The organism is Dactylosporangium siamense (assembly GCF_016862795.1).
In the GTDB taxonomy this organism is placed as follows: Bacteria; Actinomycetota; Actinomycetes; order Mycobacteriales; family Micromonosporaceae; genus Dactylosporangium; species Dactylosporangium siamense.
This window is the reverse complement of the sequence record NZ_BONQ01000106.1, coordinates 1-56685: the sequence shown is the minus strand read 5'-3', so window position 1 is coordinate 56685 and position 56685 is coordinate 1. Positions and strand designations below refer to the sequence as shown.

Annotated in this window: 48 protein-coding genes, 3 tRNA genes and 1 pseudogene (1 of these 52 only partly in view); 23 read left to right on the top strand and 29 right to left on the bottom strand. The window is 70.7% G+C overall.

What is annotated here, in order from left to right; all coding sequences use genetic code 11:
• A protein-coding gene (locus Dsi01nite_RS33140) for a sialidase family protein (protein ID WP_203850262.1) crosses the window boundary here: on the bottom strand, positions 1-2040 show its 5' portion. Its footprint begins 228 nt before the window's first position; only the first 2040 of its 2268 coding nucleotides appear in the window; its start codon is at positions 2038-2040; its stop codon lies off the left edge, out of view.
• A 535-nt stretch (positions 2041-2575) separates the two neighbouring features.
• Between Dsi01nite_RS33140 and Dsi01nite_RS33135 the strand changes: the two genes are divergently transcribed.
• On the top strand, positions 2576-3541 hold the full coding sequence (locus tag Dsi01nite_RS33135; RefSeq protein ID WP_203850301.1) for an aldo/keto reductase: 966 nt from the start codon (positions 2576-2578) through the stop codon (positions 3539-3541).
• Positions 3542-3648: 107 nt separating this feature from the next.
• Here the strand turns inward: Dsi01nite_RS33135 and Dsi01nite_RS33130 are convergent, their stop codons facing one another.
• The 5 genes from Dsi01nite_RS33130 to Dsi01nite_RS33110 all read right to left on the bottom strand — a co-directional run bounded on the left by Dsi01nite_RS33130 (position 3649) and on the right by Dsi01nite_RS33110 (position 13148).
• A complete protein-coding gene (locus Dsi01nite_RS33130) occupies positions 3649-6930 on the bottom strand; it encodes a glycosyl hydrolase family 95 catalytic domain-containing protein (RefSeq protein ID WP_203850261.1) in 3282 nt (1093 codons plus the stop codon).
• A gap of 14 nt (positions 6931-6944) precedes the next feature.
• Complete coding sequence (locus Dsi01nite_RS33125) at positions 6945-9440, bottom strand: galactose-binding domain-containing protein (RefSeq protein ID WP_203850260.1); 2496 nt, start codon at positions 9438-9440, stop codon at positions 6945-6947.
• A gap of 289 nt (positions 9441-9729) precedes the next feature.
• The gene (locus Dsi01nite_RS33120; protein WP_203850259.1) at positions 9730-10983 is read right to left on the bottom strand and encodes an MFS transporter; all 1254 of its coding nucleotides are present in this window, start codon (positions 10981-10983) and stop codon (positions 9730-9732) included.
• Positions 10983-11882, bottom strand: coding sequence for a CE1 family esterase (locus Dsi01nite_RS33115; protein ID WP_203850258.1), 900 nt, complete (start codon positions 11880-11882; stop codon positions 10983-10985). The genes Dsi01nite_RS33120 and Dsi01nite_RS33115 overlap by 1 nt, the downstream gene beginning before the upstream one ends.
• 87 nt (positions 11883-11969) lie before the next feature.
• Positions 11970-13148 carry an ROK family transcriptional regulator gene (locus Dsi01nite_RS33110; RefSeq protein ID WP_239136345.1) on the bottom strand — a complete coding sequence of 393 codons (1179 nt, stop codon included), beginning with the start codon at positions 13146-13148 and terminating at the stop codon, positions 11970-11972.
• A gap of 131 nt (positions 13149-13279) precedes the next feature.
• On the opposite strand from Dsi01nite_RS33110, the gene Dsi01nite_RS33105 reads away from it, so the two are divergent.
• The 6 genes from Dsi01nite_RS33105 to Dsi01nite_RS33080 all read left to right on the top strand — a co-directional run bounded on the left by Dsi01nite_RS33105 (position 13280) and on the right by Dsi01nite_RS33080 (position 21739).
• Positions 13280-14134, top strand: coding sequence for a LacI family DNA-binding transcriptional regulator (locus Dsi01nite_RS33105; protein WP_203850257.1), 855 nt, complete (start codon positions 13280-13282; stop codon positions 14132-14134).
• Between the two features lie 171 nt (positions 14135-14305).
• Positions 14306-15613, top strand: a complete 1308-nt coding sequence (locus Dsi01nite_RS33100; RefSeq protein ID WP_203850256.1) for an ABC transporter substrate-binding protein — start codon at positions 14306-14308, stop codon at positions 15611-15613.
• A 63-nt stretch (positions 15614-15676) separates the two neighbouring features.
• On the top strand, positions 15677-16621 hold the full coding sequence (locus Dsi01nite_RS33095; protein WP_203850255.1) for a carbohydrate ABC transporter permease: 945 nt from the start codon (positions 15677-15679) through the stop codon (positions 16619-16621).
• On the top strand, positions 16618-17457 hold the full coding sequence (locus Dsi01nite_RS33090) for a carbohydrate ABC transporter permease (RefSeq protein ID WP_203850254.1): 840 nt from the start codon (positions 16618-16620) through the stop codon (positions 17455-17457). Before Dsi01nite_RS33095 ends, Dsi01nite_RS33090 begins: the two co-directional genes overlap by 4 nt.
• Positions 17454-20000, top strand: coding sequence for a glycoside hydrolase family 2 protein (locus Dsi01nite_RS33085; RefSeq protein ID WP_203850253.1), 2547 nt, complete (start codon positions 17454-17456; stop codon positions 19998-20000). The genes Dsi01nite_RS33090 and Dsi01nite_RS33085 overlap by 4 nt, the downstream gene beginning before the upstream one ends.
• A 233-nt stretch (positions 20001-20233) precedes the next feature.
• A complete protein-coding gene (locus Dsi01nite_RS33080) occupies positions 20234-21739 on the top strand; it encodes an alkaline phosphatase PhoX (RefSeq protein WP_203850252.1) in 1506 nt (501 codons plus the stop codon).
• A gap of 253 nt (positions 21740-21992) precedes the next feature.
• Here the strand turns inward: Dsi01nite_RS33080 and xylB are convergent.
• A pseudogene (gene xylB / locus Dsi01nite_RS33075) lies at positions 21993-23379 on the bottom strand (xylulokinase).
• 70 nt (positions 23380-23449) lie between these two features.
• Positions 23450-23803, bottom strand: a complete 354-nt coding sequence (locus tag Dsi01nite_RS33070; RefSeq protein ID WP_203850251.1) for a hypothetical protein — start codon at positions 23801-23803, stop codon at positions 23450-23452.
• 121 nt (positions 23804-23924) lie between these two features.
• Between Dsi01nite_RS33070 and Dsi01nite_RS33065 the strand changes: the two genes are divergently transcribed.
• Positions 23925-24317, top strand: coding sequence for a YciI family protein (locus Dsi01nite_RS33065; protein ID WP_203850250.1), 393 nt, complete (start codon positions 23925-23927; stop codon positions 24315-24317).
• Positions 24314-25522: an RNA polymerase sigma factor gene (locus Dsi01nite_RS33060; protein ID WP_239136344.1), complete on the top strand. Its 1209-nt coding sequence runs from the start codon at positions 24314-24316 to the stop codon at positions 25520-25522. Before Dsi01nite_RS33065 ends, Dsi01nite_RS33060 begins: the two co-directional genes overlap by 4 nt.
• A gap of 99 nt (positions 25523-25621) precedes the next feature.
• Here Dsi01nite_RS33060 and Dsi01nite_RS33055 read toward each other — a convergent pair whose 3' ends face one another.
• The 9 genes from Dsi01nite_RS33055 to Dsi01nite_RS33015 are packed head-to-tail and all read right to left on the bottom strand — an operon-like array spanning position 25622 to position 34215.
• Positions 25622-26932: a lipopolysaccharide biosynthesis protein gene (locus tag Dsi01nite_RS33055; RefSeq protein WP_203850249.1), complete on the bottom strand. Its 1311-nt coding sequence runs from the start codon at positions 26930-26932 to the stop codon at positions 25622-25624.
• Between the two features lie 8 nt (positions 26933-26940).
• A complete protein-coding gene (locus Dsi01nite_RS33050; protein ID WP_203850248.1) occupies positions 26941-27663 on the bottom strand; it encodes a sugar phosphate nucleotidyltransferase in 723 nt (240 codons plus the stop codon).
• A 13-nt stretch (positions 27664-27676) separates the two neighbouring features.
• Entirely contained in the window at positions 27677-28657 is a 981-nt protein-coding gene (locus Dsi01nite_RS33045; RefSeq protein WP_203850247.1) for a GHMP family kinase ATP-binding protein, read from the bottom strand.
• Positions 28654-29457: a class I SAM-dependent methyltransferase gene (locus Dsi01nite_RS33040; protein WP_203850246.1), complete on the bottom strand. Its 804-nt coding sequence runs from the start codon at positions 29455-29457 to the stop codon at positions 28654-28656. The genes Dsi01nite_RS33045 and Dsi01nite_RS33040 overlap by 4 nt, the downstream gene beginning before the upstream one ends.
• An 11-nt stretch (positions 29458-29468) precedes the next feature.
• Positions 29469-30758 carry a transaldolase gene (locus Dsi01nite_RS33035; protein ID WP_203850245.1) on the bottom strand — a complete coding sequence of 430 codons (1290 nt, stop codon included), beginning with the start codon at positions 30756-30758 and terminating at the stop codon, positions 29469-29471.
• On the bottom strand, positions 30755-31735 hold the full coding sequence (locus Dsi01nite_RS33030) for an NAD-dependent epimerase/dehydratase family protein (RefSeq protein ID WP_239136348.1): 981 nt from the start codon (positions 31733-31735) through the stop codon (positions 30755-30757). Before Dsi01nite_RS33030 ends, Dsi01nite_RS33035 begins: the two co-directional genes overlap by 4 nt.
• Positions 31736-31737: 2 nt before the next feature.
• A complete protein-coding gene (locus Dsi01nite_RS33025) occupies positions 31738-32334 on the bottom strand; it encodes an SIS domain-containing protein (RefSeq protein ID WP_203850243.1) in 597 nt (198 codons plus the stop codon).
• Positions 32331-32966 (bottom strand): class I SAM-dependent methyltransferase, encoded by a 636-nt coding sequence (locus tag Dsi01nite_RS33020; protein ID WP_203850242.1) that lies wholly within the window; start codon positions 32964-32966, stop codon positions 32331-32333. The genes Dsi01nite_RS33025 and Dsi01nite_RS33020 overlap by 4 nt, the downstream gene beginning before the upstream one ends.
• Complete coding sequence (locus tag Dsi01nite_RS33015) at positions 32953-34215, bottom strand: glycosyltransferase family 2 protein (protein ID WP_203850241.1); 1263 nt, start codon at positions 34213-34215, stop codon at positions 32953-32955. The genes Dsi01nite_RS33020 and Dsi01nite_RS33015 overlap by 14 nt, the downstream gene beginning before the upstream one ends.
• Positions 34216-34639: 424 nt before the next feature.
• On the opposite strand from Dsi01nite_RS33015, the gene Dsi01nite_RS33010 reads away from it, so the two are divergent.
• Positions 34640-37855: a hypothetical protein gene (locus Dsi01nite_RS33010; protein ID WP_203850240.1), complete on the top strand. Its 3216-nt coding sequence runs from the start codon at positions 34640-34642 to the stop codon at positions 37853-37855.
• Positions 37856-37861: 6 nt separating this feature from the next.
• On the opposite strand, the gene Dsi01nite_RS33005 is transcribed toward Dsi01nite_RS33010, so the two are convergent.
• The 3 genes from Dsi01nite_RS33005 to Dsi01nite_RS32995 form a co-directional block, all read right to left on the bottom strand.
• Positions 37862-37946 (bottom strand) — tRNA-OTHER (locus Dsi01nite_RS33005).
• 11 nt (positions 37947-37957) lie between these two features.
• Positions 37958-38031 (bottom strand) — tRNA-Ile (locus Dsi01nite_RS33000).
• A gap of 40 nt (positions 38032-38071) precedes the next feature.
• Positions 38072-38147, bottom strand: a tRNA-Asp gene (locus tag Dsi01nite_RS32995).
• A gap of 276 nt (positions 38148-38423) precedes the next feature.
• Here Dsi01nite_RS32995 and Dsi01nite_RS32990 point away from each other — a divergent pair.
• A complete protein-coding gene (locus tag Dsi01nite_RS32990) occupies positions 38424-38750 on the top strand; it encodes a YciI family protein (RefSeq protein WP_203850239.1) in 327 nt (108 codons plus the stop codon).
• Positions 38751-38876: 126 nt separating this feature from the next.
• Positions 38877-39635, top strand: coding sequence for a dienelactone hydrolase family protein (locus Dsi01nite_RS32985; RefSeq protein WP_203850238.1), 759 nt, complete (start codon positions 38877-38879; stop codon positions 39633-39635).
• Here Dsi01nite_RS32985 and Dsi01nite_RS32980 read toward each other — a convergent pair.
• The gene (locus Dsi01nite_RS32980; RefSeq protein WP_203850237.1) at positions 39622-40209 is read right to left on the bottom strand and encodes a TetR family transcriptional regulator; all 588 of its coding nucleotides are present in this window, start codon (positions 40207-40209) and stop codon (positions 39622-39624) included. The genes Dsi01nite_RS32985 and Dsi01nite_RS32980 overlap by 14 nt on opposite strands.
• A 39-nt stretch (positions 40210-40248) precedes the next feature.
• On the opposite strand from Dsi01nite_RS32980, the gene Dsi01nite_RS32975 reads away from it, so the two are divergent.
• Positions 40249-40938, top strand: a complete 690-nt coding sequence (locus Dsi01nite_RS32975; RefSeq protein ID WP_203850236.1) for an NAD(P)-dependent oxidoreductase — start codon at positions 40249-40251, stop codon at positions 40936-40938.
• On the opposite strand, the gene pip is transcribed toward Dsi01nite_RS32975, so the two are convergent.
• On the bottom strand, positions 40928-41872 hold the full coding sequence (gene pip, locus Dsi01nite_RS32970; RefSeq protein ID WP_203850235.1) for a prolyl aminopeptidase: 945 nt from the start codon (positions 41870-41872) through the stop codon (positions 40928-40930). The genes Dsi01nite_RS32975 and pip overlap by 11 nt on opposite strands.
• Positions 41873-41909: 37 nt before the next feature.
• Here pip and Dsi01nite_RS32965 point away from each other — a divergent pair, with 37 nt between their 5' ends.
• Positions 41910-42374, top strand: coding sequence for a MarR family winged helix-turn-helix transcriptional regulator (locus Dsi01nite_RS32965; protein WP_203850234.1), 465 nt, complete (start codon positions 41910-41912; stop codon positions 42372-42374).
• On the top strand, positions 42371-43129 hold the full coding sequence (locus Dsi01nite_RS32960) for a DUF427 domain-containing protein (RefSeq protein WP_239136343.1): 759 nt from the start codon (positions 42371-42373) through the stop codon (positions 43127-43129). Before Dsi01nite_RS32965 ends, Dsi01nite_RS32960 begins: the two co-directional genes overlap by 4 nt.
• On the opposite strand, the gene Dsi01nite_RS32955 is transcribed toward Dsi01nite_RS32960, so the two are convergent.
• Positions 43126-43593: a hypothetical protein gene (locus Dsi01nite_RS32955; RefSeq protein WP_203850233.1), complete on the bottom strand. Its 468-nt coding sequence runs from the start codon at positions 43591-43593 to the stop codon at positions 43126-43128. The genes Dsi01nite_RS32960 and Dsi01nite_RS32955 overlap by 4 nt on opposite strands.
• A 66-nt stretch (positions 43594-43659) precedes the next feature.
• Here Dsi01nite_RS32955 and Dsi01nite_RS32950 point away from each other — a divergent pair, with 66 nt between their 5' ends.
• Positions 43660-44352 carry a CPBP family intramembrane glutamic endopeptidase gene (locus tag Dsi01nite_RS32950; RefSeq protein ID WP_203850232.1) on the top strand — a complete coding sequence of 231 codons (693 nt, stop codon included), beginning with the start codon at positions 43660-43662 and terminating at the stop codon, positions 44350-44352.
• Between the two features lie 28 nt (positions 44353-44380).
• On the top strand, positions 44381-45022 hold the full coding sequence (locus Dsi01nite_RS32945) for an SMI1/KNR4 family protein (RefSeq protein WP_203850231.1): 642 nt from the start codon (positions 44381-44383) through the stop codon (positions 45020-45022).
• A gap of 7 nt (positions 45023-45029) precedes the next feature.
• Here Dsi01nite_RS32945 and Dsi01nite_RS32940 read toward each other — a convergent pair whose 3' ends face one another.
• Positions 45030-45767 (bottom strand): VOC family protein, encoded by a 738-nt coding sequence (locus Dsi01nite_RS32940; protein ID WP_203850230.1) that lies wholly within the window; start codon positions 45765-45767, stop codon positions 45030-45032.
• Positions 45768-45957: 190 nt separating this feature from the next.
• On the opposite strand from Dsi01nite_RS32940, the gene Dsi01nite_RS32935 reads away from it, so the two are divergent.
• Positions 45958-47046 carry a glycoside hydrolase family 11 protein gene (locus Dsi01nite_RS32935; RefSeq protein WP_203850229.1) on the top strand — a complete coding sequence of 363 codons (1089 nt, stop codon included), beginning with the start codon at positions 45958-45960 and terminating at the stop codon, positions 47044-47046.
• 43 nt (positions 47047-47089) lie between these two features.
• Here the strand turns inward: Dsi01nite_RS32935 and Dsi01nite_RS32930 are convergent, their stop codons facing one another.
• A complete protein-coding gene (locus Dsi01nite_RS32930) occupies positions 47090-48196 on the bottom strand; it encodes a hypothetical protein (RefSeq protein ID WP_203850228.1) in 1107 nt (368 codons plus the stop codon).
• A gap of 114 nt (positions 48197-48310) precedes the next feature.
• Here Dsi01nite_RS32930 and Dsi01nite_RS32925 point away from each other — a divergent pair, with 114 nt between their 5' ends.
• Positions 48311-48616, top strand: coding sequence for an FG-GAP repeat protein (locus tag Dsi01nite_RS32925; RefSeq protein WP_203850227.1), 306 nt, complete (start codon positions 48311-48313; stop codon positions 48614-48616).
• Here the strand turns inward: Dsi01nite_RS32925 and Dsi01nite_RS32920 are convergent.
• Together Dsi01nite_RS32920 and Dsi01nite_RS32915 are read right to left on the bottom strand one after the other, a co-directional pair.
• Positions 48538-48963: an AraC-like ligand-binding domain-containing protein gene (locus Dsi01nite_RS32920; RefSeq protein ID WP_203850226.1), complete on the bottom strand. Its 426-nt coding sequence runs from the start codon at positions 48961-48963 to the stop codon at positions 48538-48540. The genes Dsi01nite_RS32925 and Dsi01nite_RS32920 overlap by 79 nt on opposite strands.
• Positions 48964-49009: 46 nt before the next feature.
• On the bottom strand, positions 49010-49798 hold the full coding sequence (locus tag Dsi01nite_RS32915; protein WP_203850225.1) for an endonuclease/exonuclease/phosphatase family protein: 789 nt from the start codon (positions 49796-49798) through the stop codon (positions 49010-49012).
• A gap of 64 nt (positions 49799-49862) precedes the next feature.
• Here Dsi01nite_RS32915 and Dsi01nite_RS32910 point away from each other — a divergent pair, with 64 nt between their 5' ends.
• Together Dsi01nite_RS32910 and Dsi01nite_RS32905 are read left to right on the top strand one after the other, a co-directional pair.
• Entirely contained in the window at positions 49863-50327 is a 465-nt protein-coding gene (locus tag Dsi01nite_RS32910) for a hypothetical protein (RefSeq protein WP_203850224.1), read from the top strand.
• Complete coding sequence (locus tag Dsi01nite_RS32905; RefSeq protein ID WP_203850223.1) at positions 50324-50629, top strand: transcriptional regulator; 306 nt, start codon at positions 50324-50326, stop codon at positions 50627-50629. The genes Dsi01nite_RS32910 and Dsi01nite_RS32905 overlap by 4 nt, the downstream gene beginning before the upstream one ends.
• Before the next feature lie 120 nt (positions 50630-50749).
• On the opposite strand, the gene Dsi01nite_RS32900 is transcribed toward Dsi01nite_RS32905, so the two are convergent.
• Entirely contained in the window at positions 50750-53440 is a 2691-nt protein-coding gene (locus Dsi01nite_RS32900) for a glycoside hydrolase family 9 protein (RefSeq protein ID WP_203850222.1), read from the bottom strand.
• A gap of 139 nt (positions 53441-53579) precedes the next feature.
• Between Dsi01nite_RS32900 and Dsi01nite_RS32895 the strand changes: the two genes are divergently transcribed.
• A complete protein-coding gene (locus tag Dsi01nite_RS32895; RefSeq protein WP_203850221.1) occupies positions 53580-54677 on the top strand; it encodes an endonuclease/exonuclease/phosphatase family protein in 1098 nt (365 codons plus the stop codon).
• On the opposite strand, the gene Dsi01nite_RS32890 is transcribed toward Dsi01nite_RS32895, so the two are convergent.
• On the bottom strand, positions 54678-55319 hold the full coding sequence (locus Dsi01nite_RS32890) for a DUF4328 domain-containing protein (RefSeq protein ID WP_203850220.1): 642 nt from the start codon (positions 55317-55319) through the stop codon (positions 54678-54680).
• Between the two features lie 332 nt (positions 55320-55651).
• Between Dsi01nite_RS32890 and Dsi01nite_RS32885 the strand changes: the two genes are divergently transcribed.
• Positions 55652-56608 carry a hypothetical protein gene (locus tag Dsi01nite_RS32885; RefSeq protein WP_203850219.1) on the top strand — a complete coding sequence of 319 codons (957 nt, stop codon included), beginning with the start codon at positions 55652-55654 and terminating at the stop codon, positions 56606-56608.
• The last annotated feature ends 77 nt before the right edge of the window (positions 56609-56685 follow it).

Below are 56685 nucleotides of genomic sequence, written 5' to 3'. Positions count from 1 at the left end.
GCCGAAACCGAACGACGTCGCCTGCTGGACTCCCTGCGCCCGCACCCACGTGTCGCCGCCGTCGGCCGAGGACCAGAGGCCGCCCTGCGCGGTGCTGGCCCAGACGTGTCCCGCCTTACCGGGCACGGCGTGGACCTGACCGAAGACGTGCGCATCGTTGCCGTCGCTGCCCGGTGCGGTCCCGGCCGCCCGCGTCCAGGTGGCGCCACCGTCGGCGGACCGGAAGAACTCGCCGCCGTCGCGGGTGGTGTAGAGGTAGAACAGCCCGGGGGTGACCAGGTCGGCGGCGAGAGCCCGCTTGCTGCCCCACCAGATGAGGTTGTGGACGCCGAGACCCGGGGTGATACCGGTCGCGGCGGTCCAGCTCTGACCGTTGTCGCGGCTCACGTAGGGCACGTTCGCGGGGTTCTGCTGCGCGTTCGCGGGGATCGTCGGCATCCACACGATCGACGAGGCGTCGGCCGACACAGCGATGTTGCCGCCGTAGCGCTGCGTGATGTCGGCCTTGGTACCGCTGAACAGTTTCCAGGTACGGCCACCATCGATGGAGTACGCCGACTGCGGGTCACTGGTCCAGGTGGCGTCGAGCGGCGCGTACTGGGCCCGGGTGTCGCTGGACACGGCGACGACGTACGAGGGGACGCCGCCGGCGTACGCGAGGCTCGTTCCCGCAGAGAACGCGGTGCCGATGATGGGCTTGTCCGGGTACGCGTTCACGTTGTCGTGGCGGAAGCCGTTGCGGTCGGCGACCGCGCTGACCGGTTTGCCTCCGGGCGGCGCGATCAGGTCGTAGGTGACCATCTCCTCGATGCCCTTGCTGACGAAGTTCCACGTCATCGCGGTGGTCGAGCCGAACGCGTCGTCGCTGCGCCACACGCCGACGCCCTGCGGGAACCAGACCCGACCGCGGTGGGTAGGGTCGAACACCAGCGTCCCGGTGGAGAGCCAGCCGCGTTCGCTGGTGCCGGACGGCCAGGTGACGTCCGGGTAGGCGAGGTCGAAGGTCATCGACTGCCAGGTGGTGCCGCCGTCGATCGAGCGGTACAGGTGGCCGTCGCGGACCGCGTCGTCGGTGACGAGCAGCCGGTCGGAGTCGTGCGGGTCGACGCCGAACAGGTAGGCACCGCCCTGCGGCACCGGGCTCACGTCGATGCCCGCGGTGTCGGAGGCGGTGAAGCGGCGCAGGACCGACGGCAGGTTCCCGGCCGCCGAGTACCCGACGTAGAGGACGCCGTCGCCGGAGATCTTCGCGTCGCTCGGTGTGCGGCCGGTCTCGGCGTGCACACGGGTCCAGCTCTGGCCGGCGTTGTCCGATCGGTAGATCCCGGCGCCGGCGACGATGACCCAGATGCGTAGGGTCCGGTGCTGCCGGCAGCCTCCGCTCGGGTCGAACAGCACGGAAACGACGCCGATCTTTCCGTCGGTGTTGCCGCCCGGCAGCTGCGAGAGCGGAACCTGCGCCCAGGTGGTGCCCCCGTCGAGGGTGCGCCACAGACCCTGGGTGCGGGTGCCGAAGTAGACCACCTTCGCGTTGCCGGGGTCGACGGCGAGCCGTTCCGGTCCGGTGCGGTAGTCATTGTTGCCCTCGATGAACCAGCGCTGCCCGTTGTCGGTCCAGGTCTTGCCGCGGTCTGCGCTGCGCAGGACGCGTCCCTCGGGGGTGCCCGCGCCGACGGCGGCGAAGACGAGGTGGTCGTTGGTGGCGGCGACGGCGACGCTCTCGACCTGATAGTCGCCGGGCACCGGGGCCGGGACGCCGTCGCTGCGCAGCAGTTGGGTCCAGGTCTGGGTGATCTCGTCCCAGCGGACCAGGCCGCCGACGTCCTCGCGTCCGTAGACGAGGTCGGGGGTGGTCGGGTGGGCCACCAGGCCGGTGACGAAGCCGCCGCCACCGATCTTGAGGGGCTTCCAGGTGTAGGCGGATCCGTTCGCGGCCAGTGCCGGCGTCGCTTCGAGTGCGCCCGGCAGCAGCGCGGCTGCGGCGACCGCGGCGCCGTTGCGAATCAGAAACGCCCGCCGCGTCAGAGAGGTACGAATCATGGGATCTCCCGTGGTGGGATGAGGGGCCGGTCAGGCGCCGAGTCTCATCGCGGTGCCGACCGTCCACAAGAGATCTCCGGCAGCTCGCTGCGTTCTTCACTGAACTTCAGTACGATCATCGACGGCGCCCGGTGGCGTGCCAGCCTGGACGCATGCGGATCAGGGTGCGAACGCAGAAGCCGCGCGCGGTCAGCCCTGTCGCAATAGCGGCGCGCATGCCGTCGGCGTAGGCATCCGGACCGCCTTCCGTTCACATCGTCACCACTCGTCGCCTGAACTTTCAGGACCGTCGGACGGCCAAAGGCCGGCCGGGCACCCGCGAGGAAATCTTCAGTTTCTTCAGATTGATTTCGCCACGCCGATTGCCGGGGAATCGTTCTCAAATCCGCAGGCGGGAGGCGGGATTGAGCAAGCCGCGCGAGCCGCTGCAGCAATTGCCCCAGAATTCCGCGGCACTGTGAAGATTGCTACGCTCCGGACCGGACGGTTAGATCAGGGCGTGACGCACACCCCAGCAGCCGACCGCTACGACACCATGGCCTACCGCCGGGCCGGCCGATCCGGCTTGAAGTTTCCGGCCATTTCCCTTGGGCTCTGGCACAACTTCGGCGACGGTCGGCCGATCGAACGGCAGCGCGATCTGGTCCGGCGCGCCTTCGACCTGGGCATCACCCATTTCGACCTGGCAAATAACTACGGGCCCCCGGGCGGCAGCGCCGAGGCGAATTTCGGCCGCATCGTCACGAACGATCTCCGCTCGCACCGTGACGAATTGCTGATATCCACGAAGGCCGGCTTCGACATGTGGCCCGGACCGTACGGTGATTTCGGCTCGCGCAAGTCACTGGTGGCGTCTCTTGACCAATCCCTGACGCGCCTGGGCCTCGACTATGTCGACGTCTTCTACCACCATCGCCCGGATCCGCGGACGCCCCTGGAAGAAACGATGAGCGCGCTCGACAGCGTGGTCCGCGCGGGCAAAGCGCTGTACGTCGGCATCAGCAATTACAACGCGGCACAGACCACTGCGGCCGCCGCCATGCTGCGCGATCTCGGCACGCCCTTGCTCATCAACCAGGTGGCATACTCGATCTTCAATCCCTGGATCGAACCCGACGGGCTGCTGGAGGCGCTCGACGCGTGCGGGGCCGGCTGCATCGCCTACAGCCCACTGGCACAAGGTCTGCTGTCTGACCGCTACCTGCACGGGATCCCCGACGATTCGCGCGCACGGCACAGTCGCTTTCTCTCCCGCAGCGACGTGGACGACGCGACGCTCGCCCGCGTCGGCGCCCTCGACGAAATCGCCAAGCGGCGGGGCCAGTCATTGGCCCAGATGTCATTGGCCTGGGCGCTTCGCGATCCCCGCATGACCGGCCTCATCGTCGGCGCCAGCAGCGCCGAGCAGCTCGAGAGCAACATTGCCGCGCTGCAGAACCTGGAGCTGTCGGCGTCGGACCTGGATGCGATCAAGCAAGCCACTGCTGCGCCTTCAGCCTGACCGTCGCCGTCACAGGTAGGACCACACGTTTCGATCGGATCGAGTCCGGGGCGTTGGTGGGCAAGCAGACGCGGGAGGGGCGCCGACACCCCTCCCGCGCGCTTGGCTCAGCCGTACACCTCCATTTCGTACAGCGAATAGCCCCATTGCCCGGACAGTTGAGTGCCTTGCATGCGGACGTATCTGGCCTGGCCGCTGACGGGGATCCGTTCGGTGCCGCCGGACGAGTTCGTCTGGGTGTACATGTCCCGCCAGGTCGAGCCGTCCGTCGATGCCTGCAGCTTGTACGCCTTCGCGTACGACGCCTCCCAGACCAGGTCGACCTCGCTCACGTTGACCGTGCCGCCGAGGTCCACCTGGACCCAGTTGTTCACGTTCTGGTTGGCGGCCCAGCGGGACGACTGGTCGCCGTCGAACGCCTTCGCGGCGGTCTGCGTGCTGCCCGAATCCGACGACGCCGAGGCGGGCTTGCCCAGGGCCAGGTTGGTCCGGCCCGCGGTGGTGGTGATGTTCAGGGTCGTCGCCCGGCCGGCCTGCAACGGCACGACGCGGGCGATGGTGCCGAGCGGGGAGCTCTGCACCGGGCTGCCGTCGGTGGTGATCGAGGCGATGCCGTTGCGCTGGATCACCGTCAGGTTCTGGTTGATCTTCGACGTCAGCGTCACCTTGACCGTGTGGGCGTTGTTGTCCCAGGTCAGGTTGTTGATGGTGAACTGGCCCTTGCCCAGCATGCCGTTGACGGAGCCCTTCGACAGGCCGGCGGGCATCGCCGGCAGCAGGTCGATCGTGCCGGGCTGGGTGGCGGCCGCCATCTCCATCATGATCGTGGGCACGGAGTTGACCACGTCGGTGGCGAACACGCTGTGGTTGTTGTAGTGGGAGGTGGCCATGCTGCTGTAGTAGTAGTCGTCCTTGGCGAACCGCAGCAGCTTCGCGTTGACCGAGGCGGCGTTGTTGAGGTCGGCGGCGATCAGCGCGCCGTGCAGCAGGCCGTGGCCGGCGTTCTCGTAGTTGCCGGCGTCCTTCTTCTGCAGGAACACCTTGGCCGCGTTGAACTGCGCCGGGTTCGTCTCCGGGGTGAGCTCGCGGTACGGCCAGACGGGCATCAGGCCGCTGGAGTGCCGGTGCTGGTACTGGTTCTGGTTGGCCAGGCCGGGCCAGGCCCACTCGGCGAGGGCGCCGTCGTTGTTGATGATGTACGGCGGCAGGTTGTTGAGCTTCTCCTGCCAGACCGGGATCTTGTCGGCGTCCCGGCCGAGCGTCTGACTCGTTTTGATCAGCGTTGACAGGGCGAACCGGGCGCCGGCGATGTCATACACCGAGTTGTTCGCCAGGGGCACCCCGCCCGCCGGGCGGTTCTCCGGCGAGATCGATCCGGTGAGGATGTACTTGCCGTTGGCGTCCTTCTTGACCAGGAAGTCCTCGTAGAAGTCGCCCATGTCCCGGATCAGCGGGTAGTACTTGTTGGCCAGGAACGTCGTGTCGCCGCTGACCTGGTAGTACTCCCAGAACGGTTGCAGCAGCCACGACTCGCCGCCGGTGACGTACTGGTACGGGTAGTCGAAGTTGATGTTGGAGATGAGCCCTTCCTCGTTCGGGGTGTTGCCGCCGGTCAGCATGCCCCGGGTGCCGAGCAGCTTGCGGGCGTTGGTGCGGAAGTCGGCCTGCCACTGCTGGTTGAGGTAGAAGTACCCGGCCATGGCTTCGGGCATGTTGCCGACGTTGCCGCCGGAGATCTGCAGGTTGAGGTTCGCGTCCAGGTGGTAGTAGCCGTCCCAGCCGACGTTGCTGTCGCCGGTCCAGTTGCCGAGCAGGTCCGGTGCCGCGGTGTCGTTGCTGGAGGCGAGCAGGTGGTAGCGGCCGGCGGAGAACATCCGCTCGTACAGTGCCGGGATCGGGTTCCCCGACGCCTTCTGCTCGGCGAGCAGCTGTTCGGTGGACTTGGCCCGGTCCGACGCGCTGGCGCCGAGGTCGTAGGACACCCGGTTGAAGATCTCGCGGTGGTTGCCGGTGTGCCGGTTCAGCAGCGCCTGGTAGGAGTCGGTGATCCCGGACAGCCTCGACTGCAGCAGCTGCCGGTTCCATTCGGTCTCGGCGGTGACGCCGCCGTTGTAGGTGCCGTTGTAGCGCTGGGTGAGCGACAGCAGCGTCACGTAGGTGGCGTTGGCGACGACCACGTTGGTGCCGGACATCGTCTTCGTGCCGTCGGTCAGGATCCGGGTGACGCCCTCGTATCCGGCGTTGTAGCTGCCGTTGGGGTACTTCGCCCGGAGGTTGAGGAAGTTCACGTTGGAGGTGTTGGTGAACGTGACGCCCTTGTTGGTCAGGTTCATGCCCGCGTCGACGGACAGGCCGAGCGTCACGTTCAGCCGCTGCCCGCTCGGCGCCGGCAGGTTCTGCACGGTGATGCCGTCGGTCCGCGACACGAACGAGTCGCGCTGCCAGTTGCCCTTGTCGTCGGTCCATTTCACCGACACCACGCCGTTGGCGTAGTCGGTGGAGCGCACGTAGTTGCGGACCGTGCCGGCGTCGGGCATCTGCATGGTCATCTTGAAGCCCGGGTGCTTGCTGCCCTCGCCGCCGCCGCCGTATCCCTGGACGTCGGCCGCGAGCTGGTTCGCCGACTGGTACTGCCCGGCGATCAGCTGGTCGCGGATCCGGTTGATGTTGTCCGCGCTGACGGTGTTGAAGGTCCGGTGCGGGCGGGCCTCCGACCGCGCCATGAAGAACCGCTTGTCGTTGAAGACCACGGTCTCGTTGCGCGGGTTGCCGAAGACGATAATGCCCTGCTTGCCGTTGCCGGCGAGGAGCCCGTTGGCCCAGTCGCCGTAGGTCTGCGGATACGTCGTGGAGGGCGCGACCGTCGCCGAGCCACCGCCGCCACCGGTCGGCGGCGGGCCTTCGCCGTACACCTCGAACTCCCACAGTGAATAGCCCCACTGCGTGTTCGGGGTGACCCCCTGCATCCGGACGTAGCGGGTGGTCCGGTTGACGTTGACCGTGTCCGAACCACCGTCGCCGGTGGTGGTGGTGAACACGTCCGTCCACTGTGTCCCGTTGTCGGACACCTGGACCTTGTACCCGCGAGCGTAGGCGGCTTCCCACGACAGCACCGCAGTGGTCACCGGGTAGGCGGCGCCGAGGTCGACGGTGATCCAGGCGTTGTTGTCGTTGCTGTGGTCGCTGGACCACCGGGTGCTGCCGTTGCCGTCGATGGCGTTGCCGGCCACGAGCGTGCCGTCCTGGTAGGAGGCGGTGGCCCGGGCGGCGGAGTTGCGGGCGAGGTTGACGGTGTCGGCGAGGGCGGCCGGCAGCCGCACCGCGGCCGTGCCGAGGACCAGCACGGCCAGGGCGATGCCGAGCAGTCGTCGCTTTGCGTTGCGTCTCATGGTGTGTCCGTCCTTCACCGGGTGGCGATGCGCAGCGAGGAGATGGCGTCGTTGTTGCCCGTCGGGACGAGGTTCGCGGCGTCGGCCGTGAACGTCCAGGCGGTGCCCGCGAAGCCGGCGTCGGCGTACGCGGTGACCGAGTAGCCGGCCGGCACCCGGATCGAGGAGACGGTGTCGTTGGCGATGCCCGCCGCCTGCAGCTGCGGCAGGTCGTAGCTGCCGACGCCCAGGGACACCCCGGTGCCGGCGTAGTCGGCCGCCGCATAGAACGTCGGGCCGGTGGCGCTGCCGTACACCTCGAACTCCCACAGCGAGTAGCCCCACTGGGTGTTCGGGGTGACCCCCTGCATCCGGACGTAGCGGGTGGTCCGGTTGATGTTCACCGTGTCGCTGCCGCCGTCGCCGGTGGTCGTCGAGTACACGTCCGTCCACTGTGTCCCGTTGTCGGACACCTGGACCTTGTACCCGCGAGCGTAGGCGGCTTCCCATGACAGGACCGCGGTGGACACCTGGTAGGCGGCGCCGAGGTCGACGGTGATCCAGGCGTTGTTGTCGTTGCTGTGGTCGCTGGACCAGCGCGACGCGGTGTTGCCGTCGATGGCGTTCGCGGCGACGAGCGCACCGTCCTGATAGGACGCGGTGGCCCGGGCGGCGGCGTTGCGGGACAGGTTCACCGGCCCGCCGACCGGCGGCGCGGGCGGCTTCGGCACGGTCTGGCCGGCCGGCGGCCACAGCGTGAACGTGTTGGCCCCGTTCTTCGCACCGGCGAACGGCCCGGCCATGACGTTGCCCGTGTTGATCGCGCCGCCGAAGAAGTCGGTGGTCACGTCGGCGGCGATGCTCTCGTTGGCCCGCGGGATCGTGCCGACCCGGGCCCTGGTCGCCGGGGTCAGTCCGCTGATGCCGGTGGCGTTGAGGTTGAAGCTGAGCTGCATGGCCGTGTTCGTGGCGGTGTACTGCACGCCTGACACGACGCCGGTGAAGTTGCCTTCCTTCACGTGCGTCTTGCCGGTCGCGTTGTCCGGCAGCGTCGAGCCCTGGACCAGGTTGTTGTACCAGAAGTCCTTCTGCGGCGAGGTCAGCGCCGTCGACTCGTTCATCGTGCCCGGCTGGAAGTAGTACGCGTCCCGCCCGCCCCCGTCGATGGCGAACCGGCCGTTGTCGATGAACAGGTTGTTGGCGAAGACGATGCCGGTGGCGTCCAGCGTGCGGATGTCGCTGTTGCCGATGAAGACGTTGTTGTCCACCAGGATCGGGCCGTGGACGGCCTCGGCGTAGTACCCCCACGGGGCGTTCATGACGATGTTGCCGGTGACCCGGACGTTCTGGTTGCCCCAGTCGGTCCAGATGCCGGCGGAGTTGCCGCCGCGGGAGTTCTTGATGTAGTTGCCCTTGATGAGGCCCTCGTTCATGTAGTGCACCTTGATCGGGGCCGTCTCCGCGCCGCTGAACTCGTTGCGGTAGTTGGTGTCCTCGATCATGTTGTAGAGGATGTCGGAGTTCCACGAGAAGACACCGGCGATGCCGGACTGCCCGGACCTGCCGATGTAGTTGTTGCGCACGATGTGCGAGCCGTACTTGCTGGTCTCGCGGAAGTTCGTCCGGGTGGTGCCGGGCCGGTTGCCGGCCCACTCGTCGTTGCCGAGGCCGATGTCGATGCCGATCGTGCGGGCGTTGACGACGACGTTGTTCTGGATGATCCAGCGCAGCCCGCCGTTGACGCTGATCGCACCGGCCTGCCGCCGTGTCGGGCTGTCGGGAAAGTCCGAGTAGGTGTTGGCCGCGTGCTTCACGATGAGCCCGTCGACCGTGATGTACCCCAGCCCCCACGCGTCCGGGGCGAAGATCTGCCGCCGCACGTTGATCTCGGCCAGTTTGGCGTTCGGGTCGGCGCCGTTGAAGTTCGCCGAGATCGTCGTGTTGCTGCCGGACACCTGCGAGAACCAGGTGTTCGGTGCGGCCTGCACGTCGCTGAGCGCGGGCTTCTCGCTGTACGCCTGCTCGTCGAGGTAGACGTCGCCGGCGTTGTAGCCGGGGAAGGTCGCTCCCCCGCCGCCCTGCGGGTGGCCGGTCGCGTAGGGGTTGTAGCCGCCGAAGTAGGTGTTGGGCAGCGTGACGCTCCAGACGTTGCCGGTGCCGCGCACCCAGCTGTTGACCTCCTCCGAGCCCTTGACCACGACGTCGCCGTCGCCGGCCCTGGTGTAGGTGATCCGGGCCGTCTCGCCGGTGCCACCCCGCGCGGGCTTGACCGTTTCGCGGTAGAGCCCGGCGTGTACGAGCACCGTGTCGCCCGGCTGCGCCTCCTGCGCGGCGCGGTTGATGGTCAGGTACGGCGCGGCCTGGGTGCCGGCGTTGGCGTCGTTGCCGTTCTTGGCCACGTGGATGACCCGCGGCGCCGCGGCGTCTGCCGGTCCTGCGGTCACCACGGTGATCACGACAGCGGCGGCGGCGCAGAGCGCCGTGATCCCGCCCGCGATTCGTGTCGCCGGGCGGGTTCTGCGGTGTTTCATGTGGGGTCCTTTGCGGGGGACGGATTCCACGGTGATCGCCGGTCACCGGTGGACAGCGACGGTGGCAGGGGGCATCGCCGCCTGGCGAGGACTCAGGCGGTTGGCGGGTGTGCCGAAGGTGGGCCGACCGTGGCGGTACGGTCGGACCGTGGGTGTCCTCGAGGCCGCCGATGACCTCGGGTCACAAAGTTAGATTATTAATCTAAGCTCGTCGTAGGGGAACGTCAACCGGGCGGATCAGCTGATCCGCGGACCGTACCCGGGATCGGCCCGTTCGCGCTAGTGCGCGTCACGCGGCGACGGTGGTCAAGGACCGGTCCGGCTCCGCCGGCGCGTGCATCAGCCGGTCCACGGCGAACACCAGCGCCGCGGCGGAGATCGCCGCGGCCGCGAGCACCAGCCAGAGCGGGACGGGCGTGCTGATCAGGTACACCGCGACCGGCGGCCCGACCGTGTTGCCGACCTGGAACGTCGCCCACGCGGCGCCGGTGGCCCGGCCCAGGGTGCCGGGCGGGGCCAGCCGCTCCACGAGGGTGTAGAACGCCGGGCTGTAGGCGCACTCGCCGAGCGCGAACGTGACCATCATGACGACGAGCAGCGCGACCCTGGCCCCGCCGCTCACGGCGCCCGCGGCGTAGCCGACCAGCCACGCACCGGCCCACACGAGGCTCATCGCGATCAGCGCACGCGTCTTGTGCACCCGCTCCACCCAGCGGGACACCGGCAGCTGCCCGGCCAGCACGACGAACGTGCCGACGGCGTACAGGGCGCCGACCAGCGTCGTGGAGCCGCCCAGGTCGGTGCGCACGGCGAGCGGCACGCCGCTCTCCAGCTGCGCCATCCCGAACGTCACCAGCAGCAGCTGCGCGACCAGCAGCAGCACGTAGCCGCGCCCGGGCCGGAACCGCGCCAGGGTCTTGCGCTGGGACCCGACCGCGTCGGCGTCCCGCGGCAGGGGGACGAAGACCGCGATCACCACGGCGTACAGCGCGCAGCTGACGCCGTCGGCGGCGAACAGCCACCGGTAGGTGGCGTCGGTCGCGGCACCCAGCAGCAGGCCGCCGAGCCCGCCGCCGACGCCCAGGCCGACGTTGAGCAGCAGGTACCGCATCGACATCGCGCGGACCTTGGCCTCCTCGCTGCCGCTGAGCCTGGCGATGATCGGGATCACGGCCGGCAGGAACAGCCCGGTGCCGACGCCGATGACGAGCAGCGCCACCGGCTGGGCCGCGTCACCGCGCCCGGCCGCCAGCAGCAGCCACCCCGCCGTCTGCACCAGCAACGCACCGACCGCGACCGCTCTGGGCGAGCGCCGGTCGACGAGCGCACCGCCGTACACCGACATCGGCACCGCGGCGCCGGCGAGCACGAGCAGCAGCACCGCCGTCTCGCCGGCCGGCAGCCCCTGGAACTGGTGCAGGTAGATCGCCAGGAACGGGTAGCAGAGCCCGGTGCCGACGGCCGACAGCCCGTAGCCGCCGACGAACCACCACGCGGGGCGGCTCAGCCGCCGGTCCGCGCGGCCGGGTCGGGCCTTGCCCATCAGCGGTGCTGACTGAGGAGGTGGTCGATGACCGCCGGGGTGAAGGCGGCGGACAGCTGTGGCACGTGCCCGCCGTCCTTGATGGTCCACAGCACCACCTGGCCGCCGTCGCGGCAGCCGGATCGGTAGCTGGTCACGGTGGTCTCCGCGCCGGGCAGGACGGCCTCGAGGTCCAGCTTGGCGACGGGCGTGGTCTGGTCCGAACAGCCGTTGAGCCGCCGCCACCGCTCGACGCCGGTCGCGGCGGAGGGGTAGGGCCGGCCGCCGTTCCGGCCGCCGTCGAAGCGGATGGTGTCGTCGGCGGTGCCGTGGATCTGCAGCACGCCGACCGGCCGCGACGGTGCGCAGCCGGTGGCGTCGTCCGCCACGGCACCGGCGAGCGAGACGATCGCCGTCACGGTGTCCGCGTGCTCGCACGCCATCCGGTATGCCATGAACCCGCCGTTCGAATGCCCGATGAGGTACACCCGGCCCGCGTCGACGGCATACGCGGCCTTCACCGCGTCGATCAGCTGCTGGAGATACGTCGAGTCGTCGACGCCGCTGCGGTCGAAGTCGCAGCACGCGTCGGTCGCGTTCCAGAACCGCTCGTTGCGGGTGTTCCTCGTGCCGTCGGGCGCCGCGACGAGGAACCCACGGCGGTCGGCCTCGGCGGCCAGCCCGAAGTAGTCTCCGGCCTCGCGTGCGTCGGACCCGAACCCGTGCAGCAGCACCACCAGCGGCATCGCCGTGCCGGTGGTGGACGAGGTGGGCAGCCGCACCGTGAACGGCCGCCCGCCCAACGGCACGGTCACCGTCGCACCGGGCCCGACCTGCGCGGGCTGCTCGGCCTTCGGTGCCGCCCCGCACGCCGTCAGACCGGCCAGCACCAGCACACCGATCCAGCCGAGTCTCGTCATACGTCGATCCTGCCCGTACCGACGCGATCGACGAAACGCAATTACCCATGATCCGGTAGAGCCTGTGCACCCAGGGGTGTACAAGGTCTACCGGATCATGGGGACCAGTGGGCCGTGGCCGGGGGCCACGGAGCCCTGCAGCACCAGTGCCGCCCCGCCGATCGCCGCCGAGTCCCGCGGGTTGCTCGACAGGTCGACCTGCACGTCGTGCACCTCCCGCGCGAACGCGCCCTCCGCCAGCCGGCGCCGGATCTCGGTGACGTAGATCGATCCCGCGACCGCGAAACCGGGACCCGCGAGCACCAGCGTGTCGATGTCCCAGAGATTGGCCAGCAGCACCGCGCCCTCGGCGAGCAGCTCCGCGGACTCGTCGATCAGCGCGGACGCCTGCTCGTCGCCGTAGATCGCGGCCCGGGCCAGCACGTCGAAGGCCCGCGCGTCGGGGTCCTCGTCCCGGATCCGCAGGCGGGCGGCCAGGCCGGGCATCGACCGGGCCCGGGCGACGAGGACGCGGGGCGCGGCGTACTGCTCCAGGCAGCCGCGGTTGCCGCAGTGGCACCGCTCCCCGTCGCGGACGACCGCCAGGTGGCCGAGCTTGCCCGCGTTGGAGCTCGCGCCGCGGTGCAGGGCGCCGTCGAGCACGACACCGGAGCCGATGCCCGAGTTCATGTACAGGCAGCCGAAGGTGCGATCCCGCGACACCTGCCGCCCCCAGAACTCCCCGACGGTCGCGGCCGCGGCGTCGCTGTCAACGAGCACCGGCACGCCGAGCCGGCCGGTCAGGGCGTGGGCCAGGTCGAGCCCGGCCGGTCGTTGCGGGCCGGGCAGCGAGAGGAACCGGCCGCGCGTCACGTCGACCGGTCCGGGCCCGACGACGGCCATGCCGGCCACGCTCTGCGGTGGCAGGCCCAGGCCCTGCGTGACCTCGTGGTACAGGTCGGCGAGCCGGGCCACCAGGCTCTCGGCGGGGCTGCCGCCCGAGGGGGCGGCGACGAGCTGCCGGCCGACGGTGCCGCCGCGGGTGTCGGTGACCACGCAGGTCAGCGCGTCCGCGGCCACGTGGATCCCGACGCCGTAGGCCGCGCGGGAGTTGATGACCAGCATGGAGCGGGGCTTGCCGCGGGTCGCGACCAGGTCGCCGGTCTCGCGCACCACACCGTCGTCGATGAGGCGGCGCACGATGTTGGAGATCGTCGGCTGGGTGAGGCCCGTCGCCTTGACCAGCTCGACCCGGCTGATCGGTCCGGAGGACCGGATGAGGTCCACGATGAGCGCACGGCTACCGGGTCCTGCGGCCGCGGACTCCCGTCGCGCCACGCTCAACCGCCTCTCGTCTCGCCGTACGCTGTCGCACGACTACGTTACGGGGACGAAGGTTAATCCACGAGGAGGCGCTCATGGCCGCGGTACCCACCGCCTCGGTGTCGAAGGGCACGCCGGTCGGGCTGGCCCTGGTGCGCGACGCGGAGGTTCTGGGCGCCGAGCCGTTCTTCCACGAGTTCATCGCGGGCATCGAACGCGTCCTCGTCCCGCTGGGGGTGCCGGTGCTGCTCCAGGTGGTGGCCACGGTGCCGCAGGCGGTCGAGCGGATGCGGGCCTGGGCGCAGTTCGGCCAGGTGCAGGGGGTCATCCTGATCGACCTGCTGCCCGGCGACGAGCGGGTGGCGCTGGTCAAGCGGCTGGGCCTGCCGTGCGTCGTCATCGGCGACCCGGTCACGGCCGAGGGGCTGCCGACGGTGTGGACGCAGGACGAGGTCGCCATGCGCGACGTCGTGGTGCAGCTGGTCGCGGCCGGTCACACGCACCTCGGCCACGTCGGCGGCCCGGCGCAGATGGCGCACACCATCATCCGCCGCCACACGTTCGAGGCCGTCGCCGCGGAGCACGGCATCCGCACGACGTCGTTCGACGGCGACTACTCCGAGGCGGCGGGCGTGCGCGCGGTCACCGCCCTCGCGGCCCTGGAGCAGCGGCCCACCGCGCTGGTCTTCGACAACGACGTCATGGCGCTCGGCGCACTGCACGAGGCGGCCCGCCTCGGCCTGGCCGTGCCGGCCGAGCTGTCCCTGGTCGCCTGGGACGACTCGGCGTTGTGCCAGCTGGCGGCGCCGCCGCTCAGCGCCGTCAGCCATGACGTGCAGGAGCTGGGCGAGCTGGTCGGGTCCTGCCTGGCCGAGGCGCTGTCCGGTCAGCAGCCGCGGGTGGTACGGGCGGCGCCGGCGCGACTGGTGGTCCGGCGCTCCAGTCGGTAGCGGGTCTCTTTGCCCTCGGCGCTCCTTGCGCTGCGAGTTCATAGATTAAAAATCTTTGTTATTGACTTCGCCGGTGCCGTCGGACACGCTGTGTCGGCACCCCTTCCGACGCGCCACCCCTGCGTCGATGCGCTCGTCACCCCTTCCTGCTCGAGACGTAAAGGACTCCCTATGGACCACCGCACCAGGCCGCGGGCCGTGCGCGCCGTGGCCGCATTCGTCATCAGCGCCGTCGCCCTCGGCCCCGCGCTCGCCGCCTGCGGCTCAGACGACAAGGCCGCCGCCCCCGACTCCATCGACGTCGTCACCCGCTGGTCCGCCGGCAACTCCGCGGCCGCCGCCCAGAACCGCGTCTTCCAGGCGTTCACCGCCGAGACCGGCATCAAGGTCAACGTCACCGAGGGCCTCGAAACCATCGACGACCAGGTCGAGAACGCCGTCGCCGCGGGCAAGTCGCCCGACCTCGTGATCGTCAACCTGTTCGACAAGACGCTCGGCTGGCTCGACGCCGGCGTCACCGTCCCGGCCGACCAGTACATCAAGGACTGGGGCCTCGCCGACAAGATCAAGCCCGCGGCGCTGGACGAGTGGCGCGTCGGCGGCGCACCCACCGGCAAGGTGCAGGGCCTGCCGTTCTCCGGGTTCAGCTGGCCACTGTGGTACAACACCGAACTGCTGAAGAAGGCCGGCGTCGACAAGATCCCGGCGACCACCGACGAGCTCATCGCCGCGGCCGCGAAGCTGCGGGCATCCGGCGTCGCACCCCTCGCCGTCGGCGGCAACGACTGGACCGGCCAGAAGCTCTTCTACCAGATCGCGCAGTCCTACACCGACGCGGCGACGGTCAAACAGGTCATGCAGAAGGGCGGCTACTGCTCCACACCGACCGTCCTGGAAGGCATCAAGCTGTTCACCCAGCTGCGCGACGCCGGCGTGTTCGTCGACAACGCCGCCGGACTCACCGCCGACGCCATGTACGCGTCGTACTACTCGGGCAAGGCCGCGATCATGCCCGCCGGCTCATGGGCGTACACCGAGTCCACGGCATCCGGCACCGGCATCGACAAGAAGACGACCCTCGGCGGGTTCCCCGTCCCGAGCGGCGCCACGTTCAAGAAGCCGACCGCGTACCGGGGCTTCACCGGCGTCGGCTTCATGATCACGAAGAAGGGCGCCGAGCCGGGCCGGATCGACAACCTGCGCAAGTTCATCACGAAGTTCTACGCCGACACGTCCGTCGGTGACTTCGTCAAGGACTCCGGCATCCTGCCGCCGACCACCGGCGACTTCGGCTCCTACGCCACCAACCCGCTGCTGACGCAGTCGCTCGGCCTGGACGCCACCGTCGACTACGCCGTGGTGCCCGACGTCTGGATCGGCGCCGCGTCCGACCGGATCATCCAGGTCCTCACCGGCGCCTACGGCAAGTCGACGCCGCAGCAGATCTGCGCCGGGCTCGACACCGCCACCAAGGGCTGACCCAAGCCAGTCGTGCGGGGGCCGCGCCAGTTCGCGGCCCCCGTCAACTCGAAGGAACGTCTGATGTCCTCCACCAGCACCCTGGCCCGCCCCGCCACCGCGCGGCCGACCCGCACCCGCCCCCGAAAACGCGGCCTGCACTCCCCCCACGTGCTCTGGCTGGCAGTGCCGTCCCTGGTGTGGTTCGCCGTCTTCGCCGTGGGCCCCCTCGCCGCGATGTTCGTCATCGCGACCCTGCGGTGGAAAGGTCTGCTGTACGAACCGACCTACGCCGGCACGGAGAACATCAGCAAGGTCTTCGCCGACCCGACGTTCTACGCCGCGATACGCAACAGCACCGTCCAGGTCGCCGTCGTCATCCCACTGATGATCCCGCTGTCGTTCATGCTCGGCTACCACCTCAACAGCCGGCCCCGCGGGTACCGCATCCTGTCGATCCTGTACTTCTCGCCCGGCCTCATCTCCATCTCCGTCACCGGCATGGTCTTCTACGGCGTGCTGTCCCCCGACGGCGGCGTCAACGGCGTGCTGCGCGCCGTCGGCCTCGACACCTGGGCCACCGCCTGGCTCGCCGACCCCGGCACCGCCCTGCCCACCCTCATCGCCATCGACCTATGGCGCGGCATCGGCTGGACCGCCGTCCTGTTCGCCGCCCGCCTCGCCAGCCTCCCCGCCGACGTGCTCGAAGCGGCCCGCATCGACGGCGCCGGACGGTTGCGCACCATGTGGCAGATCGCGTTCCCGATGGTCAAGGACTACGTCCGCACCCTCACCATGCTGCAGTACCTGTGGACGCTGTTCACCTCCGCCGCCCTCATCCTCCTGCTCACCAAGGGCGGACCCGGCACCTCCTCCACCACCCTGTCCTACCTCGTCTACGCCAAGGCCTTCGCCCAGCGGGACCTCGGCTACAGCCAGGTGGTCGGCGTCGTGCTCCTCCTCCTCGGCATCGCCGGGATGGCCCTGATCCACGTCCTGCTGCGCAGCCCCCGGGAGAACCCTCGATGACCACCATCCGCCGACCCCGCCGCACCGGCGGACCGGCCGCGACCGTCCTGTCGTGGCTGTACGCACTGCTGCTCGCGGCGCCCCTGTACTACCTCGCCGTGAGCGCCCTCAAGACCAACATCGAGATCTTCACCCGGCCGTTCGCGCTGCCCACGCACTGGCTGTGGGACAACTTCAGCACCGCCTGGCGGACCGCCGACCTCGGCGGCGCACTGCTCAACTCGGTGCTCATCTCCGCCGTCGCGATCGTGCTGACCCTCGCCCTCGCACTGCCCGCCGCGTACGCCCTGGCCCGCCAGGACAACCGCCTCGCCCGCGCCATCACCGGCGCCTTCTCGGCCGGCTTCCTCATCCCGCCGTTCGCCGCGCTCATCCCCACCGTCATCCTGGCGATCAAGCTGGACCTGTTCTACACCCGCGAGTTCCAGATGCTGTTCCTGCCGGCCAGCGCGCTACCGCTGTCGGTCCTGCTGCTCACCCAGTTCATGCGCACCGTCCCACCGGCCCTGGTGGAGTCCGCCGCCCTCGACGGCGCCGGCCACTGGCGCCTGCTGATCAGCGTCTTCATCCCGATCGCGATGCCGGGTCTGGTCAGCGTGACGATCCTGCAACTGCTGACGTTCTGGAACGAGTACCTGTTCTCCCTCACCATCACCGGCACCGCACCGGACGTGCGCACCGTGCAGGTCGCCCTACCCACCCTCATCTCCGACGCCACCAACTTCGGCGTCCTGACCGCCGGCACCGTGCTCACCCTGCTGCCGGTCTACGTCACGTACGCGATCTCGAGCCGCCGTATGCAGGAAGCACTCACCGCAGGGGCAGTAAAAGGATGACACTCACCACGCAGGCGACGACCGCCACCGCTGTCCGGCACGACCTCGGCGGCACCTGGCAGCTCACCTGGGCCGCCGGTCCAGCGACCGTTCCCGACGCGGTGCGCACCGCGACGATTCCCGCGCAGGTGCCGGGCGAGGTGCACACCGCGCTCCTCGCCGCCGGGCTCATCGACGACCCGGACGTCGGCTGGGGCGAACGCGAGCAGATGTGGGTCGGGCATTCCCGCTGGAACTACCAGCGGCACGTGCGGTGGGCGCCGACGCCGGGTGCCCGCACCGATCTCGTCGCCGATGGGCTGGACACGATCGCCGCGGTGTTCGTCAACGGGTTGCGGGTCGGCGCCGCGCAGGACCAGCATCTGCAGTACCGGTGGCGGGTCGACGACGTGCTGCAGCCGGGTGACAACCTCGTGGAGGTGCGGTTCGCCTCGGCGTGGGACGCCGCCCTCGCGCATGAGCGCGCGCACGGGGCGCTGCCCAGTCCGTACGACGAGCCGTACGCACATGTGCGCAAGGCGGCGGCGAACTTCGGCTGGGACTGGGGGCCGCATCATGTGACCGCCGGTATCTGGCGCGGGATCCGGCTGGAGACGTACACGGGGCGGATCGAGCATGTCCGGCCGCTCGTGCGGCTCGCCGACGATCACACCGCGGCGCACGTCACGGCGCATGTGCGGGTCGACGCGCCGGCGGGCACCGTGGTCCGGGTCGAGCTGACCGGGCCGGACGGCGGGGCGGCCGGAGCCGCGACGGGAACGGTCACCGGGTCCGAGGTCGCGATCACCGTCCCGGTCGAGGGCCCCGAACTGTGGTGGCCGATCGGGCTCGGCGGGCAGCCGCTGTACCGCATCCAGACGACGATCGAGCACGACGGTGTGGTGCTCGACGCGGCCGCCGCTCGCTTCGGTGTGCGTTCCGTGGCGGTCGACGAGGCGCCGGACGAGCTCGGCACCCGTTGGGCGCTGGTCGTCAACGGTCGTCGGGTGCGCATCCGTGGCTACAACTGGATTCCCGACGACACGTTCGCCGGGCGGGTCACGCCGGAGCGGGTGGTCCGGCGCATCGAGCAGGCCGTTGCCGGCAACGCCAATCTCCTGCGGGTGTGGGGCGGTGGTCACTTCGCGACCGATGAGTTCCTGGACGCCTGTGACGAGCGGGGTGTGCTGGTCTGGCACGACTTCCTGTTCGCCTGTGCCGCGTACTGCGAGGACGACGACATGGTCGAGCTCGTCACGGCGGAGGCTGAGCAGGCGGTGGCGCGGATGTCCGCGCATCCGAGCCTGGTGCTGTGGTGCGGCGGCAACGAGACGGTCCTGGGCCGGCATCACTGGGGCTGGGTGGATCAGCTCGGCGCCCGTGGCTGGGGTGCGGCGTACTACCTCGACGTGCTCCCCCGTGTGCTGGCGCGGCTCGACCCGACCCGTCCGTATCTGCCGAACTCGCCGTGGTCGGGCACCCTGGACCGGGACCCGGTGGCCGACAGTCACGGCCCGACCCATCTGTGGATCCCGTGGAACGACGCGGACTACGCGCACTACCGCGACCACGATCCGTCGTTCGTGGCGGAGATGGGCTGGTGCGGCCCGGCCGCGTGGACCACGCTCGAACGGGTCCTGGACGGGCAGGCGCCGGGCCCCGACTCGACCCTGACGCAGCATCATCTGCGGGCGATCGACGGCCTGCACAAGCTCACCCGGGGGCTGCAGCCGCACGTGCCGGCCCCGGCCACGGGCGCGGACTGGCATTTCGCCACGCAGGTGGTCCAGGCGCGGGCCGTGGCGACCGGGGTGGAGTGGCTGCGGTCCCGGGAGCGGTGCGGTGGGGTCGTGGTGTGGCAGCTCAACGACTGCTGGCCGGCGATCAGCTGGTCGGCGGTGGACCATGCGGGGATCGAGAAGCCGCTGTGGCATGCGCTGCGCCGTTCGTTCGCGCCGCGGCTGGCGACGATCCAGCCGGTGCAGCCGGGCCCGACCCATGACCCGACCGGTGCGGCGGGTCTCGCGCTCGTGCTCGTCAACGACGGTGACACCGACTGGCATCCGCAGGTCCTGATCCGGCGGGTCGGGCTGAACGGCCGGGAACACGCCCGGGCGGACCTGTCGCTGTCGTGCCCGGCCGGTGGGCTGGTCCGCGTGCCGGTCGACCCGGGGGTCGGCGGGCCCACGGATCCGCACGCCGAGTTGCTTGTGGTGGACGTCGACGGCGTGCGGACCACGTGGAGTTACCGTCCCGATCGGGAGTTGACGGCGCCCCGGCCGGAGCGCCGGGTCGATGTCGCTGCCGTCCGTGGTGCGTTGCGGGTGACGGTGACGGCCGGGACGGTGCTGCGGGACGTGTGCGTGTTCGCCGACCGGCTCGCGGCGTCGCTGGGCGTCGAGGGACCGGACCTGGTCGTCGACGACGCCCTCGTCACGCTGTTGCCGGGCGAGCGGCACGTCTTCCGGGTCGCCCGGCGCGACGGCGGCGCCATCCGCTCGTCCACTGTGGACGGTGTGGCTCTGGACCTCGCGGTCCGGTCGTTCGGCGAGGTCACCGGGTGATCGGCAGGTCGAAGCCGGCGTCTTCGGCCCATTCGTCGAGATCCGCTCGGGTTGGGCCTGGAGCGGGCTCCTGGCCGGCGGCGACGCCCTGATTAGGTGAGCCTCCCCTTACCATGATCGGCGTCGAAGGTGGTTCCGGCGACACCTGACGTTCGCCATGTGTTTCGGTCCGCTTCACCGGCGCCTCCGAGGCTGCTCGAGGAATGCATGCAGCGAATTTGGAGAGTGCCATCGTGACAGTTTCTCGCCGTCAGATTCTCAGTGGTGGGGCCGCGGCGGGTGTCGGCCTGACCGTCGCCGGGGTCCTGCCGACCCTCGCCGAGCCCGCCGCCGCGCACGAGGAGCACCGGCCCGGCGGCGGCGCGTCGTCGGGTGGGCGCCCGTTCCCGCCGCTGAAGGACGACCCGAACGGCATCCTCGCGCTGCCCGAGGGCTTCACGTACAACATCGTCACCCGTGAGGGCAGCACCGAGCTGTCCGGCGGCCAGGGCAAGACCCCCGGCTACCACGACGGCGCGGGCGTGGTCGCGGCCGGCCACAACAAGCTGACGATCATCCAGAACCACGAGCTGTCCCCGAACCTGTCGGCGTTCGGCGTGCCGCACATCGCCGGCACCGTCTACGACCCGGGCGCGATCAACGCCGGTGGCTGCACCGTCATCACCACCGACGGGCAGGGCCGGCGCACCGGCGAGTGGGTCGGCATCTCCGGCACCGTGCGCAACTGCGCCGGCGGCGTGACCCCGTGGGGCACCTGGCTCACCTGCGAGGAGACCACCATCAACGCGGGCGCCACCTGGACCGCGGGCGGCCAGACCGGCACCTACGAGAAGAACCACGGCTACGTCTTCGAGGTCCTGCAGGCCGAGTCCGGCAAGCAGATCCCCAAGCCCATCAAGGCGTTCGGCCGCTACGACCACGAGGCGCTCGCGATCGACCCGGACCTGCGGCACGTGTACCTGTCCGAGGACGCCAGCAGCCCCAACGGCCTGTTCTACCGGTGGAGCTCCACCGACGGCAAGCGGCTCGGCCTCGGCATCGCCAACACGCTCAGCGACTCCGCCGGCAAGCTCGAGGCGATGCAGATCCGCCTCGACGACGGCAGCATCCTGCCGGACGTCGCCTACCTCACCTCGGCGCAGATCGGCCGGCCGTTCAAGGTGACCTGGATCGAGGTCCCGGACCGGGAGGCGACCACCAAGCCGGTCCGCACCCAGTTCGCCGACGGCACCGTCACCCGTGGCAAGAAGTTCGAGGGCGTGTGGAGCACCCGCAAGGGCTGCTACATCGTCAACAGCTTCGCCTTCGGCGCCAACGACCTGCCCGCCGACGCGACCAAGCACGACGGCATGGTCTGGTTCTACGACTACTCCGACCAGACGATCACGCTGGTCTCGTACTTCCCGCACAACGCCGCCGCCGAGGGCGAGGGCCCGGCGCCGAAGTACGCCGACCTGACCTTCGACGGCCCGGACAACGTCACCGTCACCCCGTGGGGCACCCTCGTCCTCGCCGAGGACGGCGTGCGCGCCTCGCACGTGCTCAGCTCGGTGCCTGGAGGCCCGACCTACGCCATCGCCCGCAACATGCTCAGCAACGGCACCTCCAACGGCTCGCCGACCTACTCCGAGTTCACCGGCCCGACGTTCTCCCCGGACGGCAAGGTCCTGTTCGTCAACATCCAGGTCCCCGGCATCACCCTGGCCATCACCGGCCCGTGGGGCCGCTACCTCGGCTGATTCCACCGCCCCCGGCCGCTCTCACGGAGCGGTCGGGGGCGCCCACAGCCGGTCGGCGTCACCGGCGGCGAGCCGCCCCCGGTACACGCCGATCTTGTGGTCGATGAGCTCCAGGTCAACGTGCCGACCGTCCTCGGCGCCCTGATCCTCAGCACGCTGTTCGTGCCGGAGTCCCGCGCGCCCCGCGCCCGCCGCTTCGACCCCGTGGGGCGACTGCTCGTCGTCGTGGTGCTCGGCGGCACCGTCTTCGCCGTTAGTTCATCAGCTCCAGCGCCCGTTGGCGGACGTCGGCGTAGCGTTCGTGCACCTGCGGGGTGCTCACGGCGGTGACCTCCTCGGCCGCGACCGGCCACTGCGGTGGTTCGGCGCCACCGGACAGCGCCCAGGCCGCCTGCCGCGCCGCGCCGAGGGCGACGTACTCGACGGGCCTCGGCACGCTCACCGGCGCGCCGAACAGCGCCGGCGCGATCGCCCGCACCGCGCGGGACCTGGCCGCGCCACCGATCAGCAGCACCCGCTCCACCGGCACGCCCTGGGCCCGCAGCGCGTCGAGGGCGTCGGCGAGCCCGCCCAGCATGCCCTCCACCGCGGCCCGCGCCAGGTTCGCCGCCGACGCGTTCGCCCGGGACAGCCCGGCGAGCAGACCACGGGCGTCGGGCAGGTTCGGGGTGCGTTCCCCGTCCAGGTACGGCAGCAGCGTCAGCCCGCCCGCACCCGGTGGCGCCGAGAGCGCCAGCTCGTCGAACTCGGCCGGCGAGCGGCCCAGCAGATCGGCGACCGTGCCCAGCACCCGGGCCGCGTTGAGGGTGCACACCAGCGGCAGGAACCGGCCGGTCGCGTCGGCGTATCCGGCGACCAGGCCGCTCGCGTCCGCCGGTCGGCGCCGCACTCAGCCCGAACGCACACCCCGAGGTGCCCAGCGACACCGCCACGTCGCCGGGGCGCAGCCCGACGCCGAGCGCCGCGCCCATGGTGTCCCCGGTCCCGGCCGACAGCAGCGCACCGGACGCGGTCTCGCCGACCACCTCGGCGGGCCCGGCCACCCGGGGCAGTGCCAGATCCCGGCCGAAGGCGAGCCGCACCAGATCCCGGCGGTACTCCCCGGCCGCCGGCGACCAGTACCCGGTGCCGGACGCCTCGCCGCGGTCGGTCGTCGGTGCTCCCCCGCCCGCGCGCAGCCGGTGGGTGAGCCAGTCGTGCGGCAGCAGCACCGCGGCGGTCCGGGCCGCCAGGTCCGGCTCGGCCCGGGCGAACCAGCGCAGCTTGGTGACCGTGAAGCTGGCCACCGGCACCAGCCCGACCGCGTCGGCCCACGCCCTCGGCCCGCCGAGCTCGCCGGTGAGGTCGGCCGCGGCGCGCGCCGAGCGGGTGTCGTTCCACAGCAGGGCGGGCCGCACCACCTCGCCGGCCTCGTCGAGGCAGATCATGCCCTGCTGCTGCCCGCCGACGCCGATCGCCGCGACCCCGTCCAGCAACCCGTCGCTGGCCTGCTCGAACGCGGCCCACCACAGCTCCGGGTCGACCTCGGTGCCGTCGGGGTGCGGGGCGCGGCCCTCGCGGAGCACCGCACCGGTGTCCGCGTCGCACACCACGACCTTGGTGGACTGGGTCGACGAGTCAACTCCGGCAACCAGCGTCATCACGATGCCTCCGTCGCCGACTCTACGGCCGTCAACCGGTTAGTTCAATACCCTTCCAAACCTGGTCGCACTACTGCCGGCCGCGGCGGACCGTTCGCCAGGCACGCCGGAACAGCTCGACCGGCAGCCCCAGGAGCACGGCGTTCACGGCGGCGACCACGCCGAACCCGAGCCCGAGGGTCATCGCGGCGGCCCACGACCCGAAGATCTCCTGCGAGACATTCGCCGCAATCACGACCGGCACGATCCAGACGTTGATCAGCAGTCCGGCCGGAAACATCAGGATTGTCGCCAGCCACAGGATCGACCGGCCTTGATCATGGCCGGGATCCTCGACGTACGTGTCGCTGAGCGCTGCCCCGAGCCAGGCGAGCGCGCCGACCGCGCCGGCGTATACCGTGACGAACCGCCTCCAAAGGCGCACCGGCCGAGTCTTTCCGAATCCGGGACAAAAATCCGGCGGTTACCCGTGTAGACATCGGTTGGGGCGCTCCGACGTTCCAGGTGAGCGACGGAAGCGCCGTCACGCAAGCTGGGAGAGTCCGATGAAGTACGTGATCCTGATCCACTCCAACCCGCAGCCCTGGGGCCACCCGACGAGCGACTACCTCGCCGCCCACCAGGCCCTGCCCGACGACGTCCGCAAGCGGCTGAACGCGGAGTTCGAGCAGGTGATGACCGAGCTGCAGGCCAACGGTGAGCTGCTCGGCGGCGAGGCACTCGGCGACCCCGCCGGCGCCCGCCTGTACCGGTGGCGCGACGGCGAACCCCTCGCCAGCGACGGGCCGTACTCGGAGGCGAAGGAACACCTGGCCGGGTTCTTCCTCATCGACGTCGACAGCAAGGCCCGCGCCGAAGAGGTCGCCGCCCGGTTCTCCGGCCCGGACGAGACGGTGGAGCTGCGGCCGATGATGTGGCCCGGAGGCGACGACCAGTGAAGGCCCTCGACGACGTGTGGCGCCGCGAGGCGCCGCACGTCCTCGGTGCGCTGCTGCGCAAATACTCCGACCTCGGAGACTGCGAGGAGGCGCTGCAGGAGGCGGCCGAGGCGGCCGCCGCCCAGTGGCCGGTCGACGGCATACCCGACTCGCCGAGAGGCTGGCTGATCACGGTCGCGTCCCGGCGGTTGATCGACCGCGCCCGCGCGGACACGGCCCGGGCCCGCCGCGAGACCCTCGACGCGGCGCAACGGCCGGAGGCAGTCGACGACCGCACCGTCCCAGATCACGACGACACGCTGCGGCTGTTCTTCCTGTGCTGCCACCCCGCGCTGACCCGCCCGTCGCAGGTCGCGCTCTGCCTGCGGTCCGTGGCCGGCCTCGGGGTGGAGCAGATCGCGGCCGCGTACCTCGTCCCGGCCCGCACGATGACGCAGCGCCTCACCCGGGCCCGCACGGCGCTGCGCCAGGCCGGCGCCCAGTTCGTCATGCCGTCCGAGCAGGAGCTGCCCGACCGGGTCGCCGCGGTCATCGACGTGTGCCACCTCGTGTTCACCGAGGGGTACGCCCGGACGTCCGGTGAGGCGCTGCTCGACGTCCAGCTCGCCGAGGAGGCGATCCGGCTCGTCCGGCAGCTGCACGCCGCCCTGCCCGACCACGCCGAGGTCGCCGGCGCCCTCGCCCTCATGCTGCTCACCCACGCCCGCTCCCCCGCCCGGGTCGACCCCACCGGCGACCTCGTGCCGCTCGCCGCACAGGACCGCGCGCTGTGGCGCCGCGACCTGATCACCGAGGGCGTCGAACTGCTGGAGCGGACCCTCCCCCGCGGCCACGTCGGCAGGTTCCAGCTGCAGGCCGCCATCGCCGCGGTCCACGCCGAGGCCGCGACCTACGAGCAGACCGACTGGCTGCAGATCAGCGTCGTCTACGACATGCTGAGCCGGGTCGCGCCGGGCCCGGCCGTCACGCTGAACCACGCGGTCGCCGTCGCCATGGCACACGAGCCCGCGGCCGGCCTCGCCATGCTGGACCCGCTCCTGGACGACCCGGCCATGCAACGGCACCACCGGCTGTACGCCGTGCGCGCCCACCTGCTCGATCTCAACGGCGAGCCGGACGCCGCCGCCGAGCAGTACCGGATCGCCGCCCGGCTCACCAGCAGCCTGCCCGAGCAGCGGTACCTCAACCGGAAGCTGGCCCGGTAGATCCCGGCCGTTCGGCAGTGCGAACGCTCCAGCCTGACCGCCCCCGAGACACGGAGAACGCCCCCTGCCTGGGCCGGGGGCGTTCATCGTTTCGGCAGTTCAGCCGGCCGTCGGCCGCCACCGGTGGAACGCCGTCGCGAGCAGGACGGTGAACGTGGCCGTGGATGCGGCGGCGCCGATCAGCAGCCCCATGGTGGCCTTGTACAGCGCGTCGTGCGCGATGGCGGTTCCCACCGCGAGACCGACGATTCCGGCCAGCCATCCGAGCGTGACCGCGCCGTGCTTGCCGAGCGCGAGCACCGCCTGGCCGAGCACGCCGGAGGTCATGAACAGCCCGACCGAGACCCCCATGAGCAGGAAGACCTGCGTCGACAGCACGTAGTCCGGACCGAAGAGCAGCTTGAGGCTCCACGGGCCCAGCGCCGCGGTGATCACCGTGGTGAGGATCGCGAGGGCCCCCATCGCGGCGAGGACCTTCATCAGCAGGGACCGGAAGGCGACCTTCCGGCCCGCCTGGGTGTGTGCCGCCATCGCCGGCAGCATGCTCGGCTGCACGGCGGTGAACAGGAAGACCGGCAGGCGCACCACCACCAGCGCGGCGAGGAACGCGCCCGTGCGGGCCTGGTCGTCGGAGGCCGCGAACAGCTTGGCGACGACCGGCCCCGCTCCGATGAGCAACTGGGCCGCGAGCGCGCTGACCAGCAGCAGCACGAGCGGGGCGACCAACGGTCGAGGCTCGGTGTCCACGGCCGCGTCAGGCGCCGCCCGGTCGCCACGGACGCCGCCGGCCGACAGCGCCAGCGCGACCCACGGCGCCAGGCCGAACAGCCAGCCGTACGCGGCGGGCGTCTGCACCCCGACCACGAACAGCACGCCGAGCCCGATCAGGCGGAACACGCCCTCCACCGACAGCTGCAGTCCGTAGTGGCGCAGGCGGCGGCTGCCCGAGAACGAGCCACGGGTGACGAAGCACAGCGCATAGCCCGGCAGGGCGACGCAGAACGCGGCGAGCAGTTGTGGATGCTGTCCGAGCAGCCGGATCGCCGGGCCGTTCAGGACCAACGCGACCGCGACGACGGCTGCGCAGAGGCACAGCCCGAACACCAGCGCCCGGCGGAGCAGGGTGCGGTCCGAGCGACCGGTCCCCCACTCGTGGCCGCGGCGGCGCGCCACCTCCTGCTCCAGCGGCTGGAACAGACCGGTCGCGACGCTGCTCACCAGGACGTAGAGCGCCGCGAGTCCACCGAACTCGGCGGCGCCGAGGATGCGGCCGGACAGGATCAACGTGGCATACGTGGTCACCGCCTGCACGCCCAGACCGACCAGGACGAACATGGTCGGCCCGAACGTGCGCGCCGGTCGCGGCACCGTCGCCGTGGGGGCGCCGGTGGGCGGCTGGGACAAGGTCACGGGGTTCGTCACGTCGCTTGAGCGGTCCGGCCGCGCAGGAACTGTTCGAGATCCCGGCGGCCGTCGACCGAACCGATCTCGTAGAACCGGTCGGACACCTCGAAGCCGGCCAGCGACCCCTCGTCGGCGAGCGCGGTGCACAGCGGCGCCAGGTCCTGCACCACCACCGGCGCCACCCGCTCGGCGATCACGTCACGGCGGAACACCATCAGACCGTAGTCGATCCAGCGCATGTCGGCCGGCCGTTCGACGAGGCCCTTCGCATATCGCGCGACCCGACCGTCGGCGAAGATGACGTTGCTGGTGTCCCACTGGCTGTCGTTCGAGTAGACGGTCATCAGGGCGGGTTCGGGCCGGCTCCGCGCGGCTCGCAGCACGGCCGCCGGGTCGACCTGGAGCCAGGAGTCGCCGTAGAGGACGAGAAAGTCGTCCTGCAACGCGCCCTCGTCATGGGCGAGACGCAAGGCGCCGGCCGTGCCACGCAGTTGGTCACCCTCGTCGACGTAGGTGACCGACAGCCCCCACCGTGATCCGTCTCCGACGAAGGCGCGGACATCGTCGCCGAGGAATCCGAGGCAGTAGACCACCGACTCGATGCCCGCGCCGGCCAGCCAGTCGAGCTGCCACTGCGCGAACGGCCTGCCCTGGACCGGGAGCAGCGTCTTGGGCACCGTCCGCGTCTCCGGCCACATCCGGCTGCCGACACCGCCGGCGAGGATCACGCATTGCATCGAAACGACACCCTCAATCCCGGACGACTACGACGCTGCCGTCACTGTCGAACGTGAACCGGATCTCGGCCAGTCCCTCGGCGGCCATCGCCGTCCGCAGCCGGCGGGGATCGCGCGTGTAGAACAGCAGGAACCCGCCCGCTCCGGCGCCGACGAGCTTGCCGCCCAGCGCACCGTTGGCGCGTCCGATCTCGTACCAGCGGTCGATGTTCGGGTTCGACATCACGCTGGAGCGCTTCTTCTTGTGCTCCCAGTGCTCGTGCATGAGCGCGGCGAAGCCCTCGACGTCGCCCTGCTCGAGCGCGACCTTGCTGCGCAGGCCGAGCTCCTTGACGAAGTGCAGGTTGTCGATCATGGCGGAGTCACCCGCCGACGACTTGCTGCGCTGCTCCTCGAGCACCCGGTCAGCGGCACGTGAGTAGCCGGTGAAGAACATCAGCATGTGGTCTTCGAGGTCGTGGAAGACCTCCGTGCTGATCGCGAGCGGGGCGACCTCAACCGTTCCGTCAGGCTGGAACGAATACGTCTTCAGGCCGCCGAACGCCGCCACGTACTGATCCTGCTTGCCGACCGGCCGGCCCAGCCGGTCGATCTCGATCCGGCACGCCTCGTCGGCGATCTCCCCGGCACTGACGTGGTCACGGCGCATCGCGTAGATCGCCCGCAACAGGCCGACGGTGAACGAGCCCGACGAGCCCAGGCCGGTGCCCGAGGGGATGTCCGCCGTGCTGACGATCTCCAGCGCCGGGTCGACCGCGTGGGCCAGCAGCGCCTCCCGCACGATCGGGTGCTCGATGTCCTCGACCCGGTCGACCCGCTCCAGCGCCGAGTACTTCAGGAAGTAGTCGTCGGTGAACGTGCGGTTGACCGAGATGAAGATGTACTTCGAGATCGCGGCCGAGATGACCAGCCCGCCGTACTGCTCGTAGTAGGAGGGAAGGTCGGTGCCGCCGCCTCCCAGCGTGATACGGAGCGGGGTGCGAGTGATGATCATGAGGTTCCAGGGGACTCGTGCGGCACGGTTGCGACGGCCGCCATCTGCCAACCGAAGGGGGCGTTGTCGAAGCTGTGGCGGAAGCCGAAGCCGAAGAACGACTTCATCGCCGACTCACCCGGAATGGTCGGGCTGGAGGGGGAACGCCGCTCGACGTCGTCGATCAGGCGGCGGCCGCGGGCGATGACCGCCAGCTTGTACATGTTGAAGAACGGGACACCGGCGCGCAGCACCCGGTTGACGGTGTAGCCGGCGTCGGTCAGGACCGTCCGCAGCTTCTTGGCGTCGAAGTGCTGGTAGTGCCCGATGTGGTGGTCGAACGCGGACCGGGGCCCACCGGGCACGGTGATCACGACGTGGCAGCCGGGCGCGAGGAGCGCGCGGGCGTTGCGCATCAACGTGGTGGGGTCGTCGACGTGCTCGAGCACCTCGGAGCACAGGGCGAACGAGGCCGGCGGCTGCCCGTCGATCAGGGCGGCGGGCTGGAGCAGGTCGACCTGACGGAACTGCGCCTTGTTGCCCTCGGCCGCCGCCAGCGCCTGGCTGCGTGCCACGCCCGACGCGCTGTACTCGGCGCCCCAGACGTTCAGGTCCGGGTAGGTGCGCTGGAAGTGGAGCGCGAACTCGCCCTGGCCGCTGCCGATGTCGAGCACCGTCGAGCCGGCCGGCGGCCGGCCCATCAGCTTCAGGATGAGGTTCCGGCGGTAGATGTTCGCCGGGTTGCCCTCGGCGGCCTCGCCGTAGGCGTCCCAGTGGTGGTCCCAGTCGTTCGGGTCCGGGCTCGTCGCCTCGCTTGCCATCTGCTTCTCCGTCACAGCACGTATCCCGCCGCTTGCGCGTCATTGTGGAACATGCGCACGGTGTCGAGCGAGTAGTCGTCGAGGTCCCGGCCGAACAGGCCGAGCTTCGCCAACATGTCGTGGGTCACCGTGATGATATCGACGCCGAGGTCGTCGGCCTGCTGGACGTTGAGAATCTCGCGCGGGCTGGCCCAGAGCAGGCTCACATTGGCCTGCGCGGAGGTCATCTTCAGGGCTTCCGCCATGATGGGCAACGGATCGCGGCCGGTGTCAGCGATGCGGCCGGCGAAGACCGAGACGACCGCGCCACGCGTGCCGGCAAGCGCCTGCGTCACCCGCTCCACCTGGGGCAGCGTCAACAGCGCGGTGACGTTGAGTTGCACGCCCTCGGCGGTGAGCTGCTCCACGACCGAGGTGGTGTTGTTGCCCTTGGTGTCGGTGACCGGCACCTTGACGAAGACGTTCGGCCCCCAGGAGGCGATGAGCTGAGCCTGCCGGATCATGCCGGGAAAGTCGTCCGCGAACACCTCGAACGAGATCGGTCGATCGGTGACGGTCTCCAGGACCTTGCGCGCGAAGGCTTCGTAGTCAGTCACCCCCGACTTCCGCATGAGTGTCGGGTTGGTGGTGAAGCCGGCGATACCTGGCCGCTCGGACATGGAGACGATGCTCTCCAAGTCGGCGCCGTCCGCGAAGATCTTCACGTGCCTCGGTGCGGCGTCGGACACTGGTCCTCCTCTTTGAGAGCCGTGTGACTCAATGAATGGGATTGCGTCCAGCAGGCTCGGCACGACCGCGTCGGCACCAACCGCCTTGCGCTCTCCATAGTTTCGTTCGACGTAAATGGCTGTGACGCCCGCACGCTGTGCCGCTTCGATGTCCCGCCAGCGGTCACCGACGCAGAAGCTGCGACTCAGGTCGAGCCCGAGTCGCTGCGCCGTTTCCACGATCATTCCCGGCCGTGGCTTACGGCACGTGCAGCCGTCCGCGTCATCATGCGGACAGACAACGATCTTGTCCAGAGGCAGCCGCTCCTGCAGGAACGCGTGCATCCGGTCGACCTCGGCCCGCGACTGCGTGCCACGGGCGATGTCCGGCTGGTTCGTCACCACGACCAGCACGTAGCCCAGCTCGTGCAGGCGGGTGCAGGCCTCGACGACGCCCGGCAGCAACCGCATCTCCCCGACGTTCGGCGGGGGAACGGGGACGCCGTCGCGGATCTGGACGTCGTTCAGCACGCCGTCCCGGTCCAGGAAGACCGCCGGCCGCAATGACGCGGCCGGCGTGGTGGGGGTCGTCAAGCGTCGAACCTGCCCTGTCGTGCGTCGACCAGCATCGCTGCCATCGAGTCACGAAGAGCGTCCCGGCACGACCGCTCGTTCTTCCATCCCAGCGCGCGGATCCGCTCGGAGTTCAGCCGGACCACCGGGACGTCGCCCTTCCAGCCACGATCTCCGCCGGTGTAGTCGAAGGTCGTCGACCCGGCGGGAAGGTCCAGGACCTCCATCGCCAGCTCGGCGATCTCGGTCACCGTGATGTAGTCCTCGGTGGCGACGTTGAAGACCGCGAAGGGCTCCTGCACCTGCCTGCCGGCGGCGAGGACGGCGGCGATGACGTCTTCCACGTAGACGTACGACTTGCTCTGCCGGCCGTCACCGAGAATGCGCAGGGTGCTCGGGTCGGCGATCAGCCGGCGCACGAAGTCGTAGCCGACGCCGTGCGTCTGCCGCGGGCCGACCACGTTGCCGAACCGGAAACACCGGGCGGCGACGCCGAACATGGCCGCATACGAGGCCAGCAGCGCTTCACCGGCCAGCTTGCTCGCACCGTACGTCGAGGCCGGCACGAGGGGACCGTGGTCCTCCTGCGCCGCGATCTCGCCGAGGTCGCCGTACACCCCGCTGCCGGAGGCGTAGAGGACCAGCTCGACGCCGCCCCTCCGGGCCGCCTCGGCCACGTGGTGGGTGAGGACCGTGCCCTGGTCGAAGTCGATCGCCGGGTTGGTCACGGCTGCGGCGATGTCGGGGTTGGAGGCAAGGTGGATCACCGTGTCGTGACCCGCGACGGCCTCGCACAACTGCTCCAGGTCGCCGACCTCGCCGACCACGATCCGCAGCCGCGGGTCGGTCTCGACGTTCGCGAGGTGCCAGCGGCGCCCCGAGGAGAAGTTGTCGTAGACCGTGACCTGCAGCGTGGTGTCGAGGCTCAGGAGGTGCTCGACGAAGTGCGCCCCGATGAAACCGGCGCCCCCGACCACGGTGAAGCGTTGCATCGTCATGGTCACGTCAAGGACTCCCAGCGGGTCGCGACGCGCGCCAGCGCCGGGTGGGTGACGACGAGGTGCCAGATCACCGCGGCCAGGCCCTCGGTGTGCGGCGTGATGTGCGACGGGAACAGCGGCGGGATCACCACGCAGGCGGTGGCGAGCTTGGCGGTCGTCCCGCCGTCACGACCGACGATGCCGAAGATCGGGGTCTCGCGCTCGACCGCCAGCTTCAGGGCGGAGACGATGTTGGCCGACACGCCCTTCGCCTCGTCGCCGCCACCGACCGAGAAGACCAGCAGCGCGTCCTCGGCTGCGAGGCGTGAGCCCTTCAGCCAGGCCGAGAACGTGGTGTCCCAGCCTTCGTCGTTGGCGCGGGCGGTCAGCTCCGACACGTTGTCGGTGGGCGCGTAGGACTCGATGTCGCAGATCTTCCGGAAGTCATTGACCGCGTGTGACGCGTGGCCCGCGGACCCGCCGACGCCGAGGATGAAGAGCCGCCCGCCGCGTTCGCGGACTGCCGCGATGCCGCGGGCCACTTCCTCGATCGTGTCGGTGTCGATCGCCTCGATGACCGCCACCGATTCGGCGATGAATTCCTTGCTGAAGCTCACTTCCCGGTCTCCTTGTCGATCCTGCAGACGGCGAACGTGTTCAGCCGGAATTTGTGCCGAAAGCAGCGGATGTTGCGTGGTTTGAAGCCGGCCCGGACGAGCAGCGGCCAGAGGTCCTTGGGGTCGTAGTAGGTCTTGTGATCGTCCATCTCCTCCGCCGGCGACTTGCCGAGCTTGAAGGCGGAGTACTCGAGGAAGATCTTGCCCGTCCACGACGGCACGTTGATCGCGCAGACGCCACCGGGCCGCAGCAGCCGGTGGAACTCGCTCAACGAACGCTCCGGCTCCCACAGGTGCTCGATCACCGACATGCACAGGATGATGTCGAGCGACTGCGACGGGAGCTTCTCCAGACTCTCCGGGAGTGCCCCTTCGATCGCCGTGACGACCGGCGAGGTCTTGAGGTCGGGCGCCAGGCTGAGGTCGACCAGCGTCGCACTGCCGACCACGTCCAGGTACTGGCGCATGGTCGAAGCTTCGTAGCCGCAGCCGAAATCCGCGACATCCTTGCCGACAAGGGTTCCGACCGTCCGGTGGATCTGGCGCTTGGACAGCCAGACACCGAAGCGGTCGACAACGCTCAACTTGCTGGCCTCGCCGAACGAGGTCTGGCGGGTGTCAGGACTTGTCATCGGGGGCTCCATAGCGGACCTGCGTGGCGTGCAGCAGCAGAGTGAAGCAGAACGTCGAGAAACCAACGATCATGAACAGCAGCCCGGTGATCGCGGCGTGGTTGATCGCCGACTGCGCGTCGGGCAGCGTGAAGGAGTGCGTGACGTAGTAGATCGCCAGCACGAGGTCGAGGAGGAAACCGACCAGGAACAGCACGCCGCTGCCGATCACGGTCTTGCTGTACTGGAACAGCCGTTGCCAGCGTTCTCGTCGTCGGCCCGCGTAGTCCAGGAAGACATGGGCGAGGCAGCCGAAGTAGATGCTCTGCAGCCCGACGACGGAGAGGGTGACACCGATGAGCATCCAGAAGATGCTCAGCGTCACGTCACCGATCTGGATCGGACCGAAGGTCAGCGGCAGGGTCAGCACGAGTCCGAGCGCGAGCAGCACGATGCCGGGCTTGAACAGGAAGAACTCGGCCCCGTGGACGAACATGGCGCGCAGGTTGATCCAGGCCGCGTGAAACGGCGAGAACCATCCGGAGCGCTTGTGGTGCGACATCCGGCCTTCCCGGTCCTTCAGGAAGGTCACCGGGACCTCGGTGGTGCGCAGCTCCATGCGGACCGACTTCAGCACCATCTCGGACGCGTATTCCCACGACTGCGACACGAGGCCCATGCGGATGAGCGCCTCGCGGGTGATCCCCCGCATGCCGCAGTGGATGTCGGTGAACTTGCTGCTGAAAAGGCGGTTCAGGATCCAGGTGGTCACCGGTGTCCCGAAGTACTGGTGCAGCGGGGGCATGGCCCCGGCCTCGATCGAGCCGCGCCAGCGCGAACCCATCGCGAACTCACTGCCCGCCCGCATCGCTTCGACGAACGGCGCCAGCTGGCGGAAGTCGTAGGTGCAGTCGGCGTCGCCCATGATCACGTAACGGCCGCGGACGAACGGGATGGCGTCGATGTAGGCCCGGCCGAGCCCGCGCTTCGGTGCGCGCAGGACCCGGGCGCCGCCGGCAAGCGCGATCTCCGCGGTACGGTCGGTGGAGCTGTCCACGATCAGGATCTCGCCGACCACGCCCGCCTCCCGGAGACCGGCGTGGCACCACGCGACGAAGTCGCCGACGGTGAGCTCTTCGTTGACCGCTGGGATCAGGATCGTGACCTCTGGCTCGGCCACATCGTCCTGGGGCAGGAGTAATTGCAGTTCCTGCTCATCCCGCAGTGATGTTCCGGGCTGCCCGGTCGGCGCCTCGACGGCATGCAACATCTCTCGTCACTTCCTGGCTGCGGGATAGGGGTATGGCGAAAGGAGAGCGTCACGGTGAGTGACGAAACAAGCTGTGACCGGCCGGAACACCCTTGCCGCTCCTCGCGCCCCGCTGCTCGTCAGGGCCTTCAACAGGGGCACGTCGAAGGCTTCTGACCGGCCATAGAGTAGAGCATCAGGCAGAGTCAGGCGAACCCTGCGTGTTCGTTGCCGTGCGGATGCGTCAAATGCGTAGGAACCGGACTTTCTCGGACGCGTCGGTGATCAACGAGCCGGTCGGAGGAGGATGACCGCGGGTGGCTTCGGCTAGAGTGCGGCGATTACGTCGTCGATCAACCCGCTGGACGGCCCTCCGACCCGGTTGATCTGGGCGTTCATCGCACTTCACGAACCGTGCCGGCGACCAGGAGCCAAAGTGACAAGCGTGCGGGGATCGGGCGAGTCGGCTGGTCCGCCCGATCAGGTCGGCGGATCGAACACGTCGGTTGCGGAGCTGTCCGCCGCCGCTCCCGAGCCTGCCGGGTCGGCGCAGGTCGGAGATCCGCGCTGGCGGGTCGCCGCGCGCTTCGTCGTGGCGACGGCCGTGTCGGCCGCGGTGTGCTGGGCGGTGTGGTCCAAGGTGCCCCGCACCCTGACCGGGCAGACGGACATCGTCGGCTTCCCAACCGCCGCCGCCTTCAACTACAAGCCACCGTTCTGGGCCTACCGGCTGGCGCTCTACGCCTTCCCGCTCCTCCTCATCGGCTGCTACGCCCTGCTGGCCAGGTTCGGTCCCCTGCGACGGCGCGGTGGACCGATGTCACCGAAAACCGTCGAGCTGGTGGAGCCTGCCGCGGCAGCGGATGACCCCGGCTCGTTCGGCCTCAGCCGCGTCCTGCGACTCGTGCTTCCGGTGGCGGTCATTCTCGTCGCGATAAGGACCAGGCCCGGATTCGAGCACTGGGAGCTGGCTGCCGTCATCGCCCTGATCTACGTCGCCGCGGTCGTGGCGGCCGGCCTGCTCTACTGGCGGGTCATGGCTCGCCGGCCGCACAGCGGCGCGACCACGCCGTGGCATGGGCTGGCACTGGCCAACGGTGTCGGCGGCGCCGCCGCCGCGCTGCTCGGGCTGTGGTTCGTGTCCCGCCACACGACGGTGCGGGTCGACACCGTCACCCACGTGTTGCCCTGGATGCCGCTGTGGCTCGCGGTGCTGGGCATCGCGATCGTGGTGGGCGTTGTCTGGCAGCAGGTCCGGCGTGGAGCGCCGGTCCTGGTCGTCGAGCGGATGCTGCTCATCGGGGTGGTCGGCTCGGCCTGGATGTTCCTCATGATGTCGCGGTTGCCGGGGCAGATCACGGGCTTCGAAGGCTTCGACGACGCCCAGGAACTGGCCGGCGCGAGCTACCTGAGCCGGGGCGAGGTGCCCTGGCGCGACTTCCTGTTCATCCACGGCCTGTTCCCCGACGGCTTGCGCGGCACCATCAGCTTCGCGGTGTTCGGCGACAGCATCTGGGCGTCATGGGCCGGCTCGACGGCGCTGCTGACGCCGCTGTTCTGGGTCTTCGTCTACCTGTTCGCGGCGTGGGTCTCGAAGGGCAGCGCGTGGTTCCTGGCACTCTTCGCGGTCTGCTCCGTCAGCGGATATCTCCTGCCGCTCGAGTTGCGCTTCATCCTCGTCCCACTCGTGCTGATCCTTCTCGGCGAGACGCTCCGGCGCCGCAGTGGCCTGTGGTGTGTCGGTCTCATCGCCGTCCTCTTCGTCGCGGCCGTCCTGGTGCCGGAGATGAGCTTCCTCGTCCTGGCCGTCCTGGCCTGCGTCGTCGCTTCCGACGTCGTCCATCAGCGGCAGGGCGAGGGGATCTGGAAGACCATGCGACGCACCCGCTGGTGCATCGCCACCGGCGCGATCCTCGCCGTGGTGGCGGCGGCCGTGCTGGCGGCGTTCGGCGCCCTGGGCGGCTTCATCGACTACTACGTGGTCTTCGGACCGGGTCACGACGAGGCAGGCGCCATTCCCGAGTTCGGCATAACGCCGCTCGCCTACACGCTCTGGTACGCCAGCCTGGGTGCCGTGCTCCTCACGATCTGGGACGCGACGGCACGGATCCGGCGCCGGGCGGACTGGCAACCGCGGGACTGGGTGGCGCTCGCCGCCGCGGTCTTCGTGGCGCTCTACGGTGTGAAGGCCCTCGGCCGCTTCGACATGCCGCACGTCGGGCAGGTGGTCACCGTGGCGTTGCCGCTGCTCGTGCTGTGGGTGTGGAAGATCCTGCGCTCGACCGACGCGCTGGTCGACCTGCTCCAGTCGCGGCGCTGGACCCCGGTCCTGGCGAACGCGCTGACGATCGCCGCGCTGGCCACCGTCGTCAGCACCGCCTACGACCCGCTCGAGGCGACGGCACGCACCTTCGACACCAGGCACCGGACGGCGGCGGCGACGGACTCGCTGTATCCGCGGGTCGGCTACTCGACCACCAACGCGGTCGATCCGGTCATGCTGCAGGATCTCGACGCCGCGATCAGCGCGTACGCCGGCCGCGACCAGCCCGTGTTCGACATGACGAACGCCCTCGGCTATGTCTACTACCTGCTCGGCCGTGACGCCGGGACCAGGTTCCTCCACGTCAGTATGGCGGTCCCGCCCTACGCCCAGCAGCTGCTCATCGACGATCTGAAGCGCTCGCAGCCGCCGGTCGTCATCTTCGACTCGTTCTACATGGGCCTGCCGGCCTGGGACGGGATCGACAACACCGTCCGGCACTACCAGGTCAGCCAGTACATCCTGGACAACTGGGTGCCGGTCCTGCGCACGCACGGGAACCTGCTGCTCGTCCGTCGTGATCTGGCGGCTCAGGGCCGGCCCATCCCGTCGTTGGCGGAGACGCCGCGCACCCAGGACCTGTGGTTCAGCGGGCGGACCTGCGGCTGGGGGGCGGCCCCGAATTTCCTGCAGTCCCAGCCGATGGGCGACTCGACCAAGCTGACCCTCGGTCCGGCCCGGAAGGCGGCGGTCGTGGACATCACCGGCTGGGCCATCGACCCGACGTCGCGGAAACCGGCGCAGGCCGTGCTGATGCTCGACGGGGACAAGGTCGTCGCCACGGCGAAGCCCACGCTCACCCGTCCGGACGTCGCCGCGGCGCTGCGCGCGCCGTCGTCGATCAGCGGTTTCCACTTCTCCGGCGTGTACCCGGAGGGCAAGCGCTACAAGGTGTACATGCTCGGGGACGACGGCAAGGCATACCCGTTGAAGGGATCCATCCGCCACGACCTGCCCACCATCACGCTCCAGGACGGTCGCGTGGTGCCCACCGCCGAAGCGATCGGCGGCGTGGTCGACACCGACGCCACGCAGGACATGACGATCAGCCAGATCCAGGTGCCGGCCGGGGCGAACCTCGCCGGCTACGACCTCGCCACGGTGTCGACCGGCGGGACGGCGATCGGCGACGCAACCGTGACCCTGACCGACTCCCTCGGAGACAACGACCACTACATCTCCGCGCGGTCGCTGTCGGACACCGGGCGGGCGGAGCTGCCGATCAGGGTGGGAAGCTGCCTGCAGTGGCAGGGCTACGACAGCGCCAAGCCGTTGTATCTCCTGCAGAACGGCGGGACCCAGGTGACCACCGTGACGCTGTCGGCCGTGAAGGACTAGCAGAGGCGGAGGAGGTGGGATTCGAACCCACGGCGCCCGGTCGGGGCGCCCGCCGTTTCCAGCGGCGGTTCCGAAGCCAGCCGGCTCCTCCGTGATGGAACGTCCCGTCGGCGCGAGTTGAACGCGCTGTCTCCTCGTTATCAGCGAGGTGCCTCTACCACTTCGGCCTCGACGGGGTGCCGGGTGGGACGCCGTGAAGACGTCCCTCCCGTGGTGCGATGACGACCGGATTCGAACCGGCGACCTCTGCCGTGACAGGGCAGCGCTCTGGGCCTGACTGAGCTACGCCACCAGGGGGTGGAACGAAAAACCGCCCGGTCCCTGTGCGGGGCGGGCGGCGTCGAGGGGTGGTGTCTACCCTCGTCGCCGTCGCGGCTGATCGCTGATGGAGTCAATGGACAGCACGGCGGAGCGGCCCGGCAGGTGCCGGGTCTCCGTGGCGGTCCAGTTCCTCATGCCTTCGACGATACGAGCCGCGCCGCATCGGCGAAACTGGTTTTCCGCCCTGCGCGGCGGGCCGGGCGCGCATACCATCGAAAGAGGGCAAACCGGAGAAGGTGGGGCTGACGTGGCGCGGTTCGTGACGATCGGGTACGGCGATCAGGCGGGGTACGACCGCACCGACCCCGCGGTCCGCGAGGAGGCACACAAACAGGATGCCCGGCTGGTCGCTGCCGGGGCCACGGCCGGAAGGGCCGGGCCGCCGGTGCAGGTGCGCAACCACGACGCCGCCGGGGTGAGTGTCCAGAGCGGGCAGTTCCTGTCGGCCGGGCTGCCCATCGCCGGGTTCGGGATCATCGAGGCGGAGACCATCGACGAGGCCGTCGAGCTGGCGTCGCGGATGCCGTGTGCGGTCGCCCAGGGGGTCGTCGAGGTCTGGCCGCTGCTGGAGTAGTCGGACGAACGGCCGATCCGGTTCGAGACGGCCGGTACTGGATCGAGAACGTCCCTTTTGCTATGATAGTCATGAATGTCTCCTATCGTCGGTGCGGAACCGCTTGCCGATCGATCGGAGACGTTCGTGTGTTACGACGCTGATGCCCGCCCGCCGCAGAACGCCGACCCTGGGACGAAGGTCGAGGCCGGCCCCGTCACCCTCGAGGCCGCCGATGGCGCGCGCTTCGCCGGATACCTGGCGACGCCGGCCGAACCCACCGGCTCCGGGGTGCTCGTCCTGCCGGACAACCGGGGCCTGTCCGGCTTCTACGAGCAGCTGACGACGCAGCTCGCCCGGCACGGGCACACCGCGCTCGCGATCGACTACTTCGGTCGCACCGCCGGGCTCGACCCCGCCGCCCGGGGCGCCGGCTGGGGCGAGATGGCGAACCTGATGCCGCACCTGATGAAACTCCGCGAGGAGGAACTGTTCGCCGACTTCACCGCCGGCATCGACCACCTGCGCGACAGCGCCGACCGGGTGGTGTCGCTCGGGTGCTGTCTCGGCGGCCGGTTCGCGTTCCTCACCGCCGCCGCGCGCTTCGGGCTCGCCGGCGCGATCGGTCTCTACGGCATGCCCGGTGCACTGCTCGGACGGCCCGGGCCGACGCAGCGGGCCGCGGAGCTCACGGCCCCGATCCTGGCCATGTTCGGCGGCGCGGACGAGGGCATCGGTGCCGGCGAGGTCGACGCGTTCGACGCGGCGCTGACCGCGCACGGCGTGCCGCACGAGGTCGTGGTGTATCCGGGCGCCCCGCACGGCTTCTTCGACGAGCAGCTCCCCGGGCACACCGCCGCGCAGGACGACGCCTGGCGGCGGATCCTGGCCTTCATCGAAGGGTGACCGGCCGCGGATGCAGGGCGGCGTGCAGCGCCGGGCCGAACACCCGCCGCACCCGGGCGGCCGGCAGCGCCGCGATCGAGCGGACCGGGTGCAGGTAGCGGGTGAAGATGAGGCCGCCGATGACGGCGACGGCGGCGGTGGCCCGGTCGGTGGCGTCGGGGCCGCCGAGAAATTCAGCGATGCGGACGCGTAGGTCACAGTCCAGGTAGTCGCGCAGGACGCGCATGGTGGCGTCGTCCAGGGCGGCGACCCGGTGCTCGGCCGGGTCGGTGGCGTCCCACAGGGCGGTGACGGCGCGCAGCAACCGGTCGGCGAGGCCGGCGGGGTCGCCGCGCAGGGCCGCGTCCAGGGCGGCCGGCTCCACGCACAGCAGATCCAGGGACGAGCTGAACAGGCCCTGTTTGGAGCCGAAGTGGTAGCTGATGAGCGCCTGGTCGACCCCGGCCGCGGCGGCGACCGCGCGGACGGTGGTGCCCCGGTAGCCGTGCTGGAGGAACAGCTCGCGGGCGGCCGCCGCGATGCGGGCCCGGGTGTCGGGGCGGCCGCGGGGCCGTCCGCGGGTTTTATTCAGCACGGTTGAATATTGCGCCGGTGCGGCGGCACCGTCAACGGCATGCGTATCGTCATCTTCGGCGCGACCGGTCCCACCGGCCGCCACCTCATCGACCAGGCCATCGCCGCCGGGCACCACGTCACGGCCGTCGGCCGCCGCCCCGACGCCCTCCCGCCGCGCCCGCGGCTCACCGTCGTCACCGGCGACGTCCTGGACCCCGGCACCGCCGAGCGGGCCGTCGCCGGCGCCGACGCGGTGCTGTCCAGCCTCGGCACGCCGCTGACCCGGCAGCTTGTGTCGGTGTACTCGCACAGCGCGGCGAACATCGTCGCGGCGATGCACCGGCACGGGGTGAAGCGGCTCCTGGCGGTCAGCTCCAGCGTCATGGACCCCGCCTGGCGGCCCACCGGCGAGACGTTCTTCAACACCGTCATGGACCCGCTGTTCAACCGCCGGATGGGCCGGACCGTCCACGACGACATGCGCCGCATGGAGGCCCTGGTGCGCGACAGCGACCTGGACTGGACCCTGGTGCGGCCGTCCGGCCTGTTCGACCACCCGGCCGTGACCCGGTACACCACCGAGACCGACGTCGCGGACGGGCTGTTCACGGCGCGTCCGGACCTCGCCGCGAGCATGGTGGCGCAGCTCGATGACGAGCGGTTCGTCCGGCGGGCGATGGCGGTCGTCACGACCGAGGTGCGGCCCAGCATCATCGGCCTGATCTGGCGGGAGGCCGTCAGGAAGTGACGAACGAGTCGAGCGCGGCGCGGATGAGGGTCCGCATGGTGTCGCTGCCGGTGTGACCGGAGTCCTCCACGACCGTCAGCTCCGCGTCGGGCCAGCGCTGGGTGAGGTGCCAGGCCGTCTCCAGCGGGCTGCTGATGTCGAAGCGGCCGTGCAGCAGTACACCTCGAATCCCGGCGAGCCGATCGGCGTCGCGGAGCAGGGCACCCTCCTCCAGCCATGCGGCGTGCGCGGCGTAGTGGGTGCAGATGCGGACCATGGCCTGCTTCGCGTCGTCCGGGCGGCCGCTGTACGCGTCGGGCACGCCGTTCGGTTCGAGCGAGATCACGGCGTCCTCCCAGGTGCACCAGGCCTCAGCGGTCGCGGCGCGCACGGCGGGGTCGGGCGAGTTCATCAGCCGGGCGTAGGCGGCGACGACGTCGCCGTCGTCAGCCCCGGCGAAGTCGCGGAACGCGGCCCACTGGGCGGGGAAGAACCGCCCGACGCCCTCGTAGAGCCAGTTGATCTCGCGGCGGCGGGTCGAGGTCACCCCGTCGATGACGATGCCGGCGACGTGGTGGGGGTGGCGTTCGGCGTACGCCAGGATCAGCGTCGAACCCCACGACCCACCGAAGAGCAGCCAGCGGTCGATGCCGAGGTGCTCGCGCAGCCGCTCCATGTCGGCGACGAGGTGGTCGGTGGTGTTGTGGCGCAGGTCCGCGTCCAGGCTCGACGCGTGCGGGGTGCTGCGGCCGCAGTTGCGCTGGTCGAACTGGACGATCCGGTAGCGGTCCGGGTCGAAGTAGCGCCGGGTGCCCGGGGTGCAGCCGGAGCCGGGCCCGCCGTGCACGACCACGGCGGGCAGCCCGGCGGGGTTGCCGGCGACGTCCCAGTGCACGAGGTTGCCGTCGCCGACGTCGAGCATGCCCTCGTCGTGAGGGTCGATGAGCGGATACATGCCCCGCAGAATACAACAGCGCTGTTATATTAGTGCTGTGACATTCCTCGGCAGCCGGCTGCGGCACCTCCTCGAACTGCTCGACGGCGACGTCGCCACCGTCTACGCCGACCTCGGCCGGCCCGGGTTCCGGCCCCGGTTCGCGCCGGTCGTGCGCACCCTCGCCACCCAGGGCCCGCGCACGATCCGCGACCTGGCGGCGGCGATCGGCGTCACCCACTCCGCGGCCAGCCAGACCGTCGCGGAGATGACCAAGCAGGACCTCGTGCGCCTGGAGCCCGGCAGCGACGCCCGGCAGCGCATCGTGCACCTCACCGACCGCGCGCGGCGGCTGCTGCCCGTCATCGAGGCGGAGATGGCCGCCACCGACGCGGCCGCCGAGGCGCTCGACGCGGAGCTGCCGTATCCCCTGAGCCGCCTCGTCGAGGAGGCGATCACCACCCTCGAACACCGCCCGATGCGTGATCGGATCGGCCCGGTGGTGGTAGGCAGGGAGACGTGACAGCCGACTACCCGAAGATGATCGTGCCGGTCGACCACACCGAGCCGGTGCCGCGCCGGGTGCGCGCCATGCTCAACGGCCGGACCGTCCTGGACACCACCCGCGCCGTGTACGTCTGGGAAGGGCCGAACTACCCGCAGTACTACATCCCGGCCGCCGACCTCGACCCCGCTCTGGTCGTGGACGAGGACCACGTGCAGCAGCTCAAACGCGGCAGCGCCCGCCGCATCGGCCTGCGCGCCGGCGACCAGGACCGGCCCGCCGCCGGCCGGATCTACACCGACGGCCCGGTCGAGGGCCTCGCCCGGCTCGACTGGGACGCCCTGGACGCCTGGTTCGAGGAGGACGAGGAGGTGTTCGTCCACCCCCGCAACCCCTACAGCCGCGTCGACGCGCTGCGCTCCACCCGCACCGTGCGGGTCTCCCTCGACGGGGTCACCCTCGCCGAGTCGGCGTCACCGGTCATGGTCTTCGAGACCGGCCTGCCGACCCGGTACTACCTCAACCGCACCGACGTCGACTTCACCCACCTGGAGGCGTCACCGACGCGGACCTCGTGCCCGTACAAGGGACGCACCAGCGACTACTGGTCCGTGCGGATCGGCGCGGCCGTGCACCAGGACCTCGCCTGGGCCTACACCTTCCCGACCGCGGCGCTGCTGCCGATCGCCGGCCTGGTCAGCTTCTACAACGAGAAGGTCGACATCCACCTGGACGGCCGGCCGCTCGACCGCCCGGTCACGCACTTCAGCTAACCGCCTCCGCCTCCGGAGGCGGCCGCGGCCTGGGCCTGCCACATGGTGACGATGACGCCGAGGACGAAGACCTGCACGGGCAGCGGCACGCCCGGCAGGTCGACGGCGACGTCATTGCCCCAGAAGCTCACCTTCCGCACCGAGCCGACCTTCCGCTCGCCGGCGTAGAGGTCCTGCGCCTGGCCCCACACGGACGCCCGCTGGAACTGGTACGTCACCCCGCCGGCCGTCACGCTCCACCGCTTGCGCCCGACCCGGTCCGCGGCGGCGACGACCCCACCCGCCTTGTCCAGCATCGAGAACCGGCTGCCCCACGCGTTGCCACGCACCTCGAACGCGTGCCCGGCCACCTCGAGTCCCCCGCCGCTGCGCCACAGCGACCCTTCCCAACGGGCGACCACGTGCCCGTCCCGGGTCACCTCGTAACGGCTCCGCCAGACACTGGTCCGCTTCGCGGTCAACATGCCCCGAGGGTAGCCCGCCGCGTCGATGTTGCGGGGCGCCCCGGCCCAGTGGGGTATCAGTAGGTGGTGAGACGCATCTTCACCGCGGCGTTCCTCGACCGCGTCCCCCGCGACCACAGCCAGTCCGACGGCGCGTTCCGGCGCCGGCGGATCGTGGCCGCGGTGACCCTCGTCGTGGGCGCGGTGCTGCTCGGGATCTCACTGTCGATCCGCCCCGGCGACGCGCTGTTCTACCCGATGACCCTCGCCGTCGCCGCGACCTGGGTCGCCGGGGCGCTGCTGTCCGGCCCGCTGCACCTCGGGCACATCCTCTTCCGCGACACGCTGCGCCGGCCCGTCGCCACCCCGATCCTCACCGGCCTGCTCGCCGGTGCCGTCTTCGTCGCCGGGGCCCTGATCGTGCGGGAGATCCCGCCGCTGCGCGCGTACACCGACGACGTGCTCGACCACGCCAGGTACGGCTCGATCGTCCTCATCACCGTCGTCACCCTCGCCAACGGCGCCGCCGAGGAGCTGTTCTTCCGCGGCGCCCTGTTCGCCGCGATCGGCCGGACGCTGCCGGTGACCATCTCCACCGCCGTCTACGCGATCGCCACCGTCGCCACCGGCAACCCGATGCTCGTCTTCGCCGCCGTCCTCCTCGGCGTGGTGCTGGGCCTGCAACGCCGCGCGTCCGGCGGCGTCCTCGCCCCCGTCCTCACCCACGTGACCTGGTCGACGGTGATGCTGTTCGCGCTGCCCCCACTCATCGCGACCTGACGCCCGGCCGGACGGTAGGGTACGGCCCGTGATCGACTGGTCGGATGTCCCGGGGCGGCTCGCCCGGCTGGCCGCCCATCCCGGCACGACGTTCGGGGCCGACGCGCACCGGTGGCGGCTCGAGCCGCCGCTGACGCCCGCCGAACTGGCCGCGCTCGAGGCGCAGGTGCGGGTGGAGCTGCCCGCCGCGTACCGCGCGTTCCTGCTGCAGGCCGGCCGGGGCGGCGCCGGCCCCGGCTACGGGCTGTTCCCGCCGCGGCTCACCGGCGGCGGGTGGCAGTGGCCCGGCGACGACGGCGCGGAACTCACCGACGTGACGATCCTGGCCGAGCCGTTCCCGCACGAGAAGGCGTTCACCCCCGCGCCCTGGCTGCCGGAATCGCCGGACGAGGCGGACTACCCGACGGACGAGGAGTTCAGCGCGGCCGAGGAACGCTACGAGGAGCTGTGCCAGGCCGCCGAACCCGAGTATCACCCCGGCCTGCTCTACCTGTGCCACCAGGGTTGCGCGTATCGGGAGGCGCTCGTCGTCAGCGGCCCGGCCCGCGGCCAGATGTGGGCCGACGACACCGCCGGCGACGGTCCCATCCGGCCGCTGCTCGACGGGGACGGCAACCGGATCGACTTCGCGCAGTGGTACCGGCGCTGGCTGGACGGGCTTACCGCCTGACCTCGGGTCAGTGCGGGGCGAGGACGCAGAACTCGTGGCCGTCCGGGTCGGTCAGGCACGTCCACGGCACGTCGCCCTGGCCGAGGTCGAGGTCGGCGGCGCCGAGCGCGCGCAACCGGGCCACCTCCGCCGCCTGGTCGTCACCCGGATACGGCAGCAGGTCGAGATGGACCCGGTCCGGCACTGACCTGCCGCCGGGCACGCGGAGGAACTCCAGATACGAGCCGACCCCCTGGGCGGAACGCAGCGCCGCGAGCTCGTCGGTCACCTCCTGCACGGTCCAGTCCGTCGCCGCGCCCCAGAACCGCGCCATGGCCCTCGGGTCCACGCAGTCGACCACGACCGCGGCGATCGGCCCGGTGTCCCGGTAGCGTTCGCGGGGCTCCAGCACGCAGAACTCGTTGCCCTCCGGGTCGGCGAGGACCGTCCACGGCACGTCGCCCTGACCCACGTCGGCGGGCGTCGCGCCGAGCGCCCGCAGCCGCGCGACGAGGTCCTCCTGATGGGCCGCCGAGGTGGTGGCGAGGTCGAGGTGCACCCGGTTCTTCACCGGCGTCCTGGGTTCCGGGACGGCGACGACGTCGATGCCGACGAAGACCGGGTCCGGCCAGACGAACTCGCCGGGCGGCCCGACGTAGGTGGTCTGAGCGCTGGTGGCGGTCCAGCCGAGCGCCTCCGCCCAGAACCGGCCGACCGCCGCGTGGTCAAGGGCCTTGATGTTCACCATGACAGGGCGCAACGCCATGCCGACGATCCTATGCGCCGGTTCCTCGACGGCGAAACTTTCACGCCGTCGCCCCTGATGCCGCCCGGCGTTTCGCGTGTATTGGCTGCTCAAGCGGCTCGTGAACTTTCGAAAAAAATGGGGTCGTGACGCGCTGAACGGGCGTGGCCGGGTCGAGGAAAGTGGGCTGACTCCATGAAGGGAAGTCCACATGAACCACGTCGCAACACATCGCAGGCACCGCGGAAGACTGCTCATCGGCGGCGCGTGCGCCGTCGTGCTCGCCGCGGCCGCCGCGGTCGCGCTGACCGGCACCGCCAACGCCGAGGCCGACCGGACCGTCACGTCGAACACCACCGGCACCCACAACGGGTACTTCTTCTCCTACTGGAAGGACAACGGCAACGTCACCGTGACGCTGGGCGCGGGCGGCTCCTACAGCGTCCAGTGGGCCGGCGGCACCAACAACACCGTCGTCGGCAAGGGCTGGAAGCCCGGCTCCAGTCACACCGTGAACTACTCCGGCACGTTCAACGTCAACGGCAACGGCTACCTGGCGCTGTACGGCTGGACCACGAACCCGCTCATCGAGTACTACGTCGTGGAGAACTTCGGCAGCTACAACCCGAGCACCGGCGCGCAGCGGCTGGGTTCGGTCACCACCGACGGCAGCACCTATGACATCTACCGCACCCAGCGCGTCAACCAGCCCTCCATCATCGGCACCGCGACGTTCTACCAGTACTGGAGCGTCCGGCAGCAGAAGCGGACCGGCGGCACCATCACCACCGCCAACCACTTCAACGCCTGGGCGGGCCTCGGGCTGAACCTCGGCGCCCACGACTACCAGATCCTCGCCACCGAGGGCTACCAGAGCAGCGGCAGCTCCAGCATCACGGTCACCGAGGGCCCCGGGCCCGGCCCCACCACCACCTCGCCGCGCCCGAGCTCGCCCGGCCCGTCCAGCCCACCGCCCGGCGGCGGCACCGCGGCGTGCCAGGTGACCAACACCCTCAACCCGTGGAACACCGGGCTGACGGACAACATCACCATCACCAACACCGGCACGACGGCCATCAACGGCTGGCAGCTGCGGTTCACGCTCGCCGCCGGGCAGACGATCACGTCCGGCTGGAACGCCACGTACTCGCCGAGCAGCGGCCAGGTGACCGCGACCAACGCCAGCTACAACGGCTCCATCGCGCCGGGCGCCTCGACCACGATCGGCTTCCAGGCCAACCACTCCGGCAACACCGCCGCCCCGAGCGGCTTCACCCTCAACGGCGCCGCCTGCCGCTGACCGCCGACGGTCCCGCCGGCTCCGAGGCAAGGAGCCGGCGGGATCAGGTGCACTGCCAGAGCGTCGCGGACAGCGAGCAGCCGTCACACCAGAAGCTGTACAGGATGCCGCCGCTGCCCCAGAGCCACCACGGACCGCCCTCGATCTCCAGCGAGTCGAGCTGGAGCAGAAACCGCATCGTGCGGTGGCAGGCCGGGCAGGCCGGGAACTCGGCCGACTGGATCCACGTCGGCTCGCCGCCCACGCGGTGCAGGTTCTCCTCGCCGTTGCTGTAGGCCCAGTCCTGCCGGCGCCACCGCGGGGAGCTGGGCCGGATCCTCACCGGTGTCTCGGGGAGCGCCTCGGCCGGGAACTCCGGCCGTTGCCTGGTCAGCGCGGGGCCGGCGGGGCGGACCGAGGTTCCGTGGTGGGCGAAGTACAGGACCTGCTGGGACCAGCCCAGGCAGCTCAGGCATGTGACGACCTGGAGGCCGCCGGGGACGTTCGCGGGTGCCTGGTCGAAGGCAAGCAGGCGGTGCAACGGACCGCCGCACACCGCGCAGCGGGCGTCGACCTCGCCGCCGAACCTGCCGGCACCGGCGACGCCGGAGCCCGGATACCAGCTCGGGTCGGGCATCGCGCCGCGGCCGCCACCCCGTCCCGGCGGGACGAGGAAGCCCTGCGGGAACTCGATGTGGCAGGTGGGCTCGGTGACGAGACGACGGATCCCGCCGGCGCGCCGCTCGATGCCGACGAGGTTGAGACACGCGTCCGCGTAGTCCCCTGCCGGAACCACGCCGCCGATGGCGGCGACCGCGATCGACCAGCCGCGGGCCATGCGGGTTTCGAGGAGGCACCGCCACGCCCGATCCGACTCGGCGGGTGCCGCGTGGAGCCGGGCGGCGAGGCGGTCGATCTCGTTGTCGTCCGCGCCCCGCCACGGCCAGCAGGCGGAGTATGTCGGCGAGTTCGGCGCGAGGTCCCACAGCCGCTCCAGATGGGGCCGGAGGGTATGGGGAGCCTGCAGGCTCAGGCCCACGATCAGATCGGCGGCGGGGTGGCCGGCGCGCAGACCCGCGACGGCGGCGTCGGCGACCTCCTGCAGGGATCCGTCCGGCACCAGGGCCAGCGACGCCGGGAGGGCGGTGCCGTTCGACGGCTCGTCGGTCACCCGGGCAGGTTACCCGGCTGACGGGAAATGCGACGCCGACCAGGCTTTCCGCATGGGTGTTCCTACCCTGACGGCCCGGGCCGGCGGAGGCCCCGGTTCGCGAGGGAGCGGATCATGCGCAAGGTCATGCCGGGCGTGACGGCTCTGGTCGTGGGGGCCGGCCTCGCCGTCTGCACCGCGTCACCGGCCGCGGCCTATTACACGGGCCGGTACGACTTCGGTGCGGTCGTCGACTACGACGGCGACGGGCACCTGGACATCGTCGCCCGGACGCCGCAGACCGGCCCCTCCTGGAGCTCCCCGCGCGCCCTGTGGCTGTACCCGGGCCGGTCCGTGCGCGGCTACAGCACCGAACCCCGGGCGCTGCTCGCCGAGGACTTCTGGATGCACCCCGCGGCACCGTCCCCGGACCACGAGTAGTCGTAGGCGCCGGACAGGTCGACCGCCAGCAGCTCCCCGGACGGCACCACCCGCTGCTGCCGCCGCTGCTCGAAGCGCCCCTGCGACCGCAGCTGCACCGACACCGCGATGACCGGCATCGCGTCCTGTCTGGCCAGCTTGTCCGTGCGCAGCAGCCGGATGCCGGAGGAGCGGTGCGTGAAGATGGTGGCGTTGCCGAGGTCCCACACCTCCATCCGGGCGTGCACGGCCCCGGCCGGGTCCTCGTGGATGACGTGGCAGGGCGCGGAGGCGTACATCATGGCGGTGTGGACGGCTTCCACCCGTTCCGGTGCGGCCAGGTCCGCTGTGTCCAGGACGTATGCCACGGCGCCTCCTCTGCTGTGCGACCAGCCCAGTGTGCACGGGCGCCGGCTACGCGGGTCCGGGCGTCCCGAACGACAGGTCGGCCTCGATGCCGTAGTGGTCGGACAGGAACAGGTCGCGGCCGTCGGCGACGCGGACCGCGTCCCGCAGGACGGTGCGCGCCCGCGCGGTCACCGGCCGGTCCGCGGCCGGGCGGAGCAGGACCTGGTCCAGAGCCGGCGGCGACGGCCACCGCGGCGTCGGCCGGTAGGTGGTGGACGTGTCGCCGGCGAGGACGTCGCGCAGGCCGGCCGCGGCGGCGAACCGGGTGAACACCGGCGCGTCGCGGGGCACGTTGAAGTCCCCGACGACGACCGCCGGCAGGTCCGGTTCGAACCCGGTGACCAGCCGCGCCAGGCAGTCCAGTTCGCCGCGGATGATGGCGGTGTACCGGTTGCCCTCCGACCAGTCGTCGTCGCGGTTGGCGGACAGGTGGGTGTTGACGACCGCGAGGGGTCCCGCCGGGGTGTCCACGACGGCGAGCTGCGCGCCCTTGCGCATGAGCAGCTCGGTGCGCAGCGGCCGGGTCATGGGGAACCGCGCGAACCGGTGCCGCCGGATCGGCCACCGCGACACCAGCAGCAGGCCGCCGGCGAGCAGGGTCAGTCCGGTGCCGGCCCGGTTCTCGTAGCCGGGCGTGACCCGGCGCAGCAGCCGCGCGCTGCCACGGTGCAGCACCTCCTGCAGGCACACGATGTCGTAGCCGGACCGCTCCAGCACCGGGCCGAGCGCGCGCAGCCGGGCCGGGACGTCGTCGCGGATGAGCGCGTTGAGGGTGAGCAGCCGCACCTCGGTCATCGGGGTATTGCATCATCCCCGCCTTACTTGCACTACTGGAAAGTGATGGCGTACGGTTTCCAGTATGGAAAGTGATGAGGTCCGGGAGCAGCTGGCGCTCGTGCGGCGGGCGGAGGCCGCGCCGTACATCGACTACCCGCCGACGCCGTGGTGGTACTCCCCCGCGATCGGCGCGTGGGTGGCCGGCATGATCGGCGCCTTCACCTGGTGGCGGTCGGACGCCGTGCTGTTCGTCGGGACCCTCGCCGCGCTGATCGTGCTGGAGCTGGCGTTCCTGACCTGGATGCGCCGCCGGCACGGCGCCCTGCCGATGCCCGGGCGCGGCACCCCGCCGCACGAGATCGCGGCCGCCTGGCGCGGCTACGCGATCGCGCTGCCCGTCGTCGTGGTGGTGGTCGGGTTCGTCTGGTGGCTGGCCGGGGTGCCGGTCGCGGCCGGGGTCGCGTTCGTGCTCGTCACCGCCGGGCTCGCGGTCTACGAGCGGCGATACGCGGCCGCGGCGGCGAAGGTCAGGTCACGGCTCGCATGATCGACGGCATCGACCCGGTCATCCACGTGCCGAAGCGCCTCGCCGCGATGGCGATCCTGGCCAACGCCCCGTCCGCTTCGTTCCGGTTCCTCCGCGACCACCTCCAGATCAGCGAGTCCGATCTGTCGAAGCAGATGGCGACCCTCGAGGCCGCCGGCTACGTGCAGGCGACGAAGTCCGGGCACGGCCGGGGCGGCAGCACCACGTTTCGGATGACGCCCGCCGGCGAGTCCGCCTACCGGGCGCACTGCACGGCGCTGCGCGCCCTGCTCGACGGCACCGGCATCGCGCAGGACCTGTAGTCTGTGCCGCCGGCGGATCAGAGGCGGGGAACGGGCAGCATGGACTGGTCACCGGCGCGCTACCTGGTTGATGACTGTCCGCCGGTGACCAGTCATCAACCAGGTGCTTCCGCAACGGGGTCAGGTGCAGGTGGTGCCGTTGACGGTGAACACCGCCGGGTTCGCGTTGGTGCCGGTGTACGAGCCGTTGAAGCCGAGGCTGACGGTGCCGCCGGCAGGGACCGCGCCGTTCCAGGTCTCGTTGGTGACGGTCACCGTCGAACCGGTCTGCGACCAGCGGCCCGACCAGCCCTGCGTGACGCGCTGGTCGCCGGGGAACGTGAACACCAGCGTCCACGACGTCCACGCGGTCGTCCCGCCGTTGGTGACGGTGACGCTGCCGCTGAACCCGGTGCCCCAGCTGTTCGTTGAGTACGCGACCCGGCATCCGCCACTGGTGGCCGGCGGTGTCCGCACCGTGGCCGCGGCGGAGAACCCGGAGAACTGCCCGGCGGTGTCCTTGGCCCGGACCATCAGCACGTAATCGGTTGCGGGGGTCAGCCCGGTCAGCGTGATCGACGGCCCGGTGCTGCTGGCGACGATCGACAACGCGTCGCCCTGCTGGCGGACGACCTCGTAGCCGGCGACGCCGCGGTCGTCGGTGGCGGCGGGCCACGTCAACGTCAGGCCGGTGGCCGTCACCGCCGACGCGACCGGGGTCCCGGGTGCCGACGGCGGGTTGTCCGCGGGCGGGGCGGCGGTGGTGACCGTGACCGGCGCCGACGCGGCGGACGTGAGCCCGGCGCCGTTGCGGGCGGCCACCGTGAACGTGTACGCGGTCGCGGCCGTCAACCCGCTCAGCGCCGCCGACGCGGTGGTGGGCGTGGCGACGACCGTCGACGTGCCGCCGGACACGCGCCGGACCTCGTAACCGGTGACGCCGCTCTCCGCGTCCGTGGACGCCGCCCAGGTCAGTCGCAGCGTGGTCGCGGCCACGTCGGAGGCGGCCGGGGTGCCCGGGACGCTCGGCGCGGTCGTGTCCTGCGGCGGGACCGTGCCGGTGTGCTCGGCGGCCCAGCTCGCCAGGGAGGCGAGGGCCGAGTTCCAGTTGACCGCGACCTCGTTCACCGAGTACGCGCCGATGTCGTCGACGAAACACTTCTGCGCCTTGCAGCCGGCCAGCTGCGCCTGCGCGACCGGGTCCTGCAGGCCGCTGTTCGGGCCGCCGGACAGCGACCCGGGCGGCGCGGTCGGCAGCGACGCGTCGGACTGGTTGGCCCAGAACCGGTGGTGCACGTTGCGGACCGCCTTCTCGCCGTAGCCGGCGATGTAGGACTGGTTCAGCGGGTTGCGGCCCAGCAGGTAGTCGAGGGCCTGGAACGCGCCGGTGCGATACTTGGCGAGGCCGGTGAAGTCGTGGGCGAGCCCGAGCACCGCGGCGTTGTTGGCGATCTGCCCGTCGGAGCCCCAGTTGTAGGTGGTGCCGCCGTTCGGCGCCGGGTAGCCCTGCCCCGCCATCTGGCTCAGCAGCCCGTCGGCGAACGACGCGAACTTCGCCCGGGTCGCGGCGACATCCGCGGCCGGCAGGTCGTTCGGGACCAGCGCGAGGGTGGTGTCACCCAGGCCGGCGACCCAGCCCCAGTCGTAGCCGCGCTGGTTGAAGCCGGCGCCCTTGTACAGCGCCGAACCGGTCACGTCGGCGCGGTAGGAGGCGGTCCCGGTCGTCGTGTACAGCTCCGCCGCCGCCCAGTAGAACTCGTCGGTGACGACCGCGTCGTCATACGCGCCGCCGCCGGTGCTGTCGCTGCCGCTGGCGAGCCGGCTCGGGTTCGCCTTCGCCGCCGCGTACGCCTTCTGCGCCGCGGTGAGCGCGCGAGCGGAGAACGCCGGGTCGATGGTGCGCCAGATCCGGGCCGCCTGCGCCGCGACGGCGGCGACGTTGAGGGTCGCGGCGGTGCTCACCGGCGACAGCAGCCGCCGCTGGGGGTCGGCCTCCGGGCGCATCGGCAGCCCGGTCCAGTTCTCGTCATGGATCTTGTGATGGACCATGCCGGCGTCGGTACGCCCGTCCGGCACCTGCATCCGCAGCAGGAACTCGACCTCCCAGCGGGCCTCGTCCAGCACGTCGGGGACGCCGTTGGCACGCTCCGGGATGGCGAGGGTGCCGTCGCCGAGCGCGGCCCGGTCGGTGCTGCGCTCGTAGAGGTTCAGCAGCTGCCACGCGGCGATGCCGCCGTTGACGACGTACTTGCCCTGGTCGCCGGCGTCGTACCAGCCGCCGCGAACGTCGAGGGAGTAGCCGCAGGAGGTGCGGCACGGCACTGAGGTGTCACCCTGGTTCGGCGCGACGCCGACGTGCCCGGCGGGGCGGGCGTAGCGGCTGCCGACGTACTGCGACTCGATCGCGATGCCGCTGCGCTGGTGGTAGAAGAAGGCCAGGGAGTCGTACCGCAGTTGCTTCACCGGCGCGGCGGAGATGTCGAACGGATAGCTGTCCGACCCGCCGGCCGACAGCACGTAACCACTGCCGGGGGTGTCGTAGGCGGAGAAGTCCACCACGTGCACGTTGTCGCCGGACAGGGCATCGGCGCCCTTCACCGCCGTCTGTCCGGATGCGACGGTCGCACCGGCGCCGTTGCGCAACGTCCACCCGATCGGCGCGCCGGCCGGACTGACGACGGTGGCCTGCTTCGGCAACCCCGGCACGTAGGCGACCTGGTTGACCTTGACCGGCGACCCGGGGTCCGGCGCGGCGGTGGCCGGCGGCACACCCACGGCCAACCCCAACAGTGCACCGGCGGCGACAATCGCCACGGTACGGCGTGAGCTCATCGACATTTCCTCCTGCGGCAAAGGTGCCGGCACTGGCGGGCGCCGGCGTGCCGGACCGTAGGCGGACCCTCGACACGCTGTAAAGCTCGTTCGACGTCACGGACCCTCCAGCGTGCGCCGGCCATGTAACTTACGGCGCATGCGGCTCGCGACCTACAACGTCGAGAACCTGTTCAACCGGGCCAAGGCCCTCGACCAGCGCACCTGGGCGCTCGGGCGGCCGATCCTGGAGGCGTTCCAGCGGGTGTGCGAGCTGCTCGAGGAGCCGGAGTACACCGACGAGGTCAAGCACGACATCCTGCGCGAGCTCAACCGGCTGGGGCTGCGCAACGGCGACACCGCCAAGTTCGCGCGGCTGCGGCAGAACCGTGGGCGCCTCCTGGTGCGCCGGCGCACCGGGCGGGTCGAGGTCGTCGCCGGCGGGCGGGCCGACTGGATCGGCTGGGTGGAGCTGACCACCGACCGGGTCGACGAGCTGGCGCTGCTCAACACCGCCCGGGTCATCCTCGACGTCGGCGCCGACATTCTCGGCGTCATCGAGGCGGAGAGCCGCCTGGCCTTGAAACGGTTCGCCGACGGCGGCCTCAACGGCGTCTACGAGCACTTCATGGTGGTCGACGGCAACGACGAGCGCGGCATCGACGTCGGCGTCATGTCCACTGTGGAATATCCGCCGGTCGGGCAGCGGACCCACGTCGACGACACCGACGAGCGCGGCCGGATCTTCAGCCGCGACTGCCCCGAGTACCACTTCCGGCTCCCCGGCGGGCAGACCCTGGTGATGCTGGTCAACCACCTCAAGAGCAAGGGCTACGGCGGGAAGGCCGCCTCCGACGCGCGCCGCCGCCGGCAGGCCGCCCGGGTGGCGGACATCTACCGCGCCCAGGACACCCCGCTCGTCGCCGTCGTCGGCGACCTCAACGACACCCCCGCCAGCGATCCCCTGGCCCCGCTGCTGCGCGACACCGACCTGCGCGACGTCAGCACCCATCCGGGCTTCGACGACGGCGGGCGGCCCGGCACGTACGGCTACTGCACGGCCCCGAACAAGCTGGACTACGTGCTGCTGTCCCCCGCCCTGTTCGCCGCGGCGACGGGCGGCGGCATCCTGCGCAAGGGCGTGTGGGGCGGTCGCCGCGGCGCGCTGTGGCCGATCTACGAGACGATGACGCAGCCGGTCCACGCGGGCTCCGACCACGCCGCCATCTACGCCGACATCGACCTGGCCCGGCTGTAGTCATCCGGCGGCCTGGTCGTCCTGCCACACCGAGACGCGCCGCACGATGACGCCGCCGAGGATCGCGGCCAGGACGCCGGCGCCACCGGTGATCACGGCGAGGAACGCCGGGGTGTACACGGTGGTCACCGTCGTGTCGGCCCCCGGGGGGACGTGCACGGTGGTGTCGGTGACGCTGATGAAGGTGAGCAGCAGCGCCAACCACCATGCGCTGACGAGCTGGACCGAGGACGACGCCCGCTCCGGGTAGCTGCGCCGGTAGACCTCCTTGACCACCTGACCGGGCACGACGAGGTTCGCCACGGGGACGAACCAGCCGGCGACCACCCAGGCCTTGTGCCATTCGAGGGGGTTGTCGCGCCGGCCGAAGTTGTCGTGGGCACGGTAGAGCCAGACGATGAACACGATCAGGCTGAGCGCCCGGGCGACGGTGACGGCCTGCAGGCCGGGCTCGCCATCGATGGACCAGCCGAAGCTGAACGCGGTCCGTTGCGCGACGATCCTGCCGGACACGTCCGGGGGGCCGAGCAGGTTCCGGACGACGAAGAAGGCATGCGCGAGGCCGGCGGCCGCCAGGGCGGCGACGGTCACCCAACTGATCGCCTGCAGTCTGTGTCCCGCGGCGGTCCGCGTCTCGCTCATGCGCTCTCCCTCGGCATCGACCACCGGTAGCTTTCCGGGATGCCGTCCCGGGCAGGAAGGGACATCGGTCCTCCTGCACCGGGACTTCCTCTGGGCGGCGACGACGGTCTCGGCCCTGATCGGTGTTGCGGGTGGGCTCGGCCTCTCCGTGACCGCGTCGCTCGCCGGCATCGGTTGACCAGGAGCCCCTCACCCGTTCGGGCGACCAACAACCGGTGAAACATCCGCGAACAACGCGCGCTTGGTAGCGGATCTATTGCTTTGCGTGACAACCTTGAAGTCGCGAAGATCAATGGGGGTCGCCGACGCTGCGGCACGAGGGAGGAGGGGAGATGAGTGCGACCGCGGCCGCGATGAGTCTTGCCTCCGGTGAGCCCCCGATCAACTTCGCGGCACACCAGTTGCGGGCCGGCAACATCGCCGGGGCCCGCGACGACTTCGAGCAGATGCTGGCGATGCTGCTCGCGGCGATCTACCCGGGAGCCCGGGCGATCACCGCCAACCCCGGCGACTGGGGCATCGACATCCTGCTCGGTGAGCTGTCGGGGCTCGTCGTCATCTGGCAGTCGAAGTACTTCTGGCCCGTGGTCGGCCGTTCACAGCAGGCGCAGATCCGCGAGTCGTTCGACTCCGCCGTCGCCGCGGCCGCCCGCAACGGGTACCGGCTGAGCCAGTGGGTGCTGTGCGTCCCGGCGAGCATGGACGCGCAGACCGCGCAGTGGTGGGACAACTGGCGGGCCCGGCGGCAGCGCGAGACCGGCGTCGCGATCGAGCTGTGGCACGAGAACGTGCTGCGCAACCATCTCGTCCGGCCGGACTGCGCGCACGTGCGGCGGCACTTCTACGACCCGTACGTGCCCGCACAGGTGCAGCGGACGCCGGTGCGGGACCTCGCCGAGGACGCCGCGGCGGCGCTGGAGGAGGCACTGTTCGTGCGGCAGCTGCGGGCGGCCGGGCACACCGAGGTCGGCGCGGCGAAGCGCGAGTACTTCAACGCCGAGATCCTCGCGCGGGAGGTCCTCGACAAGCGCGTGCCGGCGGAGGTCTCGGCGCTGAGCGAGGCCGACGGGGTGGTGCACGGCATCTGGGAGGCGCGGTTCAACGCGATGACCATCACCGGGGACCCGCGGCTGCCCGGCCTGCACGCCGAAGTGATGCGGGAGATCCGCGAGTCCGGGGTGTTCCCGGCGCCGCTGCGGGCCGGTCCGGTGCACCGGTGCGGGCTGATGCACCGCGTGGTGGAGGACCGGCGGGCCGGCTGGGTCAGGCACTGGCGGGAGGTCGCATGACCGGCCAGCGAAGCGACTCGGGCCGGTCATCGGAGGGACAGTGTTGGGTCAGGCGCCCGGAACGAAGTGAGGACGCA

What these genes read in the sequence shown, in the direction of transcription:
- Dsi01nite_RS32935 (WP_203850229.1), top strand. Translation starts at nt 45,958, where the DNA reads ATGAACCACGTCGCAACACATCGCAGGCACCGCGGAAGACTGCTCATC.
- Dsi01nite_RS32885 (WP_203850219.1), top strand. Translation starts at nt 55,652, where the DNA reads ATGAGTGCGACCGCGGCCGCGATGAGTCTTGCCTCCGGTGAGCCCCCG.
- Dsi01nite_RS32910 (WP_203850224.1), top strand. Translation starts at nt 49,863, where the DNA reads ATGGAAAGTGATGAGGTCCGGGAGCAGCTGGCGCTCGTGCGGCGGGCG.
- Dsi01nite_RS32900 (WP_203850222.1), bottom strand. Translation starts at nt 53,440, where the DNA reads ATGAGCTCACGCCGTACCGTGGCGATTGTCGCCGCCGGTGCACTGTTG.
- Dsi01nite_RS33090 (WP_203850254.1), top strand. Translation starts at nt 16,618, where the DNA reads ATGACCACCATCCGCCGACCCCGCCGCACCGGCGGACCGGCCGCGACC.
- Dsi01nite_RS33030 (WP_239136348.1), bottom strand. Translation starts at nt 31,735, where the DNA reads ATGACGATGCAACGCTTCACCGTGGTCGGGGGCGCCGGTTTCATCGGG.
- Dsi01nite_RS33125 (WP_203850260.1), bottom strand. Translation starts at nt 9,440, where the DNA reads ATGAAACACCGCAGAACCCGCCCGGCGACACGAATCGCGGGCGGGATC.
- Dsi01nite_RS33050 (WP_203850248.1), bottom strand. Translation starts at nt 27,663, where the DNA reads ATGCAATGCGTGATCCTCGCCGGCGGTGTCGGCAGCCGGATGTGGCCG.
- Dsi01nite_RS33095 (WP_203850255.1), top strand. Translation starts at nt 15,677, where the DNA reads ATGTCCTCCACCAGCACCCTGGCCCGCCCCGCCACCGCGCGGCCGACC.
- Dsi01nite_RS33135 (WP_203850301.1), top strand. Translation starts at nt 2,576, where the DNA reads ATGGCCTACCGCCGGGCCGGCCGATCCGGCTTGAAGTTTCCGGCCATT.
- Dsi01nite_RS33065 (WP_203850250.1), top strand. Translation starts at nt 23,925, where the DNA reads ATGAAGTACGTGATCCTGATCCACTCCAACCCGCAGCCCTGGGGCCAC.
- Dsi01nite_RS33100 (WP_203850256.1), top strand. Translation starts at nt 14,306, where the DNA reads ATGGACCACCGCACCAGGCCGCGGGCCGTGCGCGCCGTGGCCGCATTC.
- Dsi01nite_RS32895 (WP_203850221.1), top strand. Translation starts at nt 53,580, where the DNA reads ATGCGGCTCGCGACCTACAACGTCGAGAACCTGTTCAACCGGGCCAAG.
- Dsi01nite_RS33105 (WP_203850257.1), top strand. Translation starts at nt 13,280, where the DNA reads ATGGCCGCGGTACCCACCGCCTCGGTGTCGAAGGGCACGCCGGTCGGG.
- Dsi01nite_RS32925 (WP_203850227.1), top strand. Translation starts at nt 48,311, where the DNA reads ATGCGCAAGGTCATGCCGGGCGTGACGGCTCTGGTCGTGGGGGCCGGC.
- Dsi01nite_RS33130 (WP_203850261.1), bottom strand. Translation starts at nt 6,930, where the DNA reads ATGAGACGCAACGCAAAGCGACGACTGCTCGGCATCGCCCTGGCCGTG.
- Dsi01nite_RS33120 (WP_203850259.1), bottom strand. Translation starts at nt 10,983, where the DNA reads ATGGGCAAGGCCCGACCCGGCCGCGCGGACCGGCGGCTGAGCCGCCCC.
- Dsi01nite_RS33040 (WP_203850246.1), bottom strand. Translation starts at nt 29,457, where the DNA reads ATGGCAAGCGAGGCGACGAGCCCGGACCCGAACGACTGGGACCACCAC.
- Dsi01nite_RS32915 (WP_203850225.1), bottom strand. Translation starts at nt 49,798, where the DNA reads ATGACCGAGGTGCGGCTGCTCACCCTCAACGCGCTCATCCGCGACGAC.
- Dsi01nite_RS32905 (WP_203850223.1), top strand. Translation starts at nt 50,324, where the DNA reads ATGATCGACGGCATCGACCCGGTCATCCACGTGCCGAAGCGCCTCGCC.
- Dsi01nite_RS33085 (WP_203850253.1), top strand. Translation starts at nt 17,454, where the DNA reads ATGACACTCACCACGCAGGCGACGACCGCCACCGCTGTCCGGCACGAC.
- pip (WP_203850235.1), bottom strand. Translation starts at nt 41,872, where the DNA reads ATGTATCCGCTCATCGACCCTCACGACGAGGGCATGCTCGACGTCGGC.
- Dsi01nite_RS32975 (WP_203850236.1), top strand. Translation starts at nt 40,249, where the DNA reads ATGCGTATCGTCATCTTCGGCGCGACCGGTCCCACCGGCCGCCACCTC.
- Dsi01nite_RS33045 (WP_203850247.1), bottom strand. Translation starts at nt 28,657, where the DNA reads ATGATCATCACTCGCACCCCGCTCCGTATCACGCTGGGAGGCGGCGGC.
- Dsi01nite_RS33115 (WP_203850258.1), bottom strand. Translation starts at nt 11,882, where the DNA reads ATGACGAGACTCGGCTGGATCGGTGTGCTGGTGCTGGCCGGTCTGACG.
- Dsi01nite_RS33015 (WP_203850241.1), bottom strand. Translation starts at nt 34,215, where the DNA reads ATGTTGCATGCCGTCGAGGCGCCGACCGGGCAGCCCGGAACATCACTG.
- Dsi01nite_RS33020 (WP_203850242.1), bottom strand. Translation starts at nt 32,966, where the DNA reads ATGACAAGTCCTGACACCCGCCAGACCTCGTTCGGCGAGGCCAGCAAG.
- Dsi01nite_RS32955 (WP_203850233.1), bottom strand. Translation starts at nt 43,593, where the DNA reads ATGTTGACCGCGAAGCGGACCAGTGTCTGGCGGAGCCGTTACGAGGTG.
- Dsi01nite_RS32940 (WP_203850230.1), bottom strand. Translation starts at nt 45,767, where the DNA reads ATGGCGTTGCGCCCTGTCATGGTGAACATCAAGGCCCTTGACCACGCG.
- Dsi01nite_RS32890 (WP_203850220.1), bottom strand. Translation starts at nt 55,319, where the DNA reads ATGAGCGAGACGCGGACCGCCGCGGGACACAGACTGCAGGCGATCAGT.